At 72.3% G+C, this 48,622-nt stretch carries 43 protein-coding genes and 1 pseudogene; 17 read left to right on the top strand and 27 right to left on the bottom strand.

Going from position 1 to position 48,622, the window contains the following annotated elements; genetic code table 11:
• The coding region (locus ABD329_RS40760; protein ID WP_344317730.1) for an ABC transporter ATP-binding protein at positions 1 to 742 on the bottom strand (742 nt) is incomplete at its 3' end.
• A gap of 232 nt (positions 743 to 974) precedes the next feature.
• Between ABD329_RS40760 and ABD329_RS40755 the strand changes: the two genes are divergently transcribed.
• Positions 975 to 1,841 carry a peptidyl-tRNA hydrolase gene (locus ABD329_RS40755; protein ID WP_425574437.1) on the top strand — a complete coding sequence of 289 codons (867 nt, stop codon included), beginning with the start codon at positions 975 to 977 and terminating at the stop codon, positions 1,839 to 1,841.
• A 58-nt stretch (positions 1,842 to 1,899) separates the two neighbouring features.
• Here ABD329_RS40755 and ABD329_RS40750 read toward each other — a convergent pair whose 3' ends face one another.
• Together ABD329_RS40750 and ABD329_RS40745 are read right to left on the bottom strand one after the other, a co-directional pair.
• Positions 1,900 to 2,688: an SDR family oxidoreductase gene (locus ABD329_RS40750; RefSeq protein WP_198276547.1), complete on the bottom strand. Its 789-nt coding sequence runs from the start codon at positions 2,686 to 2,688 to the stop codon at positions 1,900 to 1,902.
• A gap of 140 nt (positions 2,689 to 2,828) precedes the next feature.
• Complete coding sequence (locus ABD329_RS40745) at positions 2,829 to 3,434, bottom strand: TetR/AcrR family transcriptional regulator (protein ID WP_198276548.1); 606 nt, start codon at positions 3,432 to 3,434, stop codon at positions 2,829 to 2,831.
• Positions 3,435 to 3,562: 128 nt separating this feature from the next.
• Here ABD329_RS40745 and ABD329_RS40740 point away from each other — a divergent pair, with 128 nt between their 5' ends.
• Positions 3,563 to 5,020, top strand: coding sequence for an MFS transporter (locus ABD329_RS40740; RefSeq protein ID WP_198276549.1), 1,458 nt, complete (start codon positions 3,563 to 3,565; stop codon positions 5,018 to 5,020).
• A 50-nt stretch (positions 5,021 to 5,070) separates the two neighbouring features.
• On the opposite strand, the gene ABD329_RS40735 is transcribed toward ABD329_RS40740, so the two are convergent.
• Complete coding sequence (locus tag ABD329_RS40735) at positions 5,071 to 5,580, bottom strand: nuclear transport factor 2 family protein (RefSeq protein WP_167442330.1); 510 nt, start codon at positions 5,578 to 5,580, stop codon at positions 5,071 to 5,073.
• Between the two features lie 45 nt (positions 5,581 to 5,625).
• Between ABD329_RS40735 and ABD329_RS40730 the strand changes: the two genes are divergently transcribed.
• Positions 5,626 to 6,450: an SDR family NAD(P)-dependent oxidoreductase gene (locus ABD329_RS40730; RefSeq protein WP_198276550.1), complete on the top strand. Its 825-nt coding sequence runs from the start codon at positions 5,626 to 5,628 to the stop codon at positions 6,448 to 6,450.
• An 8-nt stretch (positions 6,451 to 6,458) separates the two neighbouring features.
• On the opposite strand, the gene ABD329_RS40725 is transcribed toward ABD329_RS40730, so the two are convergent.
• The 15 genes from ABD329_RS40725 to ABD329_RS40655 all read right to left on the bottom strand — a co-directional run bounded on the left by ABD329_RS40725 (position 6,459) and on the right by ABD329_RS40655 (position 22,510).
• A complete protein-coding gene (locus ABD329_RS40725) occupies positions 6,459 to 7,661 on the bottom strand; it encodes an MFS transporter (RefSeq protein ID WP_309142685.1) in 1,203 nt (400 codons plus the stop codon).
• Positions 7,654 to 8,637: an LLM class flavin-dependent oxidoreductase gene (locus ABD329_RS40720; protein WP_198276551.1), complete on the bottom strand. Its 984-nt coding sequence runs from the start codon at positions 8,635 to 8,637 to the stop codon at positions 7,654 to 7,656. Before ABD329_RS40720 ends, ABD329_RS40725 begins: the two co-directional genes overlap by 8 nt.
• Before the next feature lie 40 nt (positions 8,638 to 8,677).
• Positions 8,678 to 8,902, bottom strand: coding sequence for an acyl-CoA carboxylase epsilon subunit (locus ABD329_RS40715; RefSeq protein ID WP_309142686.1), 225 nt, complete (start codon positions 8,900 to 8,902; stop codon positions 8,678 to 8,680).
• On the bottom strand, positions 8,899 to 10,470 hold the full coding sequence (locus ABD329_RS40710) for an acyl-CoA carboxylase subunit beta (protein WP_198276552.1): 1,572 nt from the start codon (positions 10,468 to 10,470) through the stop codon (positions 8,899 to 8,901). Before ABD329_RS40710 ends, ABD329_RS40715 begins: the two co-directional genes overlap by 4 nt.
• A 29-nt stretch (positions 10,471 to 10,499) precedes the next feature.
• Positions 10,500 to 12,539 (bottom strand): SDR family oxidoreductase, encoded by a 2,040-nt coding sequence (locus tag ABD329_RS40705; RefSeq protein WP_198276553.1) that lies wholly within the window; start codon positions 12,537 to 12,539, stop codon positions 10,500 to 10,502.
• Positions 12,540 to 12,542: 3 nt separating this feature from the next.
• Positions 12,543 to 13,481 (bottom strand): aromatase/cyclase, encoded by a 939-nt coding sequence (locus tag ABD329_RS40700; RefSeq protein WP_198276554.1) that lies wholly within the window; start codon positions 13,479 to 13,481, stop codon positions 12,543 to 12,545.
• 13 nt (positions 13,482 to 13,494) lie between these two features.
• On the bottom strand, positions 13,495 to 14,280 hold the full coding sequence (fabG, locus tag ABD329_RS40695; RefSeq protein ID WP_198276555.1) for a 3-oxoacyl-ACP reductase FabG: 786 nt from the start codon (positions 14,278 to 14,280) through the stop codon (positions 13,495 to 13,497).
• A 12-nt stretch (positions 14,281 to 14,292) separates the two neighbouring features.
• Positions 14,293 to 14,562, bottom strand: coding sequence for an acyl carrier protein (locus ABD329_RS40690; protein ID WP_198276556.1), 270 nt, complete (start codon positions 14,560 to 14,562; stop codon positions 14,293 to 14,295).
• A gap of 19 nt (positions 14,563 to 14,581) precedes the next feature.
• Positions 14,582 to 15,811: a ketosynthase chain-length factor gene (locus ABD329_RS40685; protein WP_198276557.1), complete on the bottom strand. Its 1,230-nt coding sequence runs from the start codon at positions 15,809 to 15,811 to the stop codon at positions 14,582 to 14,584.
• Positions 15,808 to 17,091: a beta-ketoacyl-[acyl-carrier-protein] synthase family protein gene (locus ABD329_RS40680; RefSeq protein ID WP_198276558.1), complete on the bottom strand. Its 1,284-nt coding sequence runs from the start codon at positions 17,089 to 17,091 to the stop codon at positions 15,808 to 15,810. The genes ABD329_RS40685 and ABD329_RS40680 overlap by 4 nt, the downstream gene beginning before the upstream one ends.
• Positions 17,088 to 17,414 (bottom strand): TcmI family type II polyketide cyclase, encoded by a 327-nt coding sequence (locus tag ABD329_RS40675; RefSeq protein WP_086879607.1) that lies wholly within the window; start codon positions 17,412 to 17,414, stop codon positions 17,088 to 17,090. Before ABD329_RS40675 ends, ABD329_RS40680 begins: the two co-directional genes overlap by 4 nt.
• Before the next feature lie 17 nt (positions 17,415 to 17,431).
• Positions 17,432 to 18,901: an FAD-dependent monooxygenase gene (locus tag ABD329_RS40670; protein ID WP_198276559.1), complete on the bottom strand. Its 1,470-nt coding sequence runs from the start codon at positions 18,899 to 18,901 to the stop codon at positions 17,432 to 17,434.
• A gap of 49 nt (positions 18,902 to 18,950) precedes the next feature.
• A complete protein-coding gene (locus ABD329_RS40665; protein ID WP_198276560.1) occupies positions 18,951 to 19,376 on the bottom strand; it encodes a MarR family winged helix-turn-helix transcriptional regulator in 426 nt (141 codons plus the stop codon).
• Positions 19,377 to 19,638: 262 nt separating this feature from the next.
• On the bottom strand, positions 19,639 to 20,844 hold the full coding sequence (locus tag ABD329_RS40660) for a helix-turn-helix transcriptional regulator (protein WP_198276561.1): 1,206 nt from the start codon (positions 20,842 to 20,844) through the stop codon (positions 19,639 to 19,641).
• Between the two features lie 691 nt (positions 20,845 to 21,535).
• Positions 21,536 to 22,510: a hypothetical protein gene (locus tag ABD329_RS40655; protein ID WP_309142687.1), complete on the bottom strand. Its 975-nt coding sequence runs from the start codon at positions 22,508 to 22,510 to the stop codon at positions 21,536 to 21,538.
• Positions 22,511 to 22,732: 222 nt separating this feature from the next.
• Between ABD329_RS40655 and ABD329_RS40650 the strand changes: the two genes are divergently transcribed.
• Genes ABD329_RS40650 through ABD329_RS40640 form a run of 3 tightly spaced genes read left to right on the top strand, consistent with a single transcriptional unit; the run spans position 22,733 to position 24,994 of the window.
• The gene (locus ABD329_RS40650) at positions 22,733 to 23,332 is read left to right on the top strand and encodes a hypothetical protein (protein WP_344317724.1); all 600 of its coding nucleotides are present in this window, start codon (positions 22,733 to 22,735) and stop codon (positions 23,330 to 23,332) included.
• Positions 23,313 to 23,834, top strand: coding sequence for a hypothetical protein (locus ABD329_RS40645; RefSeq protein ID WP_198276563.1), 522 nt, complete (start codon positions 23,313 to 23,315; stop codon positions 23,832 to 23,834). Before ABD329_RS40650 ends, ABD329_RS40645 begins: the two co-directional genes overlap by 20 nt.
• The gene (locus tag ABD329_RS40640) at positions 23,825 to 24,994 is read left to right on the top strand and encodes an MAB_1171c family putative transporter (protein ID WP_198276566.1); all 1,170 of its coding nucleotides are present in this window, start codon (positions 23,825 to 23,827) and stop codon (positions 24,992 to 24,994) included. The genes ABD329_RS40645 and ABD329_RS40640 overlap by 10 nt, the downstream gene beginning before the upstream one ends.
• Positions 24,995 to 25,153: 159 nt before the next feature.
• On the opposite strand, the gene ABD329_RS40635 is transcribed toward ABD329_RS40640, so the two are convergent.
• On the bottom strand, positions 25,154 to 26,065 hold the full coding sequence (locus ABD329_RS40635; protein ID WP_198282197.1) for a class I SAM-dependent methyltransferase: 912 nt from the start codon (positions 26,063 to 26,065) through the stop codon (positions 25,154 to 25,156).
• Positions 26,066 to 26,335: 270 nt separating this feature from the next.
• On the opposite strand from ABD329_RS40635, the gene ABD329_RS40630 reads away from it, so the two are divergent.
• Positions 26,336 to 27,403 carry an NAD-dependent epimerase/dehydratase family protein gene (locus ABD329_RS40630; protein WP_198282196.1) on the top strand — a complete coding sequence of 356 codons (1,068 nt, stop codon included), beginning with the start codon at positions 26,336 to 26,338 and terminating at the stop codon, positions 27,401 to 27,403.
• 44 nt (positions 27,404 to 27,447) lie between these two features.
• Here ABD329_RS40630 and ABD329_RS40625 read toward each other — a convergent pair whose 3' ends face one another.
• Entirely contained in the window at positions 27,448 to 28,563 is a 1,116-nt protein-coding gene (locus tag ABD329_RS40625) for a sensor histidine kinase (protein WP_198281507.1), read from the bottom strand.
• Positions 28,556 to 29,437: a response regulator transcription factor gene (locus tag ABD329_RS40620; RefSeq protein ID WP_344317722.1), complete on the bottom strand. Its 882-nt coding sequence runs from the start codon at positions 29,435 to 29,437 to the stop codon at positions 28,556 to 28,558. The genes ABD329_RS40625 and ABD329_RS40620 overlap by 8 nt, the downstream gene beginning before the upstream one ends.
• A 116-nt stretch (positions 29,438 to 29,553) precedes the next feature.
• Here ABD329_RS40620 and ABD329_RS40615 point away from each other — a divergent pair, with 116 nt between their 5' ends.
• The 4 genes and pseudogenes from ABD329_RS40615 to ABD329_RS40600 form a co-directional block, all read left to right on the top strand.
• Entirely contained in the window at positions 29,554 to 30,276 is a 723-nt protein-coding gene (locus tag ABD329_RS40615) for a glycosyltransferase family 2 protein (RefSeq protein ID WP_198281505.1), read from the top strand.
• A 161-nt stretch (positions 30,277 to 30,437) separates the two neighbouring features.
• Positions 30,438 to 31,064, top strand: coding sequence for a TIGR04282 family arsenosugar biosynthesis glycosyltransferase (locus ABD329_RS40610; protein ID WP_214665673.1), 627 nt, complete (start codon positions 30,438 to 30,440; stop codon positions 31,062 to 31,064).
• On the top strand, positions 31,061 to 31,852 hold the full coding sequence (locus ABD329_RS40605) for a methyltransferase domain-containing protein (protein ID WP_198281503.1): 792 nt from the start codon (positions 31,061 to 31,063) through the stop codon (positions 31,850 to 31,852). The genes ABD329_RS40610 and ABD329_RS40605 overlap by 4 nt, the downstream gene beginning before the upstream one ends.
• Before the next feature lie 3 nt (positions 31,853 to 31,855).
• Positions 31,856 to 33,694 (top strand): annotated as a pseudogene (locus ABD329_RS40600) (glycosyltransferase 87 family protein); the annotation flags it as partial.
• A gap of 226 nt (positions 33,695 to 33,920) precedes the next feature.
• Here the strand turns inward: ABD329_RS40600 and ABD329_RS48380 are convergent.
• Both ABD329_RS48380 and ABD329_RS40595 read right to left on the bottom strand, forming a co-directional pair.
• Entirely contained in the window at positions 33,921 to 34,535 is a 615-nt protein-coding gene (locus tag ABD329_RS48380; RefSeq protein ID WP_425574436.1) for a hypothetical protein, read from the bottom strand.
• A 35-nt stretch (positions 34,536 to 34,570) separates the two neighbouring features.
• Positions 34,571 to 35,854, bottom strand: coding sequence for a molybdopterin-dependent oxidoreductase (locus ABD329_RS40595; RefSeq protein ID WP_198280296.1), 1,284 nt, complete (start codon positions 35,852 to 35,854; stop codon positions 34,571 to 34,573).
• A 153-nt stretch (positions 35,855 to 36,007) separates the two neighbouring features.
• Here ABD329_RS40595 and ABD329_RS40590 point away from each other — a divergent pair, with 153 nt between their 5' ends.
• Together ABD329_RS40590 and ABD329_RS40585 are read left to right on the top strand one after the other, a co-directional pair.
• On the top strand, positions 36,008 to 37,468 hold the full coding sequence (locus tag ABD329_RS40590; protein WP_198280297.1) for a hypothetical protein: 1,461 nt from the start codon (positions 36,008 to 36,010) through the stop codon (positions 37,466 to 37,468).
• Between the two features lie 101 nt (positions 37,469 to 37,569).
• Positions 37,570 to 38,868, top strand: a complete 1,299-nt coding sequence (locus ABD329_RS40585; protein ID WP_309142874.1) for a polysaccharide deacetylase family protein — start codon at positions 37,570 to 37,572, stop codon at positions 38,866 to 38,868.
• 36 nt (positions 38,869 to 38,904) lie between these two features.
• Here ABD329_RS40585 and ABD329_RS40580 read toward each other — a convergent pair whose 3' ends face one another.
• Positions 38,905 to 40,884: a transglycosylase domain-containing protein gene (locus ABD329_RS40580; protein WP_198280300.1), complete on the bottom strand. Its 1,980-nt coding sequence runs from the start codon at positions 40,882 to 40,884 to the stop codon at positions 38,905 to 38,907.
• Positions 40,885 to 41,352: 468 nt separating this feature from the next.
• Here ABD329_RS40580 and ABD329_RS40575 point away from each other — a divergent pair, with 468 nt between their 5' ends.
• The 4 genes from ABD329_RS40575 to ABD329_RS40560 all read left to right on the top strand — a co-directional run bounded on the left by ABD329_RS40575 (position 41,353) and on the right by ABD329_RS40560 (position 47,207).
• Complete coding sequence (locus ABD329_RS40575; RefSeq protein ID WP_344317720.1) at positions 41,353 to 42,726, top strand: MbnB/TglH/ChrH family RiPP precursor modification enzyme; 1,374 nt, start codon at positions 41,353 to 41,355, stop codon at positions 42,724 to 42,726.
• A 5-nt stretch (positions 42,727 to 42,731) separates the two neighbouring features.
• Positions 42,732 to 43,733, top strand: coding sequence for a TIGR04222 domain-containing membrane protein (locus ABD329_RS40570; RefSeq protein ID WP_344317718.1), 1,002 nt, complete (start codon positions 42,732 to 42,734; stop codon positions 43,731 to 43,733).
• A gap of 704 nt (positions 43,734 to 44,437) precedes the next feature.
• Positions 44,438 to 45,247 carry a TIGR04222 domain-containing membrane protein gene (locus tag ABD329_RS40565; protein WP_198282414.1) on the top strand — a complete coding sequence of 270 codons (810 nt, stop codon included), beginning with the start codon at positions 44,438 to 44,440 and terminating at the stop codon, positions 45,245 to 45,247.
• A gap of 85 nt (positions 45,248 to 45,332) precedes the next feature.
• A complete protein-coding gene (locus tag ABD329_RS40560) occupies positions 45,333 to 47,207 on the top strand; it encodes an alpha/beta hydrolase (protein ID WP_344317716.1) in 1,875 nt (624 codons plus the stop codon).
• Between the two features lie 7 nt (positions 47,208 to 47,214).
• Here ABD329_RS40560 and hemQ read toward each other — a convergent pair whose 3' ends face one another.
• Positions 47,215 to 47,931, bottom strand: a complete 717-nt coding sequence (gene hemQ / locus ABD329_RS40555) for a hydrogen peroxide-dependent heme synthase (protein WP_198281541.1) — start codon at positions 47,929 to 47,931, stop codon at positions 47,215 to 47,217.
• A 4-nt stretch (positions 47,932 to 47,935) separates the two neighbouring features.
• The coding region (locus ABD329_RS40550) for a protoporphyrinogen/coproporphyrinogen oxidase (protein ID WP_344317715.1) at positions 47,936 to 48,622 on the bottom strand (687 nt) is incomplete at its 5' end.

The raw sequence follows: 48,622 nt of genomic DNA, 5'->3' as shown, positions 1-48,622 counted from the left end.
CGTCCCTCGGCCTCCACCCGCACCCGCGGCCCGGCACCACGGCCTCCCGGCCCGGCGCCCCGGCCGCCGGGTCCGGGGCGCCTCCGGACGGGCGGGGGTACCCGGCCTCGCCGGGCTCGCCGTGGGCGTCCGCGTCCACCGGCTCCAGCCGGGTCTCGGTGACGCGCAGGACGCGGTCCGGGGCTCCGGCCAAGCGGCGTGGGTCGTGGTCGACGAAGACGACCGCGCCGCCGTCGGCGACGCGCTCGGCGACCGCGGTGTCCAGCACCCCGCGTGCGGCCTGGTCGAGGCCGGTCCACGCCTCGTCCAGGACCAGGAGGCCGGGGGCGGCCAGCAGCGCCTGTGCCACGGCGATCTTCTGGCTGGTGCCCTTGGACAGCTCGGCGAGCGGGGTGCCGGCGTGGCCGTCCGCGCCGAACCGCTCCAGCCACTCCCCCGCCCCGCGCGCCGCCGCGGCGCGGGACAGCCCGTGGATCCGGCCCAGGTGGGTGAGGTAGCCGAGGGCGGAGAAGGGCAGCTCGGCCGGGAACCGCTCGGGGACGTAGGCGGTGGCCGGGCGGCCGGTGATCCGGCCCGCGCTGGGGGCGTCGATCCCGGCGAGCAGCCGCAGCAGCGTGGACTTGCCGCTGCCGTTGCGCCCCTGGACACGGGTCAGGGAGCCCGGCGGCACCTCGAGATCGACACCCCGCAGCACCCAGGGCCCGCCCAGGCCGTAGCGGCGGCCGACTCCTCGCAGTCTCATGCCGGTTGAGCATAGGCGCGCCGCTCGGCGAGGGGAGGCCCTCGGCGCGCATTGGCCCTGGGCCCCGTCCGGCGGGTCGTCGCGGGCCCGCCGCGACGCCTGGCACGGCGCCCTTCGGCCAAAGGCACCGGGGGCTCACGGCGCCAAGAGCCAACAGCAGCACGAGCCAGCGGCACCAAGATCCGTCAGACCGGCCCCGCGGCGGTCCTGGCACACTTGGCGCGTGACCAGCATCGACGGCGACACCGAGACCGGCACCCAGACCGGCGCCCAGACGACCGCTCACCAGGGCACCGGATCCGGCGCCCGCAGCAGCCCCTTCCGGCACGCCGAGACCGACCGGGACGCCGCGCCGCAGTTCGTCCTGCCCCTGGTGGTCCGGATCGAGAAGGCCGCGCCCCCGGCGCGTACGGACGCCCTGGAGACGGCGGCGCGCGCGGTGCTGGTGCTGCTGTCGGACGAGCGGGCGACGGCCGCCGACGGCGAGTGGGCCCAGGCCGTACGGGACTGGCAGGACGCCCGGATCCGCAAGGTCGTACGGCGGGCGCGCGGCGCGGAGTGGCGGCGCGCGGCCGGGCTGCCGGGCATCACGGTCACGGGCCGGACACCCGCCGCGCCCCCGGCCGAGGAGGTAAGCGGGCACGAGGGCGGGGACGGGGACGGGGCTTCGTCGGCGGCCGCCGAGGTGCGGGTGTTCCCGCCGGTGCCGCTGGACGGCTGGCCCAAGGAGCTGGCCAAGCTCCAGGTCTCCGGCACCGACCTGGACGACCCCGAGCCGCCGCCCGCCCCCGACCCCACCGGTCCGGTGCTGTGGCTGAACCCCCATGTGGAGATGTCGGCGGGCAAGGCGATGGCCCAGGCCGGGCACGGCGCCCAGCTGGCCTGGTGGGAGCTGGACGACGCGGCGCGGGCGGCCTGGCGCGGGGCAGGGTTCCCGCTGGCGGTGCGTACGGCGTCGGCCGAGCGGTGGGACGAGCTCACCGCGAGCGGCCTGCCGGTGGTGCGCGACGCGGGGTTCACCGAGATCGCCCCCGGGAAGACCGTGGTGGTCGAGGGAGGCAGCGGCTTCTGTCCTCTCCCGTGCGAACGGCGGCTGTAGACGCGCTGGACGCGGCCGGGCCTGTCAGGGCCTGCCGACGGGCGGCGCACCGCCTCGGTCAGGAGAAGTACTCGGCCAACGGGTGAAGCTGCTCGTCGAGGATGCCGAACCCGCCATCCACCCGGATCAGTTGCCCCGCCACGGCTCCGAAGTCCTCGTCGGCCACCGAGGCCACGGCGCGCGCCGCGTCCTCGGGCTCGACCAAGCGGGACAGCACGGAACGGTCCGTGAGGAACTTCCGCAGGCCCTCGCTGAAGCCCGCCCCGGAAGACTCCGTACGCACCGCTCCGAACGAGACCGTGTTCACCCGGACGCCGTACTGCGCACCGACTCCGGCGACATGACGGCTGAAGGTGTTCAGCGCGGCCTTGGCGGTGGAGTGCGCCACGGCCATGCCGATGAAGTCGGTGGCGGTGCTCGAGATGAAGACGATCCGGCCCGACCGCTGCTCCCGCATGACGGCGAGTGTGTGCCGGCTGAGGTGGAACACGCCGGACAGCTCGCCGTTGACCTTCTCGGCGAAGGCGTCCCAGGACAGCTCCGTCAGGGGCACGAACGACGGGTTGACCGTGTTGGCATTGAGGATCAGCACGTCGATCCGGCCGTGTTCCGAGCGGACCCGCTCGACCAGGGCGGCGACCTGTTCGGCGTCGCAGACGTCGGCCTGGGCGGCCTGGGCGGAGCCGCCCTCCCGTGTGATCGTCTCGACGACGGCGTCGGCGGCCTCGGAGTCGCTCCGGTAGTTGACAATCACGTGGTAGCCGCGCCGTCCCAGCTCCCGCGCGGTGGCCGCGCCGATGCCTCGGCCGGCTCCGCTGATCAGCGCGACGGGCTTGGGCTGGGTCACGATGGTCTCCCTCGGAAACTCTGAAGGCCGCCGGTCGGCCTCCAATGGGTTTCCAGGCAACACCGCGGAGATTCGCCCTGTCACTGCGGGACGACCACAGGTTCGGATGCGGCGGACTCCGTGCTCCGTCCCGCCGTCAATTACTGGACGTCAGCCGGTATTTCCGATTCCGCGACCGGCGGGGACGTCTCGATCCGAATCACGTCGCGGGCCAATGCGACGGCTTCCTCCGCGGTGCCCGTGGCACCGAGCGTGGCGCCGCTCGCGTACACGCCGTCGATGATCAGCATGATCCGGTCACCCAGTCGGTCAGGATCGGCCGCGGAAGTCCGCCGCGCCAATTCCCGCAGCTGTTCCCGGACAGCCTTGAAATGCTCCAGGGAGACCTGATGCGCGGGATGTTCCGGGTCGGGGAATTCGGCGTGCGTATTGCGCAGGGAGCAGCCACGGGTTCCGGGCACCATGGTCTGGACGGCACGGACCACTTCGACGAGCTGCTCCTCGGGTGTGGCAGCCGCCGCGAGGGCGCGCGCGAAGGTGCGGTCCCAATCCTGGGTGCAGCGTTCCAGATAAGCCACGACCAGCTTGTCCTTGCTGGCGAATTCCCGGTAGAGAAGCTGCTTTCCGCACCCCAGGTCATCGATGATCTGCTGCATCCCGACCGCGTGCACACCATAGCGGTCGAACAGGCCGCCCGCGGCATCCAGGATGCGGTCATGAGCGTCGGGCGTGCGTTTGCGCGGCATGCTTCCGAAGACTATCAGACCGATCGGTCCCCTCCCGGGGAAGTCGCATTGACATCCCGTCAGTGACACGGTCATGCTGTGCCTCGGCTGATAACAGACCGATCGGTCCGGCTCTTCTGGAGGCTCTCATGCCCGCCCCTCCCCCAACCAACGCGGTCTTCACGACCATGTCCTCCAAGGCTTACGGCATGCTTGCCGTGCTCTGCGGCGCGTTATTCCTCGACGCCCTCGACGTCTCGATGAAAGGCGTCGCCCTGCCGGCGATCGGGACCTCGCTCGACATGTCGACCAGCACCCTCCAATGGGTGATCACCGGCTATGTGGTCGGCTTCGGCGGCTTCCTGCTCCTCGGCGGACGCGCCGCCGACCTGCTGGGCCGGCGCAGGATGCTGCTCGCGTCGCTGATGGTCTTCGTCATCGGCTCCACGGTCGGCGGCGCGGCTCCCAACGGCGAGGTGCTCATCGCGGCCCGCTTCCTCACCGGCGTCGGCGCCGCGTTCAGCGCCCCTGCCGGGTTCTCGATCATCACCACGAGCTTCGCCGAGGGCCACATCCGCAACAAGGCCCTGGCCATCTTCACCGCGACCGGCGCCACCGGCATGGCCTTCGGCATGGTCATCGGCGGTCTGCTCACCGACCTGGACTGGCGCTGGGTGTTCTTCGCCCCGTCCGTCGTCGGACTCGCCGCGTTCCTCGGGGGCCTCGCGCTGATCCCGCGGTCGCCCCGGCCGGAGGGTGGCGCCAAGGACTTCGACATCCTCGGCGCCGTGACCATCACCGCGACCATGGTGCTGGTGGTGTTCACCCTGGTGCAGGCACCGGAGGTGGGCTGGGCCTCGGCCCGCACCGTGGGCTCGCTGGTGGCCGCCGCGCTGCTCCTCGTCGTGTTCACCGCGATCGAGCGGAAGATCGACAAGCCGCTGGTCAGGCTGGACATGCTGCGCTCCCCCGCCCTGGTCCGCGCCAACATCGCCGCGATGTCGCTGATCGGTGCCTGGATCGGCGTGCTGTTCACCATGACGCTGTACTTCCAGGACTACCGGGGCTGGTCGGCGATGGAGACCGGGTTCGCGGTGAGCCCGGTGGGGCTGGTCGCCGCCGTGCTGTCGACCCGGATCGCCGCCCCGATGGTGGGCCGCTTCGGCGTGGAGCGGGTGGTCCTGGCGGGCATGACCTCGGCCGTCCTGGCCTACGCGCTGCTCCAGTTCCTGACCGCCGACTCCAGCTACGCCGCGCTGCTGCTGCCCGCGTTCCTGCTGATCGGCCTCGGCTTCTCGCTGGCGTACGGACCGCTCACCATGGCGGCGGCCGACAGCGTTCCCGTGGAGGACCAGGGGGTGGCCGGCGGCCTGGTCAACACCTCGTTCCAGATCGGTCCGGCGCTGGGGCTGAGCGTGGCCACCGCCGTCAACGCGGCGAACACCGGTCCCGCGCCCTCCGAGGTGCTGCACGGCCTGCGCGTCGCGCTGGCGGTACCGCTGATCTTCGCGGTGCTCGGAGTGCTCGCCATGCTCCCCGCGCTGCGCCGGCGCGTCGTCGCGCCGGCCGCCGCCCCACTGGCCCAGGAAGAGGCCGCACGCGGATGACAGCCGTGCGGCTCGGCCCCCGGCAACGGGTGCCGGGGGCCCGGCGGGGATCACCAGGGCCAGCGCCAGCCCTCGTTGTCCGGCACCACCCAGTAGTGATCCAGCTCGACCTTGACGAAGTGCCAACGCCCGTCCCGGTGGGCGTAGGTGTCGGTGAACTGGCCGATGCTGTTGTGGATTTCGCTCTCCCGGTCGAACCGTATCTTCTCCTCGAAGAAGGAGACGCCGATGGCGGATTCCCTGCTCAGCACCTCGACCTGATGCCCGTGGACGAAGTTCTTGAAAGAGATGGTCCGGGCGCCGGTCTGGAATTCGAGGATCTTCCCCGGTAAGGCGCTGTAGAATTCGCGGATTCCGGCGCTGCCGTGCGCCTGCCCGAAGTCGCCGTAGTCGAGGTGCGCATCGTCGGTGAACAGACTGGCCAGCCCGTCCCACTCCGCGTTGTTCAGGCAGCGGTGGAACTCGGTACGCAGCCGCTGGAGTTCGTGAATCGCCTCCAGTTCATGGACCCGTTCGGTGAGGTGCTTCACCGTCTCGGCCAGATCTGCCTCGTAGCTCATTGCACGACCCTTTCTTTTCTCGTTCCGGCCCTCAAGGAGAACATCATGAAGACCCTGGTTGTCTCGGGCGGCACCTCCGGCATCGGAGAAGCGCTCGCCCACACGTATCTGAAGCGCGGCGACCAGGTGGTGGTCATCGGCCCCCATCCGGAGAAGGGGCGGATCTTCCTTGCCGCGGCGGAAGACCTGGGCGCCGGGGAGCGGGCCTTCTTCCTGCCCGCGGACCTCAGTCTGGTCAGCGAAAACAAGCGGATCATCGAGGACATCAGGGAGAATTTCCCCGCGGTGGACGCCCTGGTGCTGTGCGCCCGGTTCTTCCGCTCCTCTCGCCGCGTCACCTCCGAAGGTTTCGAGCACAATTTCGCGCTGTACTACCTGAGCCGCTTCCTGCTCGGCGACGGCCTGCTCGACCTGCTGGAGAAGGCCCCCGACCCGGTCATCGTGAACGTGGCCGGGCCGGGCGTGGAAGCGGGTCAGATCCACTGGGACGACCTGGGCCTCGAGCGGGGTTACGACGGCTGGGGCGCCATGTTCCAGGGCGGCAAGCTGAACAACCTCCTCGGCGTCTCCTTCTCCCTCCAGCGCCCTGGCCACCGGACCCGGTACGTGCTGGACTTCCCGGGCGGTACGGCGACCGGCTTCGCCGGCGAGTTCGACCCGGCCACCGCCGCCCACGTCAAGGAGATGCTGCGGTTCGCCAAGCCGGTCGAGGCCGGCATCACCCCCATCGTCGCGGCCATCGACAGCCCGCCCGCCGAGCCGCTGAGCGCCTTCTTCGAAGGCCGGCGCCTGGATCTGCGGCACCACTCGTTCGACCCGGAGGACGCGCGGCGGCTCGACGCCGTCACCCGGGAGCTGCTGACCGGCTGAGGCGGACGTCATGTGCGCTCGCGCAGCCCGCCCACGGCTGCCACCACCCCCACCGCCGCGACCAGCGACGTCGCCAGCAGGGGCGCCCGGTAGCCGTCGGTGAGGGTGGCGAGCCCGGCGACCAGCGGCAGCATGACGACGCTGCCCAGCTGTACCCCCGTCTGGTAGACCGGCACGGCCGCACCGCGCAGGGCCGGTGCCACGCTCTGCGCGGCCTGCATGTTCAGCGCCGCGAAGGAGAGCACGAAGGCGGCCGACACCAGGAGCAGCGCGGGCAGCAGGCCGGCCGCGTACGACAGCGGGCCCGGCCGCAGCAGGGCGTAAAGCTGCCCGGCGAGAGCGCACAGCGCCCCGGCGGCGATCAACCGCCCGGTACCGAACCGCTGGACCAGCCGTCCGGCGAACGGGACCGAGACCGCGAGCGGCACACAGGCGGGCAGCAGGCCGAGCGCGACCTGCCACGGCCGCCAGCCGAAGGCGTCGCTCGCCCGGAACGTGGCCAGCGACAGCAGGCCGATGTACGCCCCGTTGAGGGTGGCCGCACCCATCGTCGCCCGCACCAGCGGGCCGTTGCGCAGGATCGCCCCGCCGAGCGGAGTCGGCGGCTGCCGTACACCGCCGGGGATCACCCTGAAACCCCACACCAGCAGTGCCAGGGCCACCGGGGCGGGGAACAGGAACGTCCCGTGCCAGTGGCCGGGTGCCAGCGCTCCGGAGAGCAGCAGCCCCGCGGTGAACCCGGCCGCGCCGAACAGCGAGTACACCGACACCGCCCGGCGCTGCGGCGGACCGCCGGGGAACGTGGTGCCGATCAGCGCCAGTCCGGCGGGCGCGGTCAGCGCCGCACACGCCCCCTTGACCAGCCGGGAGGCGACCAGCGTCGCCATGCCGTCGCTCAGTCCGCCGACGACGGAGGCGAGCGCGAAGAGCAGCATCGCGGCGAGGTAGACGCGGCGCAGCCCGAAACGGCCGGACAGCACCGGCCCCAGGGTCAGCATCGCGGCGAAGCCGAGGGCGAATCCGCTCATCAGCCACTGCACCGACCACATGGTCAGTCCCAGGTCGGCGCCGATCGACGGCAGGGCCACCAGCACCACCGAGACCTCGATGGCGTCCAGGAGCATGTTTCCGGAGAGGACGACCAGCAGGGCCCGGTGACGGCGGATCCCCCGCGGCGCGGCGGCCGCCGGGGTCACGACCGGCTCACCCACCGGCCGACTGCCTCTCCAGCAGCTTCGGCAACTCGGCGACCAGCTCGATGTGCCGGGCCACGAGATCGTCCGGCATCCCCGCGACGCTCGCCCAGAAGATGAGGTGCCTGACGGGCAGTCCCCTGGTCCGCTCGTGGATGCGTACCGCGGCCTGCTCGGGGGTGAGCACCTCAAGAGTGGCCCAGGAACCGTCCTCGGGCCGCTTCTCGGGGAAGTCCTCGACCTTGAGCAGCGGCGGGGCGGGGTGGTCGGTGCCCTCCACGGACCCGAGGCGGTAGGTGTTCATCTGGTGGACCAGGTGCGGGGCGATCCGGGGCCAGACGGCCTCGGGGTCGTCCGCGAGGATCACCGGCAGCAGGTCCGAGACCCGAGCGGTTCGCGGATCGTGGCCGCCCTCCGCGAGCCCGGCCTCGTAGTGCTCGTACATCGCCCGGTTGATGTGCAGCAATCCGATGCCGAGGCGGCCGGCGATCCGGGCACCGCGCGGTCCGTAGAAACCACCCCACACGGGCACCGGGCGCTGGATCGGGCCGGGCGTGATGCCGCCTTCCTCCCACAGCCTGCGCACCTCCCGGATGTTCTTCTCCACCCGGCCGAACCGGCGGCCGAACTCGGCGCCGAACAGGTCGTACTCGGGCACCCGGTAGCCGGCGCCGACGCCGAGTTCGAGCCGGCCGCCGCTGATCAGATCGACGATCGCGGCGTCCTCGGCGAGCTGGGCCGGCCTGCGCAGGTTGGGCAGGATCACCGCGGTGCCGATCCGGCAGTCACGGGTCCGGGCGGCCGCCGCGGCGGCGAACACCAGCGGCTGCGGCAGATAGCCGTCCTCGAACAGGTGGTGCTCGGTGAACCACACGCCACCGATACCGCGCCGGTCGACCTCCTCGCACCACTCGAGCGAGCGCGCGTAGTGGTCGGCCCACGGCCGGTGCCAGGCCTCCGGGTTGCGCAGGTCGAAGAGAATTCCTGATTCCATGCCCTGACTTCCGTTCGTCGTTGGCGTACTCGAGGGCGGTTCACGGGGCCGTGTCCTGCCATGACCTGGGGCCCTGGAAGCCCGGTGACCGTTCGGGGCGGCGCCAGCCGGCCCGGGGCCGGGGCCGGTCCGGTTCCGCCGGCTGGGCGGCGAGGCGTTGGAACAGGGCCGCGGTGAGCGCGGCGAGCTCCAGCGCGTCCGGGCGGCCCTTCTCGATCCGCAGGAAGACCTGCCCGTCGCCGGTCGGCCCCGTCGCGGCGGTCACTGCGGCGGGTTGCCGTGCTTGCGGCGCGGCAGGTCGGCGTCCTTGCGTCGCAGCATCGCGAAGGCGCGGGCCAGCACGGCGCGGGTGTCACCCGGGTCGATCACGTCGTCGACCAGACCGCGTTCGGCCGCGTAGTACGGGTGCACCAGCTCCCGCCGGTACTCCTTGATCTTCTGTTCGCGGGTGGTCGCGGGGTCGTCCGAGGCGGCGATCTCCCGTCGGAAGACCACGTCAGCGGCCGCCTCCGCGCCCATGACCGCGATCTCGTTGGTGGGCCAGGCCAGGGCGAGGTCCGCACCGATGGAACGCGAGTCCATCACGATGTAGGCGCCGCCGTACGCCTTGCGCAGCACCACCGAGATCCGCGGCACGGTGGCGTTGCAGTACGCGTAGAGCAGCTTGGCGCCGCGGCGGATGATGCCCTCGTGCTCCTGATCGACGCCGGGCAGGAAGCCGGGGACGTCCACCAGCGTGAGCAGCGGAATGTTGAAGGCGTCGCAGAACTGGACGAACCTGGCGCCCTTCTCGCTCGCGGTGATGTCGAGGACACCGGCCAGCGCGGCCGGCTGGTTCGCCACCACGCCGAGCACCTCGCCGTCGAGCCGGCCCAGCGCGCACACCAGGTTGGCACCCCACTGGGCGTGCACTTCCATGAAGTCGCCGTCGTCGACGATCTCGGCGATCACCTCACGCATGTCGTAGGACCGGTTGCCGTCCAGCGGCACCAGCTCCACCAGCCGGTCCACCCCGCGGTCCGCAGGGTCCCCGGTCGCGGCGGCGGGCGGCAGTTCACGGTTGTTGGAGGGCAGCATCGACAGCAGCCAGCGCACCTCGGCCAGACAGGTCTCCTCGTCGTCGTGGACGAAGTGGGCGACGCCCGAGGAACTGCCGTGGACGTCGGCGCCGCCGAGCCCGTCGTGCGTGACCTTCTCGCCGGTGACCGCGCGGACCACGTCGGGGCCGGTGATGAACATCTGTGAGATCCCGCGGACCGCGAAGACGAAGTCGGTGAGCGCGGGCGAGTAGGCCGCGCCGCCCGCGCAGGCGCCGAGCATCACACTGATCTGCGGGATGACGCCGGACGCCCGGGTGTTGCGCTGGAAGATCCCGCCGTAGCCGGCGAGCGCGGAGACGCCCTCCTGGATGCGGGCGCCGGCGCCGTCATTGAGGGACACCAGCGGACTACCCGCCGCGACGGCCATGTCCATGATCTTCTGAATCTTCTCCGCGTGGGCCTCGCCCAGCGCGCCGCCGAAGATCCTGAAATCGTGCGCGTACACGAAGACGGTCCGCCCCTCGACGGTGCCCCAGCCAGTGACGACACCGTCGGTGTGCGGCCGTTTGCCCTCCAGTCCGAAGCCCGTGGCCCGGTGCCGCCGCAACGGCTCGACCTCGGTGAAGCTCCCGGGGTCGAGCAGGAGGTCGATGCGTTCGTACGCGGTCAGCTTCCCCTTGGCGTGCTGGCGCTCGGTGGCCCTGGGGTCGGCCCCGAGCCGGGCTGTTTCCTTCAGTTCCCTGAGTTCGCCGACGTGTTCGGCAAAAGTCGGCGGTTCCTGTACGGCCGTCACCGTTCTCCCCCTCCTCTCATGTGGCCGGGTCAGCCCAGCAGGGTGCCGCCGCTGGCGTCGATGAAGGCGCCGGTGATCCAGCGGGCCTCGTGGGTGGCCAGGAAGGTCACCACGTTCGCGACGTCCACCGCCTCACCCACCCGCTTGAAGGCCGACAGCTGTGCCATCTGCGCCACGGCCTCGGGGATGTCGAAGACGGGGCCGCCGTTGTTCGTGATGCCGGGCGCCACGCTGTTGACGGTGATGCCGCGCGGGGCGAGGTGGCGGGCGAAGTGCAGGGTGATCTGCTCGATCGCGCCCTTGGTCATCGAGTAGGCGACCTGGTCGGGATTGGCGACCCTGGTCAGTCCGGAGGAGATGTTGATGATCCGGCCGCCATCGGGGAGCAGCGGCAGGGCGCGCTGCACGATGAAGAAGGGCGCCTTGGCGTTCACCGCGAAGAGCCGGTCGAATTCATCGGGGGTGACGTCCTCCGGCTGCACCCCGGCCGGGGTCGTCACGGCCGCGTTGTTGACGACGATGTCCAGAGTGGTGCCGCCGGTCCGCTCCTTCAGCCCGCGCTCCAGGCCGAGGAACAAGGCGTGGACGTCACCGGGGACGCCGAGTTCGGCCCGGACGCCGAAGGCCCGGCCGCCGTCCTTCTCGATCAGCTCGATGGTCTCCTGCGCCGCGTCCTCGTTGGTCGCGTAGTGCACGGCGACCAGCGCGCCCTCGGCGGCCAGCCGCTGCGCGGTGGCCCGCCCGATGCCTCGGCTGGATCCGGTCACCAGCGCGGTCTTGCGGGAAAGCTTGTCCATGGTGGAAGTCCTGCCGTTCGCAGTCGTCGGGGAAGGAAGGGGGCGCGCCGAGGCGGTGGCGGGTGGCGGCGCGACCGGGGTACGGGGCAGGCCGAGGCCGCTGATCATGCGGGCCATCCGGCGGCGTACGGTGTCGAAGCGCATCAGCTCGGCGAAGACCTCCCGCAGGGGCTCGATCTCGGGCCCGCCGAGCAGCAGGGTCGACTGGGCCTGGATGTCGGTGAGGGTGCGCACGCCGATGGGATGGCGCTCCCGGTGGTAGTCGTCCAGGACCGCGTCGTCCACCCCGCCGCCAAGGCGCTGGGCGAGCCGCCCGCCGAGGGCCGCCGCGTCCTGGAGTCCGAGGTTGAGGGCCTGTCCACCCACCGGCATCTGCGTATGCGCGGCGTCGCCGGCGAGCAGGATCCGGCCCCGCCGGTAGCGGGTGGCCTGATGCCGGGCGTTGTCGAAGGCGTTCAGCCACAGCGGTGTCCCGTGGCCGATGTCCTCGCCCGTCACCCGCGCCCAAGCCCGCGCGACCTCGCCGAACTCCGGCGCTGCGGTACGGGGTCGGGGCTCGGCGCCGTAGACGTGCACCATGACCCGGGTGGTGCCGTCCGGCCAGCGGTGCGCGGTGGCCAGTCCGTGCTCCAGCCGCTCGAACCGCCGGGCGGGGATGTCGATCCCGGCGACGTCGGCCCGCAGCATCTCCCGAGTCGCGTCCCGGCCGGCGAACTCGAACCCGGCGGCCTTCCGTACCGTGGACCGCCAGCCGTCGCAGCCGACGACGTAGGAGCCCGTCACCCGTTCCCGCGTGCCGTCGGCCACCCCGCCGTCCGCTGCCCGGTCCACGGGTACGGTCTCGACCAGCACCCGGTCGCCCTGCTCGGCGAGGTCCACCAGCCGCCGGCCCCGCCGGATCCGCGCCCCCAGCTCCACGGCCCGCTCCTGGAGCACTGCTTCCAGCCGGGTCTGGGGGCACTTCCACTGTCCCGCGTAGGGATGTCCGGGGTCGGCCTCCGCCAGGTCGAGCCGGATACCGCCGAAGTGCCCCGGACCGCCGTCCGGAAGCGAGCCGAGCCGGTCGAGGACGCCGCGCTCGGCCAGCACCTCCATGGTGCGGGCGTGCAGGGTGGAGGCGCGCGACTCGGTCATCGGCCGGACCAGCTGCTCCACCACCAGGACCCGCACCCCGTGCGCGCACAGGTCCCCGGCGAGCAGCAGTCCGACCGGACCGGCACCGACCACCACGACATCGGTGTCCGGCGTGCCGTGGGTCGAGGGAGTGGGCATCGGTCAGCGCCGCGCTTCCGCATAGTCCTTGGCGTGGCCCAGGGTGGCCCGGCTGTTGTTGCCGAGTGCGTTGCGGATGAACTCCCGGGCCTCGGACACGCCCGCGTCCGGGCCGAGGATCCTGGTGATGTTCTCGGCGTTGATGACCACCGTGTGCTGGGAGGCGGCGGTGGTGACGCCGTCGGGCCCCTCCTCGAACGTCCAGTACCCGGTGTGCAGCTTCATCAGCGCCGGCAGCGTGGTCTGCTTGTAGGCGATCTTGTGGTGCGGGAAACAGACCCGGACCGACTCGGTGGTGTGCGCGGAGCCGTCCTTGGTGAGCGTCTCCATCCGCAGCACCTGGAGGCCGGGGGTGTCCTCGGTCAGCTTCACCTCGTTGACATGCGGCAGCCGCTCGGTCCACAGGTTGGCCTCGTTGACGAAGTCATAGAGGTCCTTGGCGGAGCCGTTGACGGTGACGTCGTCCACGAAGGACAGGGTCAGCTCCTCGGTCCGGGTGGCTTCCTCCAGCCCGGCCTTGACGCCGGGCAGTTCCTCCCGGCTGTTGCGGTCGACGGCCTCGTCGATCCACCGCAAGCCCTCGGGGTCGTCGTCGATCGCGCGGTACTCGTGCAGCAGCCGTAGCCGGGTCTCCCGCTCTCCTCGGGGTTCGATGACCCAGGTGCCGCTCATCGACGCCACCGGCGGCGCGGAGACCTCCTGCCGGAAGGTGATGCGCAGGCCTTCCGGGTCCAGCTCGCGGATCGAGGTCCAGTTCTTGGCCTCACCGTTGGCGGTGGCCCAGATGCGTATGCGCTCCTGGTCCGCCTCGCGCTCGAGGACTTCGACGTACACCGACGGCGGGAAGAGCCTCGGCCAGTTCTCCACCTCGGCGAGCAGCCGGTAGACGTCCCGGGCGCCGGCCTGGACGCTGATCTCGTGTTCGACCTGGCGGTTCGTCATGATGTCTCCCGATTCAGAAATTGCCCAGGCCGCCGCAGACGTTCAGCGCCTGCGCGGTGATCGAGGCGGCCGGATCGGAGGCGAGATAGCCGACCAGGCCGGCGACCTCCTCGGGGGTGGAGTAGCGGCCGAGCGGGATCTTGGCCTGGAACTTCTCCAGAATGGCGTCCTCGGAGGTGCCGTACGCCGCCGCGTAGCCCTGCCGCACCTGTTGGGCCATCGGCGTCTCGACGTAGCCCGGGCACACCGCGTTGACGGTGATCCCGGTCGGCGCCAGCTCATTGCCCAGCGCCTTGGTGAAGCCGACCACGCCGTGCTTGGACGCCGAGTACGGGGCGCCGAGCACCACGCCCTGCTTGCCCGCCGTGGACGCGACGTTGATGATCCGGCCGCGCTTCTTCTGGCGCATGCCGCCCGCGTTGAGCACCTCGCGGGTCATCCGGAAGACGCTGGTGAGGTTGGTGGCGACGACGTCGTCCCACAGCTCGTCGGCGATGTCGGCGGTCACCCCTCCCCCGCTGCGCCCCGCGTTGTTGACCAACACGTCGATCGGTCCGAAGCGGGCCACCGCGGCCCGCACCACGGCCTCGATGTCCTCCTTGGAACGCACGTCGGCGGGGCTGCCGTCCACGTCCAGGTTCTCGTATCGGAGTGTCTTCACCGTCGCGGCGACCGCGTTCCCGTCACGGGCGCATATGTAGACACGGTGCCCCTGCTGGGCGAGGGTCCGGGCGGCGGCGAGGCCGATCCCGCTGGTGGCGCCGGTGACCAGGGCGACCCTGGCGGTGTTGTCGGTCATCGTGGGCTCCGCTCAGGCGGTCTGGGTGGCGGACAGGCGTTCGTTGACCAGCCGGATCAGCGCGCGGGGAGTGTCGGCCTCACCGACCGCCTCCTCGTCCAGGCTGATGCCGTGCTCGCGCTCGATGCGGCTGACGGTCTCCAGCATCGCCAGCGACTCGTAGCCCAGGTCCTCGAAGGACGTGTCGAGGATGTCGCCGTCCAGGTCGACGCTCTCGTCGGTGCCGGCGCCCTCCAGTAACGTGGCCCTCAGCTGGTCGAGGGTGAACTCCTTGGCAGACATACGGGTCCTTTCGTACGGGTCATAGGTGGGCGGGTTCGGCGGCGCGGACGACCATGGCGGAGTTGAAGCCGCCCTGGCCGCGGGCGATCACCAGGGCGCTGCGCGGCTCGGCGGGTCGCGGGGCGCCGCTCACCAGGTCGATCTCATAGGACGGGGAGAGTGTGCTGCCGACGGTCGGCGGGATCACCTGGTCGCGGATCGACAGGAACGCGGCGGCCAGGTCGAGGGCGGCGGCACCGGAGTACAGCCGGCCGGTGGTGGTCTTCGGCGCGGTCACCGGCACTCCGCGCGGCCCGAAGACCTTGGTGATCGCCTCCGCCTCCGCCCGGTCCAGGTCCGGCACGGCGGCGGCGTCGGCGAACACCACCCCGATGTCCTCGGGGGCCGTCCCCGCGTCGGCGAGGGCGAGTTCGATCGCGCGCTGAAGGGTGGGGGCGCGGTCGCTGCCGGGCCTGGGGTCGATCGTGGCGGCATGGCCCGCGATCTCGCCGTACACCCGTGGGGCGCCGCGCCGCCGGGCGTGCTCGGCCGCCTCCAGGACCAGCAGGGCGCCGCCCTCCCCGGGGACGTGTCCGGCGGCCCGGTCATCGAACGGCAGATACGCCCGGGCCGGGTCGTCTGAGGTGCTCAGTCGGCCGCTGGTCATCTGGGCGACCCACCCCCACGGGCAGATCGACGCGTCGACCGCACCGGCGATGACCACGCTGACGCCCTTGCGGAGCTGCCGGCGGGCCTGCGCCAGCGCGTCCAGCCCGCCGGCCTGGTCACTGACCACGACGCTGCTGGGGCCGCGCAGACCGTTGCGGATGGAGATCTGGCCGCTGTTGACGGCGTAGAACCACGCGAAGGACTGGTAGGCGCTGACGTGCCGACCACCCTTGCTCCACAGGGCCCGCAGCTCGTTCTGGCCGAACTCGAAGCCGCCGGAGTGGCTCGCGGTGATCACTCCGACGTCGTACGCGGGCAGTTCGGACGGCACCACACCCGCGTCGGTGAACGCCCAGTCGGCGCCGACCAGGGCGAGCCGGGTCATTCGGTCGGTCTGCGGCAGAAGCCGGCCCGGCAGATACTCCTCGGCGGCGAACCCGCTGATCTCACCCGCCAGCCGGGACGGATAGGGCGTGGGGTCGAAGTGGGTGACCCGCCCGACCGCGCTCCGGCCGGCGAGCGTGGCCGACCAGTAGTCCTCGATGCCGAGGCCGGTCGGGGCCACGATGCCGAGTCCGGTGACCAGGACCGTGGCGTTCATCGCTCGCCCCGCTCGGGGTCGGCGAGCACCACGGCGCTCTGGAAGCCGCCGAATCCGCTGCCGACCGACAGCACGGCGTCGGTCTTCCAGTCCCGGGCGGTCAGGGGCACGTAGTCCAGGTCGCACTCCGGGTCGGGGCGGTGCAGGTTCGCCGTCGGTGGCACCACGTCATGGGCCATGGCCAGGACCGACGCGGCGATCTCGATGGAGCCGATGGCACCGAGCGAGTGCCCGACCATCGACTTGATGGAGCTGACCGGGGTGCGGTAGGCGTGCTCGCCCAGGCTGCGCTTGAACGCGGCGGTCTCGTGCCGGTCATTCTGCTTGGTGCCCGAGCCGTGGGCGTTGATGTAGTCGATGTCCTCGGCGGCGAGCCGGGCCTCGTCGAGCGCGACCCGGATGGCCTCGGCCATCTCGACGCCGTCGGGCCGCAGCCCGGTCATGTGGAACGCGTTCGAGCGGGTCGCGAATCCGGCCACCTCGGCGTAGATCCGCGCGCCCCGGGCGCGGGCGCTCTCCAGCTCCTCAAGGACGAACACCGCCGCGCCCTCCCCGATGACGAAGCCGTTGCGGCTGGCGTCGAAGGGCCGGGAGGCGTGCTCGGGGTCGTCGTTGCGGGGCGTGGTCGCCTTGATCGCGTCGAAGCAGGCCACGGTGATCGGGGAGATCGGCGCGTCGGTGGCACCGGCGACCATCACGTCCGCCGTGCCCTCCCGGATCACGTCCACCGCGAAACCCACCGCGTCCAGGCCGGAGGTGCAGCCCGTGGAGATGACGGTGGTGGGGCCCTCGGCACCCACTGCCCAGGCAACCTCGGTGGCGAAGGAACTGGGCACCATGTAGCCGTACAGATGCGGCACGGCGTAGGTGTGGTCCACGAGTTCCAGCCGACCGCCGTCGCTGACCGTGCGGTACTCCTGGTCGAGTCCGGTGGTGGCGCCGACCGCGCTGCCGATCGTCACGCCGGTCCGGTGCGGGTCCAGCGTGCCGAACTCCAGCCCGCTGTCGGCGACCGCCTCCCGGGCGCCGACCACCGCGAACTGCGCGGCCCGGTCCATCCGCCGGACCTCCTGCGGGGTCAGCCCGGACAGTTCCCCGTCGAAGTCGGCCTCGGCGGCCACCTGGGAGCGGAACGGCGAGGGGTCGAACAAGGAGATGCGGCGGGTGGCGGTGCGTCCGTCGGTGAGCAGCTTCCAGAACTCCTTGGTTCCCTGCCCGCCCGGGGCGATGACCCCGATCCCGGTGATCGCCACCCGGCGGCGGCCGTCGGCGGCGCTCATGAGGCACTCCATTCATAGAAGCGACGAGCCATGGCGTCCTTGGGCGACCGCCACGTCGCGGGGTCGTACGCCTCGATGTACGGCTTGAGGTCCTGGCTGATCCGCACGAACCGCGGATCGGTCTTGGCCTCCTCGATCCGCCCCTCGCCGTTGTCCTCGTCGAAGTCCTGGAGGTGGAAGTACAGGCCGTGGAACTCGAAGAGCCGACGGCGACGGGTGCCCATCCGGGCGGGCATGTCGGTGCGGTCGAAGGCGGCGAACAGGTCGGCGACCTCACGGGCCGAGCCGGAGTCCATCCTGGCGACGATCAACGTGCTGTGCATCGCTTCCCTTCTGGTGCTCATCGGGCCGGCCCGAACCAGCGGGCCAGTGCCATCGGTAGGTCGGAGCGGGAGCCGGGTGCGGCCCAGGCGACATGGCCGTCGGGGCGCAGCAGGACGGCGGCGGTCCGCACCAGGGGGTCCTCGTCGAGGAGGTCCCCGTGACGGGAGGCCGTCACGATGTCGACCCGGTCGGCCCACCCCCGTGCCCGGCCGCGCAGCGTGGCGTTGTCCTCCAGGTCCAGGAGGACGCCACGGCCCGAGCGGAGGAGCTCGCTGCTGCTGGTGGGCCGGCCGTCCCTGAGCAGGGACAGCCGCGGCATACGGGCGCCCAGCAGCGGGTGCGAACCGCCGCCCGTCTCATAGCGGATGTCGAGGCCGCTGACCTTGGCGGCCAGTCGGCGTACGACCTCGGGGTGGCCGTCCAGCAGTTCGGCCAGGGTGTCCCGCAGCGGTCCCACCTCGTCGCCGCCGAGGATGAGGGTGCTCTGGGCGCGCGTGTTGGCCAGCAGCTGACGGCCCACTTCGTGCCGCTCGTCGTGGTAGGTGTCCAGCAGGGTCTCGGGGGCCGTGCGGCGCACCACGGCGGCCAGCTTCCAGCCCAGGTTCACCGAGTCCTGGACACTGGTGTTCATCCCCTGTCCGCCGGCCGGCAGATGGACGTGCGCGGCGTCCCCGGCCAGCAGTACCCGGCCGCGCCGGTACTCGGTGACCTGGCGGGCCGCATCGCCGAACGCGCTGACCCACACCGGCTCGGCGTCCGAGATGTCGGTGCCCGTCAGACGCTTCCAGACGTCCGCCACCTCGTTGAACTCCGGTGGGGCCGTGCGCCGTTCGGGCGGCGGCGTGCCGCGCTCGCCGACGATGATCCGGTGGATGCCGCCGGGCAGCCGCGCCACCATCACCATGCCGCCGGGTGTGCGCTCGCCGATCATGCGGGGTTCCAGCTCCACCCCGCGCAGGTCGGCGAGGAAGAGTTCGGTGGTGGCGGGGGTGCCGGGGAAGTCGAAGCCGGCGATGTTGCGCACGGTGCTGCGTCCCCCGTCACAGCCCACCACATACCGGGCCCGCAGATTGGGCCCGCCGGCGACGGTGACGGTCACGCCCTCGGCGTCCTCGACGAAGCCGGTGACCGAGTGACCGCGGCGGATCTCGGCCCCGAGGTCCCGGGCCCAGCTCTCCAGCACGGCCTCGGTCGTGGACTGGGGCACGGTCCGGGCGGCGCCGTGGGCGGCGCCCAACAGGCCCAGATCGAGGGGCAGACCGCCGAAGTGCCCGGCCTCGCTGGTCTCGATCTCACCGAACCTGGAGAGCAGACCCCGCTGGTCGAACACCTCCATGGTGCGGATCGTGAACCCGATGCCGCGTGACTCCCCGGTGCGTTCGGGCAGCCGGTCCAGCACGATGACATCGATGCCCGCCAGGCGCAGCTCCCCGGCCAGCATGAGTCCGGCGGGCCCGGCACCGACCACAACGACTGAAGCGTCCATACTCTTCTCCCGGAATGACTGCGCCGACTTGGCCGAGGGCATGCGGTCGCTATTCGCTCTCAAGGTTGTGAGCGATGCGCGCGAGCACATCGTTGGCGGCCAGGAATTCTTCCTCCGAGATCCCGGCGAGCGAGCGGTCCGCATGGGCGTTCACCAGCGCCTCGGCCCGGTCGTGCGCCGCGTCGCCGTCCGCCGTCAGCGCCACGGCGCCGTCCTGCACCGTGACCCAGCCCCGTGCCGCGAACTCGTTCACGATCGGCGCGTAGGAATCGATGCGGTCGACGGCCAGGAAAGGAGAGAAGGCCGCATCGATATCGGTGACGGTGTTCACATTGATGCTGATGGCGTGCAGCACCTGCCACTGCCGTCGATTCAGACGCTCACTGGACAACGCTCGTTCGGTGGCCTCATCGAAGAGCCTGTGCAGATGCAGCAGCCAATAGCCGATCCGCTTGGTCGTGTTCTGCTGGAGCATATGAGTGCCAGCCTCGAAATGAGTGGGGTGATGGATACGGGCTCTCGAACAGGCCCCGCTGAATTCATTTCGACACTGACACTCCCGGCTCCCCCGCACAAGGCGAGCCTGGGGAACCTACGGCGTGCCCACAGGGTTCACTGCGGCGCACCCACAGGATTCATTGCGGGCCACCCGTAGGGTTTTTCGCGCGGTTGAACCCGACAGCGGTCCGACCACCAGCCGGACAGAGCTCACGAAAGCGCGAGGCCAGGCGGCCACCCTAGGCGGCCACCGACCCCAGAGCGGTGGCCAGCTCCCTTCTGCCGGATATGGCGAGCTTCCGGTAGACGCTGGAAAGGTGGAACTCGACCGTGCGTACGGCGAGGAACAGCGTCTCCGCGATCCGCTGGTTGCTGTACCCGGCACGGGCCAGCTGAGCGATCTTGATCTCCTGGCGGGTGAGTGTCCGACCGTTGTCCGGACCGCTCAGCCGGGCCAGCCCGAGCCGAACGCGTTCCGCCCAGTAGGCGTTGCCGCACTCGCGGGCCACCGCGCCCGCTGCCTCCAGGCGGCTGCGCCCGCCGGCCACGTCCTTCCGCTCCACCTGCAGCGTGCCCAGGTCGTAGAGCGCCTGCATCAGCTCCGTACGGGCCTGCCCCAGGTCGAGCAGCTGGACGGCCTCCTCCAGCAGGGGCACCGACGACTCGCCCCGCCGCGCTATGGCCACGGCGTGCAGCGCCGCACCGACACCGCGTGCCGAGCCCCACTTGCGCGCCGCGATCAGCTCGTCCTCGGCCAGCGCCAGCGCCAGGTCGTACCGCTGCACGGCCAACGCACCGAACGCCGCCCTCGAACGCCACGGTATGACCGTCGAGTTGACCACGTTCAAGGCCGCCAGGGTCCGGCCGCACGCGGTGTAGTCGTCGACGGCGTGCTGGAACTGGCCCATCGCCATGTGCAGCGCGCCCCGCGCGGCCAGCACATGCGGACGGTCCGGCAGCCCGGCGCTGAGCCGGCCGACCAGCCCGTGCTCCAGCAGCACCTCATGCGCCTGGTCCAGCTCGCCGATGTGCACCAGCGCCTCGATCAGCCAGGCGATGGCGAGACAGGCCGGGAAGGCCGGTCCTTCGTCGGCGAGAGCCGCCTTCAGCAGGTTCGAAGCCCGGGTCGCGTCACCGGACATCAGGGAGCTGCGGGCCCGCAGCAGCCTGAGCAGGTTCTGGTGCCGCACCGAGCCGGACCACAAGGGGTGCCGGGCCAGCCGCTCGCACTGCGCGTCCGCCGACACCACGTCACCGGTGTACTGGAGGGCCAGAATGGCGAGCCACACCCCGTACGCGTCCGCGCGCGTCGCGTCAGGCCCCAGCACCCGTTCCGCCTGCTCGATGACGGCCGCACGGTTCACGCCCAGGTTCGCCAGCTCGATGCACCGCACGGCCGTCCGCGGCTCGGACGGAAGCCCCCGGCCGTCGTCCGCCAGCAGCACCCCCGGGGTGTACGTGGCCGGGCCCCGCCGGGGCGTCGCGGGCCGCCACAGGTCACGGACGGCCTTTTCCGGGCTTCGGTCGCCCGCCCTGTCGCTCGCTCCCGCGCGCCCGACGGAATTCCGCCACCCCGGGGCAATCGGGGCCGGTCGCCGGCCGGCGGCCGTCTCCTGCACTCCCTTGCTTCTACGCTCGGCCGTGTTCACTGTTCCCCCATTTAGTCCGTGATCAGTCTTGAGGCATCACAAAGCTGGTGCCCGGAGTGCGGGTGCGCCCGGTGCGATGGGTGCGTACGACGAACCCCATGGCCTGTCGCCGGGCCTGGTGAAGTCGTTCGGCGCGGAAAGCGCTCTTCCCGCCCGGGTCATGGGACGGGTCGCGCGCATATCAGCCCGGGTCGGCCGAGAGCCGCCCTGGCGTCGGAAGTCTTTCAGTGAAAGGAAGGCACATCAGGAAAAGCGGAGACGGATGGCAGCCACAAAGCCGCCCGGCACTCATTCCGCTTGGGTCGCGCAGCTACGCATCGAGGAATCCCCCTTCGAGGTGCCATGTCGCCGGTCCTCGGGTTCGTTGCCGACCTGCCGAATTCATCAGCGCCATCGGCCCGTTACTTCACCGTACACGAACTTCTCCGGCGTATATGAAGGGCAGCGGACCGTACGGCCACCATGGCGAAGACGCGCTATACGCGGCTCAGCTCGCCCGGTCACGGACCAGCGCGGCGCGCTCCTCCATGCCTCTGGCGAAGCACAGCCACTGCTCGGCACACCGGCGGGCGGCCCAGGTGGCGTCGGACAGCCGGTGTGTGGGCACGCTGTCGGCCAGCACCTGCCACTGATCGGCGTCCAGCGCGTGCGCGCTCCACAGGCGCAGCAACGTCCGTCCGGCCTCGGAGAAGCGCAGCGACGGGTCCTTCCGCAGACTGCGCGCGCTCGCATGGGCGGCCGGCTCCGGCGGCAGGGTTACGGCGGGTTTCCCGTCCCCGGCCGATGGTGTGCCGGCGGCCGGGGACGCTTCGCCCCTGCCGGAGTCCCGCACTTCGGCCGCCCGCAGCCTCGGCGGCACCGGGTCCTCCCCCACCCGCAGCCGCTGCCGTACGTCCCTGGCGGTGGCGACGGCGACACCGGCCTCCGCCGCGATCTCACGGAGGGACGCACCGGGCCGGGACCGGATGACGCGGACCGCCCGCCGGCGCCCCTCGGCGGCGCCGGCGCCGAGGGGACGGACCCTGCCGTCGCGCCCCGCTCGGACGTTCGACTGACCAGTCCGGCCGGTTGAACGGTCGCGCAGCGTGGCGACCGTGGTGGGCGAGACACCGACGATCTCCGCGATCCGGCGGTTCGACCACCTGGGGCGGCTCTCGACCAGGCGGGTGGCCGCGGCGGTGCGGTCGGCCCGGGAGAGTGGCATCCCATGCCGCGTGTTCAGTCTGACGGCGAGCACGAAGGCTTCCTCGACGGTGCCGTCGACGAAGTCGGCCTCGATCCGCTCCTCGCCGCGCAGCAGCGCTGCGCGCACCCGGTGCACCCCGTCCACCACGCGCATCGTGGGCCGGTGCACGGTGATCGGCGGCCACGCCAGGTCCGACTCGGCGAGCACCCTGATGTGCTCGGCGTTTTCCCCTGCGATGCGCGGTGAATCAGAGATCACCAGTGTCCCGATGGGCACGGACCGCGTCCGCCGTGCCTCCTGATCAGTTCGCGTCGCAGGGCCGGGTAACGCCTCTAACATGGACTCCCCTTCTTCGCGCATCCATCAGTACGTCGCGTCGAGACGCCTACGCCGCCGACGGAGGCCACGGTGATGTGGCATCAAATCCCCTGCCTTGAATGGAGACTTGCTCGGCATGCGTCGGTATCGTTGGCGAAGTGTCCAACATATTGGCACTCCGTGCTCCGCGACGGCAAGCAACATTGGCCGCGTCGGGCAGAGCACTCGGCTCTTCACAGATTCCGGGATGACTGGGGTATCCGACCGGGAGGATGGGCATTGTCTTCAGGTGATGACAAGGGATGTCGGCCGCCGCTGGCCGAACGGTTGAACGCGTTGTTCGCAACGGTGCGATGGCGCGACGCCCACGGACGGCAGCGGGAGTACTCGACGGCCGAGGTGGCCAAGACGGTCACCGCGGATCCGTCCCACCCGGCGACGCTGTCGCGAAGCTATCTGGCGATGTTGCGGAACGGGTCGCATACGAACCCGACGCTGAGCGTGCTGGAGGGCCTGGCGAAGTTCTTTGACGATCACCGTGAATCAGGAACGCCGCCGATCACGGTCCAGTCCCTGGTCGCGCAGGAGAGCCCCGAGGACGAGCTGCTGCGGGAGCGGCTGGCCAGTCACCAGGTACGGATGATCGCGATGAGAGCGGGAGCCATGACGCCGGCACTCCGGGAACAGCTGCTGAAGATGATCGACACCTTCGATCAGGACGGAACCGACGTCCCCGGCGCCCAGACCCGAGGAAGCACTCGTGGCGATACGCGAACGTGAGCTGCGCCGTTACTGCAAGCGCCTGTTACGCCGACTGGACATCCAGCCACCCCTGCGCGTCGAGGAGTTGTGCCAACGGCTCGGGCAACACCGCGGGAAGCCGATCCGGTTGATCCCCTGGGACCTGCCCGTACCCGGCCCGTTCGGCGTGTGGATCTCCCGCCCGGACGAGGACGGCATCTTCTACCAGCGGAAGACGAGCCGGGTGCACCAGGACCACATCATCCTGCACGAGATCGGCCACATCCTCGCCGACCACCAGGATGGCGGCGGCGCGGAGGAGGACGCCCTGGCCCTGGGTCCCGACCACCCGCGCAAGCTGATCACACGACGGTTCAACCGCGCCTACTACACAGAGGACTATGAGCGCGAGGCCGAACTGGTCGCGACCATCATCCAGGAGTGGGCCGTGGTCATCGACTACGCCACCCCCCGCACCGCCGAGGACTCCACGCTCGACCCCCTGAGCTCCGCACTGAGCGCCCGGTGGGGATGGACGTGATCCTCCATCTGGCAGTGACCGCGATGCTGGTCCTGGGAGCGGTGTGGAAGGCCGTCGACCTGACCCGCGCCCCGCACGACCGGCTGCTGCGCCTCCTGGCCCTCTGTCTGTTCCTGCTCGCCGCCGGAGACATCCTCGGCTTCCCCGAGGTGCGCGACCGGCTGATGGCGTTCGCGCCGGCCGGCGTCGGCAAGGTCGCCTTCAACGCGCTCTACATGTCCGGTCTGAGCACCCTCATCCTGTTCTTCGCCGCCTCCACCCGCAGCGCCCCCGCCGACTTCCGACGCCAGTTGCGACTGCACACCGGCCTTCTGGCCGGCGTCCTGACCACCCTGGTCATCAGCATGATCGCCACACCGCCGGCGCTGCGCGACCACACCCCGTCCACCCCGTACATCGGACAGCCCGGGATCGCCGGTTTCTACCTCGTCGGCAACGCCTTTTTCATCTACGCCTACGTCGTCTCGGGGCTGTGGGCCCTGCGCTATGCCCGCCGGGCGTCCCGGCAGCTGGCCCGCAGCCTGCGCACCATGACGGCCGGCCTGTTCGGGCTGGCACTCACCGCGGCCGGCCGGGTGGCCCTGGTGCTGCTGCGCATCGACGCACCCGGGTCGCACTCGGAGCTGGAGGCGGCGAACCAGGTGAACACCGACCTGGCCCTCGGCTGTGTGCTGATCGGCATCATGCTGTTCGGCGGAGTGCAGCTGGCGACCCATCTCCGGTCGGTCCTCAGCCACCGCCGTATGCACGACCAGCTGGCCCCTCTCTGGCGGGCCCTGGTCACCGCCTACCCGGAACTCGTCCTGCACCGCGAACCGGCCCGCCCCCTGTGGAACCGATTACGCCTCCGGCACACCCACGCGCGCTTCTACCGCCGCCTCATCGAGTGCCGCGACGGCCTGGTCCGCCTGAGCCCCTACCTCGCGCTGGCGGCGCCCGACACCGATCTGGCCCGCTGCGGCCCGGACCGGCTCGCCCGGCACATCACCACGGCCCTCGACCTCAAACCCGAGAGCGAAGACCCGCACACCGCCCTCCCTGCCGTACGTGTCGCGCTTCCCACCGGAAACGACGTCAGCGCCGACGCCCGCGCCCTCATCGCCCTGTCCATGGCCTTCGCCCGGGCCGACCACGGACACTCCGGACACCCCAAGCGCTGACGGTGTCCCACCTGGGGTCAACGCCGTGACCATGTCGCCCTGCACGGTCGTGGCACGGCCTCACCGCCGCCGCGGCGGCGGTGAGGCCGTGCGCGGCGCCGGGGGTCTGGGGAGCCCAGGACCAGACGGCCCCCGGGCTCCCCTCCAGGCCCGGGGGAGCTATCCCCTGCGGCGGCGGATCGCGCGGGTGACGACCGGCGGGAGCACATCGGCGGCGAACCGCCGGACCGCGGTGGGGCGGCGCGCCGCGGGAGCGGGCGCCGGTGCGGTGGACGCGGAGCGCGGCTCGGGGGCCGGGTCGCGCGGCTCATGGGCGAAGCGGGAGGTGGGCGGGGTCGGGTTCGCGGGCTTCCCCGAGAACCGCAGCACCCGGCGGCCCGCGATCTCCTGCACGCTGGTGTGCATCCCCTTGCGCCACTCCTCGTCCGCGAGCATCTCGTCCTGGATCGGCTCCGGGTCGCCCCAGGTGCCGTAGAGCTTCTGGGTGGACAGGCAGATGGGGCGCAGGCCGCGGGTGAACACCGCCTCCCAGGTCGCGGCGGCCACGCCGGGGGTGTGCTCGGAGCGGAAGTCGTCGAGGACGACGAGGCCGTCCGGCACCAGCGTGTTGTGCGCGGTGTCGATGTCGCCCGCCACATGCTCGTACAGATGCGAGGCGTCCACGTGGATGAAGCGGCAGGTGTTCGCGCCGACGTGGTCGGGCACGACCGAGGTGGGGCCCTGGATGACGTTCGGCAGGTCGTCCCAGAAGGCCAGGTAGTTCTGCTCGAAGGCGGTGCGGGTCAGGGTGGAGTACGACTTGCGCGCCTCCGCCGCGTTCTTCTCGTCCGGCGCCTCGGCGTCGAAGAGGTCACAGATCGTGAACCGCTCGTTCGCCCGCAGATAGGCGGCGGTGAAGATGGCGCTCTTGCCCATGTAGGCACCCATCTCCATCAGGTCCCCGCGCTGTCCGAGGTGCTCCTGGCGGCTCAGAAAGCGGTCGAACAGCACTTGGTCAAGGCTGGGGAACCATCCCTTGACGTCATTGAGGCAGCGGGGACGCTGGGCCGCGGGGGCGGTGGTGACCGTCATGTGGCTCTCTGTTCGTCGATGGCGGCGGTCTTGAGAGACGTGTCCGGTTGAACTATCCGTTTGAACGTGTCCGGGAACCCCAGGAGGACAGACCTCGGGGACGGGGCCCGGGGGACGCGAGTGGGCGCCACGGTCGCAGTGAAAGGCAACGCAGGGCCATCCCCCTTGTGACCATTCTGTGACCACGCCTCCTCCGGAAGGTCTTACGGAGCGGTGACGGAACGGCGCGGGGGCGGGCCCGGGCGCCCGCTCGCGCCTAGCGTCGCCCCTATGCGTGTACTGGTCACCGGAGGTGCGGGCTTCATCGGCTCGCACATCGTCACCGCCCTCGTCGAGCACGGCCATGAGCCAGTCGTCCTCGATGCCCTGCTTCCCGCCGCTCACCCGACCGCCACCCATCCGGCTCCGCCATCCGTGGACGGGGAGTGGATGCACGCCGATGTGCGGGACCGGGAGGCGGTCCTCGCGGCGCTGCGCGGAGTGGACGCCGTATGCCACCAGGCGGCGATGGTCGGCCTCGGCAAGGACTTCGCGGACGCCCCGGCCTATGTGGGCTGCAACGACCTGGGCACGGCGGTGCTGCTGGCCGCGATGGCCGAGCGCGGGGTGCGCGAACTGGTCCTGGCCGGGTCGATGGTCGTCTACGGCGAGGGGCGCTACGACTGCCCCCGCCACGGCCGGGTCCGCCCCGGCCCGCGCGCCGAGGCGGATCTCGCGGCGGGCCGCTTCGACCCCCGCTGTCCCGAGTGCGGCACCCCGCTGCGCCCCGGCCTGGTGGGAGAGGACGCACCGGCCGATCCCCGCAATGTGTACGCGACGACGAAGCTGGCCCAGGAACATCTGGCGGCGGCCTGGGCCCGGTCGGTGGGCGGCCGCGCGGTGTCGCTGCGGTACCACAATGTGTACGGGCCGGGGATGCCGCGCGACACCCCCTACGCGGGCGTCGCCTCCTTCTTCCGCTCGGCCCTGGCGCGCGGCGAGGCACCCACGGTCTTCGAGGACGGGGGCCAGCGCCGGGACTTCATCCATGTCCGTGACGTGGCCGCCGCGAATGTCGCCGCCCTGGAGGCGGCGCCGGACGTGGTGGCCCCGTCCGCGCTGACCGCGTACAACACCGGCAGCGACGACCCTCACACGGTGGGCGAGATGGCCACGGCCCTGGCCACGGCGTTCGGCGGCCCCGCGCCCGTGGTGACGGGCGGCTACCGGCTGGGCGACGTCCGCCACATCACCGCGTCGTCCCGCCGGATCCGCGACCAGCTGGGCTGGCGCCCGGCGGTCACGTTCCACGAGGGCATGACCGAATTCGCCCACGCCCCGCAACGGGCGGGGGTGTGAGGGGGGTGTGACGGGAGCGGGGTCGCTCAGGACGTGACGGCGGCTCAGGACGTGACGGCGGCGGGGAGGCGGACCTCGAAGCGGCAGCCGCCGTCGACATTGCGGACCGCCGCCTGGCCGTCGTGGGCCTCGACGATGCCCCGGACGATGGCCAGGCCCAGACCGGCGCCCGCCGGGGGTGTGCGGGCGTCGCTGCCGCGCCAGCCGGTGTCGAAGACGCGCGGAAGGTCCTCCTCCGGGATCCCGCCGCAGCCGTCGGTGACCGACAGCACGACCGTGTCCGCCTCGCGCTCCGCGGACACCGCGACCGTGCCGTCCGCCGGGGTGCGGCGGACCGCGTTGACGAGGAGGTTCCCGAGCACACGGGTCATCTCCTTGCCGTCGACCTCCACCGGGATGGGGTCCACGTGGCCGCCGATCAGCTGGACGCCCAGCTCGCGGGCGAGCGGATCGACCCCGGCGAGGGCGTCGCCGACCAGGTCGTAGACGGAGATCCGGGTGGGGGCGAGGGAGAGCGCCCCGGCGTGGATGCGGGAGAGCTCGAAGAGGTCGCCGACCATCGTGTTCAGCCGCTCCACCTCGGTGCGTATCCGGCGGAGATAGCGGTCCGGGTCCGGGGCCACCCCGTCCTCCAGCGCCTCGGACATCGCGCGCAGCCCCGCCAGCGGGGTACGCAGATCGTGGGAGATCCAGGCGACCAGCTCCCGGCGGGAGGACTCCAGGGCGCGCTCACGCTCGCGGGAGGCGGCCAGCTTGGCGCTGGTGGCGGCCAGTTCGCGGCCGAGCGCGGCGAGTTCGGCGGTGGCCTGGCCGTCGGGGGCGGCGAAGCTCCCGCCGTCCCCGAAGGAGCGGGCGGCGAGGGCCAGCGCGTTGCTGCGCGCCACCACCCAGCGGCCCAGCAGCAGCGCGGTGGCCAGGGACACCACGGCGGCCATGGCGCAGACGGTCGTGACCACCGTCAGGTCGTGCGGGGACAGGAACATCGCCCAGGCGACGGCCAGCGTCCCGGTGAGCATCGCGGTGACCGTGACGGCGGCGACGACCGCGAGGGACACCGCGACCGACCGGCCGCGCACCAGCCGCAGCGCCAGCGCGCCCAGCAGACCGGCCGCCGCCGCGCCGAGGAAGGCGAACACCGCCATGAGGAACACATCACGCATCGGAACCCGGCCCCCGTCCCTCGTCCCGTCCCCTGTCCCGCCCCTGGTCCGCGCGCCCCTCGTCCCCTCGCCCGCCGTCCCCGCGTCCCTCGTCCCGTCGCCCCTCGCCGTGGGCCTTGCCGTCGGTCTCGGGCGGGGCGTCGAAGCGGTAGCCGATGCCCCATACGGTCTGGATGAGCCGGGGCGCGGCGGGGTCGTCCTCGACCTTTCCGCGCAGCCGCCGCACATGGACGGTGACGGTGGACAGATCGCCGAAGTCCCAGCCCCACACCTCGCGCATCAGCTCCTCGCGGGTGAAGGCCACCCCGGGGTGGCGCAGCAGAAAGGCCAGCAGGTCGAACTCGCGCACGGTCAGGGCGAGCTCCCGGCCGTCCCGGGCGGCCCGCCGGGCCAGGGGGTCGAGGGTGATCCCGGCGCGGTGCGTCACCTCGTCCGAGCCGAGGCCCGGGCCGGGACCGGGGCCGGGACCGGTCGAGCCGGGGGCACGCGGACCTGTCCGGCCGCGCCGCAGCACCGACTCCACGCGCAGCACCAGCTCGCGAGGGCTGAACGGCTTGGTGACGTAGTCGTCCGCGCCGATCTCCAGGCCGAGGATCCGGTCCTCCTCGTCGCCGCGCGCGGTGAGCATGATGACCGGCACCGGGCCCTTGTCCCGCAGCGCGCGGCACACCTCCAGCCCGTCCATGCCGGGGAGCATCAGGTCGAGGACGACCAGGTCCGGCCGGCGGGCGGCGGCGCGGGCGAGCGCCCCGGGGCCGTCGGCGGCCCGGTCCACGGCGAAGCCGGCCCGGCCGAGGTACCCGGCGACGACCTCGGCCACGGTCGGGTCGTCATCGACGACGAGCACGCGGGTGGGAGAGGGGTTCTGCTGCATGCCCCACAGCGTGACACCGGGCGCGGCACCAGGGGGCGCCGGGGAGCCCGCCGCCCGGTCGACGTCCGTGTTTCGTAAGAACCTGAAGCCCGAAATGTCGGTTTCTCCTTCGTAGTGTGGTGCGGGTGACGAACTCGACCACCCCCTGTGCGGATGTCGTCCTGCCGTGTCTGGACGAGGCCGCCGCCCTGCCCTGGGTGCTGGCCCGCATCCCCGACGGCTGGCGCGCCATCGTCGTCGACAACGGCTCCACGGACGGCTCGGCCGCGATCGCCCGCGCCCACGGCGCCACCGTCGTCCACGAACCCCGCCGTGGCTTCGGCTCCGCCTGCCACACCGGGCTCCTCGCCGCCGAGGCCGACATCGTGTGCTTCTGCGACTGCGACGCCTCGCTCGACCCCGGGCTGCTGGCCGCCTTCGTGCGGACCGTGGCGGCGGGCGACGCCGACCTCGTGCTGGGCCGGCGACGCCCCCAGGAGCGTGGGGCCTGGCCGGTGCACGCCCGGCTCGGCAACCTCGCGCTGACTCGCATGCTGCGGCGGCGCACCGGCCTCACGCTGGGCGACCTGGGCCCGCTGCGGGCCGCCCGGCGCGAACCGCTGCTCGCCCTCGGGCTCACCGACCGCCGCAGCGGCTACCCGCTCCAGATGGTCGTGCGAGCCGCCGACGCCGGATGGCGGGTCGAGGAGCGCGAGGTGCCGTATCGGCCGCGCACCGGGAAGTCGAAGGTCACCGGCACCTGGCGGGGCACCTGGCACACGGTGCGCGATATGCGCGCCGTGCTGCGCCAGCCGCCGGAGGCCCGCGACCTGGCCACCCCCACGAGGGTCGCGCGGTGAGCGCCGCGCCACACGAGGGTGCCCATGCGGCGGAGGCCCCCTCGGCTCCGGACCGCCTCGACGCCGGGACTGGCGCCGTCGACGGGCGTCCGGTCGCCGGTGCGGACGTCCGCACGGACACCGGCTTCCGGGCGGCCCACCGGGACGGGACCGGGACGACGCTGCTCATCATCGCCAAGGAGCCGGTGCCCGGACGGGTCAAGACCAGGCTCACTCCCCCGTACACCCCCGCCGAGGCCGCCGCGCTCGCCGAGGCGTCCCTCGCCGACACCCTGCACGCCGCGCTCGCCATGCCCGCCCGTCGCCGGGTGCTGGTGCTCGATGGCCGGCCCGGCCCGTGGTTGCCGCCGGGATTCGAGGTGGTGGGGCAGTGCGACGGCGGTCTGGACGAACGGCTCGCCGCGGCCTTCGCCGCCTGCCGGGGCGCCACCCTGCTGATCGGCATGGACACCCCGCAGGTCACCCCCGCGCTCCTCGCCCCCGCGCTCAGCCCGGGGAACCGCCATGACTGCGACGCCTGGTTCGGCCCGGCCGCCGACGGTGGCTTCTGGGCGTTGGGCCTGGCGGAACCGGACCCCGAACTGCTGCGGGGTGTGCCGATGTCCACCCCCACGACCGGTGCCGCCCAGCGGCGCCGGCTGACGGACGCGGGGCTGCGGGTGCGCGATCTGCCGATGCTCCGCGACGTGGACACGGCCGAGGACGCCGTATTGGTGGCGGCCGACGCCCCGGGCGGGCGGTTCGCCCGGACCCTCGCCCGTCTGTCGTCCCGGACCAGCGCCCGATGAGCACGGCCGAGACGGTGCGCGACGAAGCGGTGCGCGAGGGGTCCGTGCACGACGGAGCGGTGCGCGAGGGGTCCGTGCACGACGGAGCGGTGCGCGAGCGGACGACGTCCGGTCGTCGCGCGGCCGCGCCCTGGCATGCGGACCCCTATGTCCGAGCGCTCCACGCGGGCCGGGGGCCGCTGTTTCTGCGCCGGGCCGACGGCTGGATGCTGCCCCTGGACGTCGAACGCTGGTGCGCGGACGCCGACGCGGCCGACCGGACCGTGCTGCGGCGCTGCCAGGGCCCGATACTCGACATCGGCTGCGGACCCGGCCGGTTGGTGGCCGCGCTGGCCCTGCACGGCCGCCCCTGTCTGGGCATCGACGTCAGTCAGGCGGCGGTCGCCCGTACGGTCCGCGCGGGCGGGCCCGCGCTGTGCCGCTCGGTTTTCGAACCGCTGCCCGGCGAGGGACGCTGGGGCACGGCGCTGCTGATCGACGGCAACATCGGCATCGGCGGCGATCCACACGCCCTGTTGGCTCGCGTCGCCCAACTCATGGCTCCCGACGGGCTGCTGATCGTGGAGACCGCCGCAGCGGATGTGGACGAGCGGGTGCGGGTGCGCGTGGACGACGGCCGGGGCGACGCGGGAACGGCCTTCCCCTGGGCCCGCGTCGGCGTCCGGGCGCTGCTGCACCACGCACACGCGGCGGGCTGGAGCCCGGTCGAGCAGTGGACCGCGCGGGACCGAGACTTCGTATCGCTGCGCCGCACACCGCCCCTGCCCCGGCCCACCACGGAGCGCTGAGCCGTGCCCGCATCGCCGCGCCGCCTGCTGCGGCCGGGCCGACTCGCCCGGTGGATCGGCCGGGTGCCCGAGCAGGCGCCCCGACCGCACTCCGCCCCGGGCCCTCGGCCACCGACCCGCGCCCGACCCGCGCCACCGCCCGGCGGGGCGGACGAACCCCGCCCATCTGAGCGCCCCGCACCACCGCCCGACCAGGCAGACGACCCCCGCCCACCTCAGCACCCCGCACCACCGCCCGATGGCACGGACGAACCCCGCCAATCTGAGCGCCCCGCACCACCGCCCGACCAGGCAGACGAACCCCGCCCACCTCAGCACCCCACACCACCGCCCGATGGCACGGACGAACCCCGCCAATCTGAGCGTCCCGCACCACCGCCCGACCAGACAGACAAACCCCGCCCACCTCAGCACCCCACACCACCGCCCGACGGCACGGACGAACCCCGCCAATCTGAGCACCCCGCACCACCGCCCGACCAGACAGACAAACCCCGCCCACCTCAGCACCCCACACCACCGCCCGACGGCACGGATGAGCCCAGCGCACCTCAGCACCCCGCCCCGCCCGGGCGGGCGCGCCCCGGCTGCCGCTGGGTCACCCCGCTCGGTCTGGCCACGCTGCTCGGCTCGCTGGTCGCCGTCCTCGCCCTTACCTTCCGTAGGGACGACTTCCACGCCGCGCCCGGCACGCTGTCCCGCTGGTACGCCATCGCCTGGGCGCTGTTCGCCGCGGCCGCCTGGACCGTCCGCCGCCTGGGCGCCCGTCAGGCCGCCGTGTTCGTACTCGCGGGCAGCGCGGCCGTGGCCGCCACGGGGCTGCTCGCCCCACCGCGCACCAGCACCGATGCCTACCGCTACGCCTGGGACGGGCGCGTCCAGGCCGCGGGCATATCCCCCTATGACCACGCGCCCGAGGACCCCGCACTCGCCTCGCTGCGCGACCGCTGGCTCTTCCCGCGGGGCTCCGCCTGCCGTGGCCCCGACCGTGCCCCCGTCCGCCCCGCGCCCGGACGTCCTACACCCGGCGCCGCCCCGCACGCCGTCCCGGAGCCCGCTCATCCGCCAAGCGCCACCGCCGAGCCACAGTGCACGCGCCTGAACCGCCCCTCGGTGCATACGATTTATCCTCCCGCCGCAGAGGGCTATTTCTTGCTTGTACACCGCTCGGCGCCGTCAGGTTCCACCCTCCTCCCCCTCCAGGCCGGCGGCGCGCTGCTGTCCGTCGCCACCACCGCCGTGCTGCTCGCCGCGGCACGGCGCCGCCGCGACCCGCGCCTCGCGACCGCCCGCGCCGCGCTCTGGGCCTGGTGCCCGGCCGTGCCGGTGGAGGCGGTGAACAACGCGCATGTCGATGCGCTGGGCGTGCTGTTGACCGTCGCTGGGCTCGTCGCCGTCCCCCGCCGCCGCACCCTGGGCGGTGCGCTGCTCGGCGCGGCGACCGCGGCCAAGCTGCTGCCCGCCGTGACCCTGCCGGGCGCGCTCTCCGGCGTTCTCGCCACGGCCGCCGCCAAGCCCGTCGCTGAATTCAAGAAGCCCGCCCGACGCCCCGCCTCCCCGGCCGAGCCGATCCGCCGCGCCGCGGCGATCGTGCTGCCCGCCACCGCCGTCATCGCGCTCGGCTACCTCCCGTACGTCCTGCTCTCGCACTCCTCCGTCCTCGGCTATCTCACCGGCTATGTGGCCGAGGAGGGCTACGAGACGGGCTCCACCGCCGCCGACGACAAGAACCGCTACGCGCTGCTGCGCCTGCTCCACCCCGGCCCCGAGACCTGGGCCCTCCCCGTGATCGCCGCCGTCCTGCTCGTGGTCGTGGCGTGGGTGCTGCTGCGCGGCGACCCCCAACGGCCCTGGCGCGGTGCGCTGGTGGTGACCGGGACCGCGTTCCTGCTGATGACGCCCGGCTACCCGTGGTACGCGCTGCTGGTGGTGGCGCTGGTGGCCCTCGACGGGCGCTGGGAGTGGCTGGGCCTGCCGCTCGCGGGAGTCGCCCAGTATGTGACGGCCCGCGCGGTCGACGACGGCGCGTGGGTCGGAACGCTGGGCTACGCGGTCGCCGGTGCGGCGATCATGACTGGCTGGGCCCTGCGGGCCCGGCGGGCCCCGCAGGCCCCGCAGGCCCCGCAGGCGGCTTCCGCTCCCCCGCGGAATTGGCGGAATTGGCGGAATTGGCCGAAGCGGCCGAAGCTGCCTCCGCGTCCCCGCCCCCAGCCCCCGGGCGACGCCGCCACCCCCGGATCGCCACCCGGATCACCAGCCACAGGGCCGAGGCGCCGAAGAGCGCGGCGGTGATCAGCAGCCAGCGCGGCCAGAAGACATCGGCGCTCAGCCCGGTCGCGTTCTCGTAGCGGCGCTCCTGCCGCCCGAGGATCAGCGGGAACCACACCAGCAGCAGCACACCGGAGACAAAGGCGGGCACCCGCACATGGTTGATCCACCGGGCCGGGGTCGGTAGCGCGGCCGCGACGGCGCGGTCGGCGAGCGCGTACAGCGGAAACAGCACCAGGTCATGGAGGACGGCGGCCCCGACGAACCACAGCGCGATCCCGAACCAGTCGCCGCTCAGCAGCCTCACCCCGACATAGCCGGTCAGCGCGAAGGAGCACAGCAACAGCACCAGCCGCAGCGGCGACTCCCCGTCCAGCCGCCGCAGCCCGACACGGCTCCGTCCGAGAAACCCCACACCGTTCCCCCGAATCCCCCGAAGTCCGAGAAACCTCACGCCGTCCCCCCGAACGTCAGCCGCCCGACCCACTTGGTGTTGTGCACGCCCGGAGCCCCGGGCACGATCACCCGCGCCGGATAGCCGTGGTCCGGCGACAGATCCGCCCCGTTGACCTTCAGCGCCAACAGCGAGCGCGGGTCGCGGACCTGGTGCTCGCTCAGCACGACGCTGCGGAAGGAGCCGTGCCGCTGCACCGACTCCACCAGGACCTTCGGCGGCCGGTCGGCATGCCCCACCAGAGCGGCGAGGTCGGCCAGCCGTACCCCCTCCCACCGCTGGTCGGCCGTGGACCACCCCTCCACACAGGCGATGGGCAGCGCCGCACCGTGGTGTTCCAGCCGCAGCAGCCGCTCCCGGGTGAGGACGGTCTCGTGGCCCGCCGCGCCCCGCACCACCAGCCGCCAGTCGGGCCCGATGTCGCGGGCGCGGATGCCGACGGCCGCCACGGTCTTGTTGATCTGGAAGCCGTTCGGCCCCCGGCCCGGCTCACGCCCGTGCGGGGCGAGCAGCGCGCTCGTGCGCAGCGGCCCGCCGATGCTCTGACCGGCCGTCACCACCAGCAGTGCGAAGGAGCCGGTGCCGACCATGGCGAGCGCGCCGCGCCGCGACATGGTCGGCGCGGCGGGCCGCGGGCTGACCAGGCCGGTCTCGTCCGGTGGCTCCGGCCGGGTGTCGGAGGCGCGGGTGCGCAGCTCGGCCCGCAGCTCGCGGCTGCGCAGCGCCCGCACCATGAGCGGGAGCCGCAGCGCCACATGGACCACGAGGGCGGCCATGAAGATCCACGCCCCGTAGAAGTGCAGCGGGTAGAAGGAGCCGGGGAAGATGTAGTCCAGCTGGACGTTGAGCACGCCGGTGGCGAACTCGAACAGTCCCCCGCCGACCAGCAGGAGCAGCGAGAGCCGTTCCAGCGCGTGCCCCAGGGACCGCACCGGCGGCCAGGCGAACAGCTTGGGGATGACCGACCACAGCTTGGCCAGCAGCACGGGGACGAGCACGACCCCGAGCGTGACGTGCACCCCCTGGGTGACGCGGTAGAGCCAGGACGGGTCGGTCGGCCAGGAGAAGAGGTAGAAGCCCAGCAGCCCCTTGTCCGGGGTCTTGTCGTTGACCGGGGACAGATCGGGGTTGTAGGCGGCGTACGACAGCAGGCCGGTCACGAAGAGCACGGGGATGCCGAAGAGCAGGACCAGGCCGAAGACGGATGTCAGCCAGGGGCCGCGGAGCGGGCTGCGCCACGGGGCGCGGCGATCACGGTCGGTACGGGGAGGGTGGCTCATGGCATGACCGTAGGACCGCCGCACCGCCTCCAGGGGTCTTGAGGCCATGACGAAACGGTGACGTCACGGCCCCTGGCCGGGAAGATCTGACGGTCCGGTGACAGCGCGCGGCGCGGCGGCCCGGCGGGGGGCTCGGCGACGTAGCGTGACGTCGTGAAGCTCCCTCTCCGCAACGGTGTCGACATCCAGCCCGCCCAGGACGACACACGGACCGGCCGTCGCCGGGACGTGCTCGCCGCCGCTGCCGCCGTCCTGCTCTTCGCCGTCGCCGCCGTCGTCGGCACCCTGATCCAGCGGGCCGATCACTCGCTGTACGTCGACTGGGCGCCGCTGTACGCCGACTGGCTGCCCCATGTGGGCCCCGGTACGCCCCTCGCCCTGGCCGTCGCCGCGGCGGTCGTCGTCCATGGCCACCGGCTGGCGGCGCGGCTGCCGTGGCGGGGGCTGCTGGGGGCCGTCTGGGCGGCGGCCATGGCCTGGATCTGGTCGCTGGCGCTGGTCGACGGATGGCGGCGCGGGGTGGCGGAGCGGCTGACGGCGCGCCATGAGTATCTGCGCGGCATCGACCGGTTCCAGGACGTCGGCGCGGCTCTGCGCGGCTTTACCGGGCACATCCTGCTCACCCAGCCCGACCACTGGCCCGCGCATATCGCGGGCCATCCGCCGGGCGCCGTGCTCACCTTCGTGGGCCTGGACCGGCTGGGCCTGGGCGGCGGCGGTTGGGCGGGGGCCTTCTGTATCACCGTGGGCGGCTCGGCGGCGGTCGCGGTCCTGGTCACACTGCGCGCCCTGGGGCAGGAGCGGGCCGCGCGCACGGCGGCCCCGTTCCTGGTCCTGGCGCCCGGGGCGGTATGGGTGGGCGCCTCGGCCGACGGCTACTTCGCGGCCGTCGCGGCCTGGGGGCTCGCGCTGCTGGCGCTCGCGGCGACGCGTACGGTACGGGCGCCCGGGGCGGTCGCGCTGGGCTCCGGACTGCTGCTGGGGCTGACGGCCTATCTCTCGTACGGTCTGACGCTGCTGGCGCTGCCCGCGGCCGCCGTACTGCTGCTCGCCCGCACCGCGCGGCCGCTGCCCTTCGTTCTGACCGGGGTGGCGGTGGTGGCCGGGGCGTTCACGCTGGCCGGGTTCCGCTGGTGGGAGGGGTACTCGCTGCTGGTCGAACGCTACTACCAGGGCGTGGCCTCCGATCGCCCTTACGCGTACTGGGTGTGGGCCAATCTGGCCGTCGCGTCGGTGGTCGCCGGTCCCGCCTGTGTCGCGGGCGCGCGTCGGATGCTGTCGGCGGTGCCCGACGCGGCCCGGCGGCTGCGCCCGGGCGGCTCCGGTGGGCCTGGTGGGCCGGACGGTCGCGGTGGTCGCGGCGGTCGCGGCGGTCGCGGCGGTCCTGGTGCCCCGGACGGGCTCGTCGTGCTGACCTTCGCCGCGCTGCTCGCGCTCGTCGTGGCCGATCTGTCCGGGATGAGCAAGGCCGAGACGGAGCGGATCTGGCTTCCGTTCCTCGTCTGGCTGCTGCCGACCACCGCGCTGCTGCCCGCTCGTGATCGCCGCCGATGGCTCCTGGCCCAGTCCTGCCTCTCACTGCTCGTCAATCACCTGCTTTTGACCGGTTGGTGAGGATGACCGATGTGAAGGGCACGTGATACTTCTGTGATACTGAGGGGGACGTACATCTGTACTGTTGCCAGGGGGCGGGACCCGTGAAGGCGCTGAAGATCGTGAAAGCGTTGAAGGCTTTAAACGCCAGGAACGCCTATGGCGTGGCCGCGCCCATAGGCGCGCTGACGGCCGTGGCCGTCGTGGTGGCGCTGCTGATAGCCCTGACCTCACCGGGGGACGCGGGGGGCACCCAGGACGGGGACCTCCCCGCGGCCGCGGCGTCCCCCAAGTCGGACCGGGTCCCCAGGGAGCCCAAGAAGGAAGACAAGTACGCCCATTGGGACGGCAAGGTCAAGGTGCTCGGGGACGGCTCGACGTCCTACACCGGACCGCAGCCGCATCAGCTCAAGCCCGAGAAGCTCAAACCGGGTGAGAAGCCGCCGCAGTTCGTGGTCTTCTCCTGGGACGGCGCGCTGGAGAACGACGACCACCTCTTCTCCCGCTTCCGCGAGGTGGCCAAGGAGACCAACGCCACCATGACGTTCTTCCTGAGCGGCATGTATCTGCTGCCCAAGTCGAAGAGCGACCTCTATCGGCCGCCCCAGCACAAGCCGGGCTCGGCCGCCATATCCTTCCCCACCGACGAGCACATCAGGGAGACCCTGGAGCAGCTGCGCGGGGCCTGGCTGGACGGCAATGAGATCGGCTCCCACTTCAACGGCCATTTCTGCGGCGCCAAGGGCGGGGAGGACTGGTCCACCCAGGAGTGGAAGAGCGAAACGGAGCAGGCGTATTCGTTTGTGAAGCAGTGGAAGACGAACACCGGCTTCACCGACGTCAAACCGCTGCCGTTCGACTACGACGTGGAGTTGGTGGGCGGGCGCGCGCCGTGCCTGGAGGGCCAGAAGACGCTGATTCCGGCGATCAAATCCCTCGGCTGGCGCTATGACGCGAGTTCCCCGGGCGACTTCCAGCTCTGGCCGTCCAAGATCGATGGAATATGGAACTTCCCGCTTCAGCTGGTGCCGTACCCGGAGAGCGAGAAGCAGGTCCTCTCGATGGACTTCAACTTCCTCTTCAACCAGTCCGGTGACAGCACCGAGGGCGATCCGGCGAAATACGCGGAGTGGGAGCGGCTGACCCGTCAGGGATATCTGAACGGGTTCGAGCGGGTCTACAACGGCAGCCGGGCACCGCTGTTCATCGGCAATCACTTCGAGACCTGGAACGGCGGCATCTATATGCAGGCCATCGAGGACGTGATGAGGAGTGTCTGCCGCCGCGACGGAGTGCGGTGCGTGTCGTTCAAGCAGCTCGCCGACTGGCTGGACGCCCAGGACCCGAAGGTCCTGGCGAAGCTGCGGATGCTGGACCCGGCGGAATCGCCGGACTGGTCCACGTACACCAAGAGCGAGTAAGCGGTCCCGTTGCGGGGCCCTTTCCGCCGGTGCGGCTCATTCCGCCGCCCCGTCCGTCATATAACTCTTCCAGATGTCCATGGGGTAGGTGTCGCCCGAGGTGTCGGCGCCTCCCCCGCCCATTCCCTTGAGCGGCATCAGCTCCTGCGACTTCGGATCCACCCGGGACAGCGAGACCGCCGTCGAGAGCTTCTTGGTGTAGCCGACGAACCAGGCGGAGGTGCCGTCCTGCGCCGTGCCGCCCTTACCGGCCACCTCGCCACCGCCCACAGCGGCCCCGTGCGCCGAACCGTCCGGGCTCTGGACCGCGCCGCGCAGCGCGTCGTCCACCTGCGCCGCGACCGCCGCGCTGAAGGCCCGCTTGGCGCGGTCCTTGCGCAGCTCGAGCTTCTGTCCGCCGTGGGTGAGCCCGCTCACCGAGTACGGCGCGTAGTGCGTGCCCTCGGCGGCGAACGTGCCGTAGGCGCTGGCCATACGGATGGAACTGGGCGTCGCGGTGCCCAGCGAGAACGCGGGCACCCGCGCGCCGAAGCTGCTGGGCAGCAGCCCCGCGTCGATGGACGCCTGCCGGACCCGGTCCAGGCCGACGTCCATGCCCAGCTGGATCATCGGGGTGTTGATGGACCGCACGATCGCCTGGCGCAGCGAGACCTGCCCATAGGAGGCGTCGTCGTCATTGGTGGCCCGCACGATCTTGCCGCTGCGGTCCCAGTACGGGCCCTCGGGCGTATGCACCGCGATCTTGTTGTCGCCGTCGTAGAGCGTCGAGGGCGTCACGGTCGTCCGCGTGCCATTGCGCTCCAGCAGGACGCCGTCGCGCAGCGCCGCGGCGTAGACGAAGGGGGTGAAGGAGGTGCCGGCCGGGACGGTGGAGGCGTTCGCGTCGTTGAAACCCTGCTCCAGATAGCCGGGGCCGCCGTACACCGCGCGTATGGCGCCTCCTGGCGCCACGGACGCCGCACCTATTCGCACATGGCGGTCCTCGGGGCGCTTCTCGGGGTCGAGTTTGCCCCGGGTCTCCTCGACCGCCTTTTCGAGCGCCTGGACCTTCGGCTTCTCGAAGGTGGTGTGGATCTGATAGCCCCCCAGGTCGAAGTCGGCGTCGGATATGTCGGTGTGGGAGCTGACATACGCCTTGGCCGTCTCCACCAGATAACCGACCTGCCCGGTGAGTCCCACCGGCTTGGGCTGCGCCTTGGGCTCGGGGAATGTCGTATAGCGCGCCCGCTCGGACTTGGAGAGCTTTCCGATGTCGACCATCCGGTCCAGCACCCACTTCCAGCGGTCGACGGCCCGCTTGTGGTTCTTGGCGCTGAGCGTCGGATCGAAGGTCCCGGCGCCCTTGAGCAGCGAGGCGAGCAACGCGCCCTCGCTTGCGTTGAGTTCCGAGACGTCCTTGCCGTAGTACGCGTACGCCGCCCGCTGAATGCCGTAACTGCCGCGCCCGAACCAGCTGGTGTTCAGATAGCGCTGGAGGATCTCCCGCTTACTCATCCGATCGTCCAGCTTGATGGCCATGAACATCTCGGTGAGCTTGCGGGAGAAGGTCTGGCGCTGATTCAGATAGGCGTTCTTCACATACTGCTGGGTGATGGTGGAACCGCCCTGTGTCTCACCGCCCGTCACCATCCGCGTCACGGCGCGCATCAGCCCGCTCGGGGACACTCCGCTGTCGGTGTAGAAACTGGCGTTCTCGGCGGCGAGGACCGCCCACTGGACGTCTTCCGGCACCTTGTCCAGGGGCACCTCCTGCCGGTTCACCGGGCCGGTGCGGGCCATCTCGGTGCCGTCCGCCCAGTAGTAGACGTTGTCCTGCTGGGTGGCGAAGTCGTTGAGGTTCTTGGGGATGTCGGTCTGGAGATACAGAAAGCTCAGCAGACCGGTCAGACTGCCGAGGCAGAACAGGAAGAGCAGGGCGACCTGACGCCACGACGGCAGCCATCGCGTCACACCGCGCCGCCCCGCCCTGGGGTAGTCCAGCCGGATCCGCGCGGCCGCCCAGCGGCGCAGCCGCATCCCCCGGCTCCTCGAGGGCGGCTTACGGCGGTGCTTGCGGTGCTTCCCCATGGCGTTGTCGCTGCTGCCCAGCACGTGTTTCCCCCACGCTCGCTCCGCGCGCGGGCGCGGCACAAAGGTGTGATCTTCCATCCCCCCAGACAGACCGATCCTATTTTCCCCTCTGAACGTCTGTCGCCATAGGGCCCTAATTTTTTGTAACAGTGACCATATTCAGGGACTCCACCCACCAGGTGACCTTTCGCACCGCCCCCGGTCGGCCCCTCGCACTGGCCCGGTCGGCCCTCGCACCGGCCGGACCGGTCACCGGCTGACGGTCCCGCGGGCGCCCCCGTCCGTGACACCCCGAAGCTCAAATGAACCTCTGAACCACGCGGCGGGGGGATTCGTCCTCCCTGTATGGGGTCATCACCCCGGCACGCGAGAACACACCGCGGGGGACGCGGTACGGAACGAGGAGGGGGAGCCATGGTGCGCCTCGGTACCGGAATCGGCTGGCGACTGGAGATCGCCGACGACATCGCGCGGCTGCCCGGCATCGACTGGGTGGAGGTGGTGGCGGAGAACATCTGCCCCGACCATGTGCCGGACGCGCTCCGGCGGCTGCGCGAGCGCGGGACCACGGTGGTCCCGCATGGAGTGTCGCTCGGCCTCGGGGGAGCCGAGCGGCCCGACCCCGGCCGCCTCCGGGCGCTGGCCGAGCGGGCCGAGGCACTGGGCTCGCCGCTGGTCACCGAGCACATCGCGTTCGTCAGGGCCGGGGGGCCGCTGACCGCGTCACCGGCCATCGAGGCCGGGCATCTGCTGCCGGTGCCACGGACCCGTGACGCGCTGGACGTGCTGTGCGAGAACGTGCGCATCGCGCAGGACGCGCTGCCGGTGCCGCTCGCGGTCGAGAACATCGCGGCGCTGATCTCCTGGCCCGGCGAGGAGATGACCGAGGGCCAGTTCCTGGCCGAGCTCGTGGAGCGCACGGGGGTGCGGCTGCTGATCGACGTGGCCAATCTGCACACCAACCACGTCAACCGGGGCGAGGACCCGGCCAAGGCGCTGGACGAGCTGCCCACGTCGGCGATCGCCTACGTCCATGTGGCGGGCGGGGTGGAGCGGGACGGGGTGTGGCACGACAGCCACGCCCATCCGGTGACCCAGCCCGTGCTCGACGTGCTCGCCGAGCTGTGCGCCCGTACGGCGCCGCCCGGGGTACTGCTGGAGCGCGACGAGGACTTTCCAGCGGCCGAGGAGCTCGCGGGTGAGCTGGACGCGATTCGCGCGGTGACGGCGGCGGGGGCGGTAGCCGGGACCGGGGCCGGGGCCTCCGAGGCTTCGGTGAGGGCGCCCGAGGCGCCCGTGCCCGCCGCATCCGCATCCGCACCCGCACCCGCACCCGCACCCGCACCCGCACCCGACGCTCCCGTGCCGGACGCCGTCCGGGAGCGGTTGGCGCTCGCCCAGGCCGCTCTGTTGTCCGCGCTGGTCGGGGGCACTCCGGCGCCCGAGGGCTTCGACCGGCGGCGGCTGCGGGTGCAGACCGCGGCGCTGACCGCCAAGCGGGCGTCCGTGGTCGCCAAGGTGGCCCCGGAGCTGCCCGAGATCCTGGGCACCGGCTACCGCCCGGCGTTCGCGCGGTACGCCGACGGCCGCCCGATGACCGGCGGCTACCGCCGCGACGCGATGTCGTTCGCCGAGCATCTGCTGGCGGACGGCCGACCCGACGACGCGACCGCCCGGCGCCGGCTGACGCTGTGGTGGCAGGAGCGGTCGGGCCCCGCGCCCCTGCCGTCCCATCCGGCGGCACGGCTGGCCCGCCGGGTCCGGCTCGCGCTGAGCGGGGGGCGGTGAGCGCCATGGGCACGATCGTGACCCTGATCTACCTGGTGGTCGCCGTGTCGTCGACGGTGCTCATCTCCGGAACGGTCCAGGCCCGGCGCAGGGAGGTCTCCGGGCCGGTGTACGCCCAGACGCACGACCTGCTGGAGGCCGCGTTCCTGGCGGGCGGGCCGGGTCGGGTGGCGGACACCGTGATCAGCGCGATGTACACGGACGGGCGGTTGGCGATCGGCGGCCCAGGTGTGGTCTCGGTACGGCAGCCGGTCGCCCACGCCCCGGTCGAGGAGGAGCTGCTGCGGCTGTGCGCGATCTCCCCGCACGGCGACCTGAAGTGGCTGCGCCGGGAGCTGATGCGCAGTCCGGTGGTGCAGGCGATCGGCGACCAGCTGGCGGGGCGCGGGCTGATGGTGCGGCCGGACGCCCTCCGGTTCTGGCGGGGCGTGGCGCGGACGCAGGTCGGGCTGTGCGCGATGGGGGTGTTCGTGGCCGCCCTGATCAGCATCGGTTCCGTCGCCGACAGCGGGCCTCCGCTGATCCTGATGATCGCCCCAGCACTCTTCGCCGGCTTCCTCATCGGCGGTATCTGTTCCGGTGCGGGCAAGCGAAGGCTGACCGCCGCCGGGCAGCGGGCGCTGGCGACGTACCGGAGGGAGTCGGGGGTCGGCATACGGCGCGCCCGATCCGTCGGCCAACCGGCGGCGGTGCCCGTGGCGGTCGTCGTCGCCCTGACCGGTGCGGCCGCCCTGGCGGACGACCCACTGCTGCGGACCCAACTGCTGGACGCGCAAAAGGTGCCCGTCACCTCGGGTTCGTCGGCCGACTCGGGTTCGTCGGGGTCGTCGGGGTCGTACGGGTCCGCGGACTCCGGCGGCGGATCGTGGTGCGGAGGCGGCAGTTCCGGCTGCGGAGGCTCCTCATGCGGCGGCTCGTCCTGCGGCGGAGGCGGCGGCGGTTCGGGCTGCGGCGGGGGCGGCGGCTGCGGTGGTGGCGGGGGCGGTGGCTGCGGAGGCGGCGGCTGAGCTGCCACGGGGGCCGCGCTGCGGCCGAGAGCGCCGGTGGGGCCCGCCGGGCACCGGTGGAACCCGCCGGGCACTGGCGCGGCCACCGGGTGCGGACGGTCGGCCCCAGCCCGACTGAGCCGATCAGCAATCGGTGAAACCGCCGGGCCCGGCAGCCGTACGGATCACCCGCGACCCCATCGCGGTCCCAAGCCGGGTTGCGGGGTTACGGGGTGTCCGGTGGATCTTTCCCCTCCCCGCCCCTTCCCGAAGCATTCGACATGCGGCTCCGTCGCGTGGCACGGGCTTCGCCCCTGGCCCCCGGGAATCGACGGGCCGACCGCCGCCGCGAACACCTGCACCCGCACATGTCCGGATCGCCCGGCCCGGGGCTGGGGCGGAACCCCAGTTGCGGGAAGGGGCGGGGAGCGGAGCAGCCCGCCACAGGCCTCCCGCCGCCGCCGCGAACACCTACACCAGTGGGCTGGTCGCGGCCAGCACGCCGACCGCGCGAACACCCGCACACGCCCGGATCGCCCGGCCCGGGGCTGGGGCGGAGCCCCAGTTGCGGGAAGGGGCGGGGAGGGGAGCAGCCCGCCGCAGGCGTCCCAATTGCCGCCGCGAACACCTGTCGCGGGTCTGCGCGGCGCCAGCCGCATCCGTGCGAGTCGTTCATATCGTGAAAACCGTGGCGCGGCAGTGGCCGGGTCGAGTAGAACTCGGCCATGTTGTGGGTCCTCTTCCTGCTCGTCGCGTGGGGCGCGGCGGTCGTCAGTTGTACTCGGCTGTGCCTGGCCGCGGTGGCCGCCGCTCAGCCGATGGAGCCCGATCCGGGCGCGGACAGGAAGGGGCTGAGCCTGTACGAGGCGGCGTTCCTGTCCGGCGGGCCGCGGCGGGTGGGGGATCTGGCACTCGTCACGATGTACCGGGAGCGGCGGCTGCTGCTCGCGCACACCGGCTGGGTCACCGTGGTGGACCCGGACGCCCGGGACGAGCTGGAGCGGGCCGTGATCAGCGCGATAGGGCCGGAGGGCCAGGCCCCGGTGCGGCCGGTGCGGACCGCGCTCGCCACCGCCGCCCCGGTGCGGGCGCTGGGCGACCGGCTGGTGGTGGCGGGGCTCGCGGTACCCGCCTCGGCCCGTACGAATGTGGGGGTCGCGGTGCGGCATGTGCGGGCGGCCTGCGTGCTGGTGCTGGCGACGGCCGCCGCCGCGCTGCTGCTGGTGCCGCCCGCGGACGGGCGCGGTCCGGTGGCCGCGTGGTTCGTGCTGCCGCTGCTGCTGACGGCGAGCTGTCTGCTGATCGCCCGGGTCGAGGCGCATCCGTACTCGCGGTGGGCCTCCCCCGCCGGTCAGCGGCTGCTGGGCCGGATCGACGTGCCCCCGCGGCGGACCCTCGCCCAGCGCTCCGGCGGCGACGCGGACGGCGGTGACGACGGCGGCGGCGACCTGCTCACCGCGCTCGCCGTGCACGGCACCGCCGCCCTCCCCGACCCGGCGCTGCGCGCGGCTCTGAAGACGCATTGGGGTCATTGACCCCGACACCGCGGCCCGGTGCTTTACATGGTCATCCAGCGCGCCAAATATCCCTTTCATCGCGCGTTGCACGAAGGGATGGTCAGTGAGAGCAGCAGCGCTGTACGGCATCCTCGGGCCGCTGTCCCTGTCGCTGGCCATGAGCGCGCTGCTCGCGACGCCCGCCACCGGACGCCCGCTCGCCGCGGCCACCGCTCCCGCTGCCGCCACGAATCCCGCGAAGCCCACCGCGTCCACCGCGTCCACCGCGTCCACCAGGTCCGCCACGGCCCCGGCCGGTACGGCGGGCGCGCCCTCCGCGACCCGTTCGGCCCCCGCCGCCCCGGCCGCCACCGCCGCGCCCACCTGGACCACCTGGTCCGCCCCACCCGCCTCGGCCGCCCCGGCCGCCGCCGCGCCCGGCGACGCGGCCGCGGCCCGCGGCGCGGCGTTCGCCGCCCGGCGCGCGGAGCGGCACGGTATCGCCTTCCACCGCTGCCCCCGCGCCGAGGCGCTGGCCGCCCCCATCACCTGCGGAAAGGTCTCCGTACCGCTCGACTACGCCCATCCCCGCGGCAAGCACGTCTCCCTCACCGTCAGCCGGATCCGGGCCACCGGCCCGAAGGCGCGGCGTCAGGGCGCGCTGATCTACAACCCCGGCGGGCCGGGCGCCTCCAGCATGGCGTTCCCCGAGTACGCGGCCGAGGACGCCTTCCGCCGGGTGGCCGCCGCCTACGACTTCGTCGGCTACGCCCCACGGGGTGTGGGCCGCTCCGCCCCGCTGTCCTGCCAGCGGCCGTCGGCCTACGCCAAGGCGCCGACCAGCTCCCCGCCGCACCCCACCGCCGCCTTCAAACGGCGGCTGGTGGCGCGGGCGCGCGCCTACGTCCGGGGCTGTGTGCGCCGCTCGGGCCGCGCGCTCGCGCACTACACCACGCTGAACAACGCCCGCGACCTGGAGGTGCTGCGCGCCGCGCTGGGCGAGCGGCGGCTCACCTTCGTGGGCGCCTCGTACGGCACGTACTACGGGGCCGTGTACGCCACGCTCTTCCCGGGGCGGGTGCGCCGGATGGTCTTCGACAGCGTGGTCAACCCCGCCCCCGGGCGGATCTGGTACCGCGACAACCTCGACCAGTCGCTGGCCTTCGAGCGGCGCTGGCGGGACTGGCGCCGCTGGGTCGCCCGGCACCACACCGTCTACCACCTGGGCGCCACCGCGGACCGGGTGCTCGCCTCGTACGACACGGCGCGGCGGCGGCTGGCGGGTAAACCGGCGGGCGGGGTCGTCGGCACCGCCCAGCTCCAGAGCGCGTTCCTGAGGACCGGCTACAACGACGCCTACTGGGACCCGGCCGCCCGGGCGCTGGCCGCGTATCTGCGCGGCGACCCCGAGCCGCTGATCGAGCTCGCCGCACCCGATCCGGCGGAGGCGGCCGACGACGAGAACGGCAACGCCGTCTACACCGCCGTGGAGTGCAACGACGCGCCCTGGCCGCGCGCCTGGGCCACCTGGGACCGCGACAACACCGCTCTCGCCCGTCGCGCGCCCTTCGAGACCTGGGACAACGTGGCGATGAACCTGCCGTGCGCCTTCTGGCCGCTGAAGCCCGGCCGCCCCCTCGACGTGGGCAACCTGGAGGCCGTGGGCCCCCGCCCCCGGAAGACGGGACGGGTCACGGTGCCGCCGGTGCTGCTGCTGTCAGCGGAGCGGGACGCGGCGACGCCGTACGCGGGGGCGAAGGAGCTGTGGCACCGGCTGCCCGGCTCCTCGCTGGTGACCGAGCGGAAGGCGGGGACGCACGGGCTGTGGGGCGGTCCGAACGACTGTGTCAACCGCCATGTGGACACCTATCTGCTGACCGGGAAGACCCCGGGCCGGTCCGCCTTCTGCGCCCCGCGCCCGGAGCCCGCACCACTGCCGGAACCGGCCCCGCTGCCCGAGTCGGGCAAGCAGCCGGCGGCGATTCCGGGCACGCCGTAGGAGGGCGTCAGGCCAGACCGGCGACGAGCTCGGAGACCGCCTTGCGCCGCCCGGTGTAGAACGGCACCTCCTCGCGCACGTGCCGGCGCGCCTCGGAGCCGCGCAGGTGGCGCATCAGGTCGACGATGCGGTGCAGTTCGTCCGCCTCGAAGGCCAGGATCCACTCGTAGTCGCCGAGCGAGAAGGATGCCACCGTGTTGGCGCGCACATCGGGGTAGCCGCGGGCCATCTTGCCGTGGTCGGCGAGCATCCGGCGGCGGTCCTCGTCCGGCAGCAGGTACCAGTCGTAGGAGCGGACGAAGGGGTACACGCTGACGTACTCGCGCGCGTTCTCGTCCGCGAGGAACGCCGGGATGTGGGACTTGTTGAACTCGGCCGGGCGGTGCAGCGCCATGTTGGACCACACCGGCTCCAGGTGCCGCCCGAGCCGGGTGCGGCGGAAGAGGTTGTACGCCTCCTGGAGGGCGTCGGAGGTCTCCGAGTGCCACCAGATCATGACGTCCGCGTCGGCGCGCAGCCCGGACACGTCGTAGGTGCCGCGCACGGTGACGTCCTTGGCGGCGAGCTGGGAGAAGAGCTCCTCGACCTCGTCGGCGTAGCCGGTGCGGTCCTCCGGCAGCACATCGCGCAGCCGGAACACCGACCACAGGGTGTAGCGGATGACCTCGTTGAGGTCCTTGGCCTTCTTACCGGCGTTGGGAGTCTTCTCAGGCGCAGCAGTCATGGCCCTATTCTCGCTCTCCGGCTCCGGCGCCCGGATCCAGGGTGCCCGCCAGGGAGCCCAGCAGCTCATCGGCCGCCTTACGGGCGCTGCCGACGCACGCCGGGATGCCCACCCCGTCGTAGAGCGCGCCGCACACCGCCAGCCCGGGCACCTTGGCGACCTCGGCGCGGATGCGGTCCACCCGGTCGAGATGGCCCACCGGGTACTGGGGCAGTCCGCCGTCCCAGCGGTCCACCCGGCTCGCGACGGGCTTCGCCGCCAGGCCGACGGCCTCACCGAGATCGGTGAGCGACATCCTTACCAGATCGGCGTCGTCCCGCTTCAGATCCGCCTCGTCGTCAAACCGCCCGATCGAGGTACGCAGCACGAAGAGTTCGGGACCGGCGTCGCGCAGCCAGCCCCACTTGCGGCTGGAGAACGTCGCCGCCTTGATCGTCCGGCCGTCGACCGGCGGCACCAGGAAGCCGCTGCCCTCGGCGAGCGAGGCCACATCGGTGCGCCGGAAGGCCATGGTGATCAGCGCCATCGAGGCGTAGTCCACGGTGGCCAGCTCGGCGGAGGCGGTCGGGGCCGCGGCGGTCAGCAGCAGGGCGGCGGCGGGCGCGGGGACCGCCAGCACCACGGCGTCGGCCGCCACCAGCGACGGGCCGTCCGTGCCGCCCGCGCCGCCCCCCCCGCCCCGCGCCGGCTC

The sequence above is a fragment of the Streptomyces javensis genome (assembly GCF_039525925.1).
GTDB classification, from domain to species: domain Bacteria; phylum Actinomycetota; class Actinomycetes; order Streptomycetales; family Streptomycetaceae; genus Streptomyces; species Streptomyces asiaticus.
The sequence above is the reverse complement of the archived record's forward strand: the minus strand, read 5'-3'. Positions and strand labels throughout refer to the sequence as shown.

What these genes read in the sequence shown, in the direction of transcription:
- ABD329_RS40580 (WP_198280300.1), bottom strand. Translation starts at nt 40,884, where the DNA reads ATGCGGCTGCGCCGCTGGGCGGCCGCGCGGATCCGGCTGGACTACCCC.
- ABD329_RS40690 (WP_198276556.1), bottom strand. Translation starts at nt 14,562, where the DNA reads ATGTCTGCCAAGGAGTTCACCCTCGACCAGCTGAGGGCCACGTTACTG.
- ABD329_RS40720 (WP_198276551.1), bottom strand. Translation starts at nt 8,637, where the DNA reads ATGGAATCAGGAATTCTCTTCGACCTGCGCAACCCGGAGGCCTGGCAC.
- fabG (WP_198276555.1), bottom strand. Translation starts at nt 14,280, where the DNA reads ATGACCGACAACACCGCCAGGGTCGCCCTGGTCACCGGCGCCACCAGC.
- ABD329_RS40735 (WP_167442330.1), bottom strand. Translation starts at nt 5,580, where the DNA reads ATGAGCTACGAGGCAGATCTGGCCGAGACGGTGAAGCACCTCACCGAA.
- ABD329_RS40745 (WP_198276548.1), bottom strand. Translation starts at nt 3,434, where the DNA reads ATGCCGCGCAAACGCACGCCCGACGCTCATGACCGCATCCTGGATGCC.
- ABD329_RS40700 (WP_198276554.1), bottom strand. Translation starts at nt 13,481, where the DNA reads ATGACGAACCGCCAGGTCGAACACGAGATCAGCGTCCAGGCCGGCGCC.
- ABD329_RS40595 (WP_198280296.1), bottom strand. Translation starts at nt 35,854, where the DNA reads ATGAGCCACCCTCCCCGTACCGACCGTGATCGCCGCGCCCCGTGGCGC.
- ABD329_RS40740 (WP_198276549.1), top strand. Translation starts at nt 3,563, where the DNA reads ATGCCCGCCCCTCCCCCAACCAACGCGGTCTTCACGACCATGTCCTCC.
- ABD329_RS40665 (WP_198276560.1), bottom strand. Translation starts at nt 19,376, where the DNA reads ATGCTCCAGCAGAACACGACCAAGCGGATCGGCTATTGGCTGCTGCAT.
- ABD329_RS40625 (WP_198281507.1), bottom strand. Translation starts at nt 28,563, where the DNA reads ATGCGTGATGTGTTCCTCATGGCGGTGTTCGCCTTCCTCGGCGCGGCG.
- ABD329_RS40565 (WP_198282414.1), top strand. Translation starts at nt 44,438, where the DNA reads ATGTTGTGGGTCCTCTTCCTGCTCGTCGCGTGGGGCGCGGCGGTCGTC.
- ABD329_RS40620 (WP_344317722.1), bottom strand. Translation starts at nt 29,437, where the DNA reads ATGCAGCAGAACCCCTCTCCCACCCGCGTGCTCGTCGTCGATGACGAC.
- hemQ (WP_198281541.1), bottom strand. Translation starts at nt 47,931, where the DNA reads ATGACTGCTGCGCCTGAGAAGACTCCCAACGCCGGTAAGAAGGCCAAG.
- ABD329_RS40630 (WP_198282196.1), top strand. Translation starts at nt 26,336, where the DNA reads ATGCGTGTACTGGTCACCGGAGGTGCGGGCTTCATCGGCTCGCACATC.
- ABD329_RS40605 (WP_198281503.1), top strand. Translation starts at nt 31,061, where the DNA reads ATGAGCACGGCCGAGACGGTGCGCGACGAAGCGGTGCGCGAGGGGTCC.
- ABD329_RS40685 (WP_198276557.1), bottom strand. Translation starts at nt 15,811, where the DNA reads ATGAACGCCACGGTCCTGGTCACCGGACTCGGCATCGTGGCCCCGACC.
- ABD329_RS40680 (WP_198276558.1), bottom strand. Translation starts at nt 17,091, where the DNA reads ATGAGCGCCGCCGACGGCCGCCGCCGGGTGGCGATCACCGGGATCGGG.
- ABD329_RS40730 (WP_198276550.1), top strand. Translation starts at nt 5,626, where the DNA reads ATGAAGACCCTGGTTGTCTCGGGCGGCACCTCCGGCATCGGAGAAGCG.
- ABD329_RS40670 (WP_198276559.1), bottom strand. Translation starts at nt 18,901, where the DNA reads ATGGACGCTTCAGTCGTTGTGGTCGGTGCCGGGCCCGCCGGACTCATG.
- ABD329_RS40635 (WP_198282197.1), bottom strand. Translation starts at nt 26,065, where the DNA reads ATGACGGTCACCACCGCCCCCGCGGCCCAGCGTCCCCGCTGCCTCAAT.
- ABD329_RS40640 (WP_198276566.1), top strand. Translation starts at nt 23,825, where the DNA reads ATGGACGTGATCCTCCATCTGGCAGTGACCGCGATGCTGGTCCTGGGA.
- ABD329_RS40570 (WP_344317718.1), top strand. Translation starts at nt 42,732, where the DNA reads ATGGGCACGATCGTGACCCTGATCTACCTGGTGGTCGCCGTGTCGTCG.
- ABD329_RS40705 (WP_198276553.1), bottom strand. Translation starts at nt 12,539, where the DNA reads ATGCCCACTCCCTCGACCCACGGCACGCCGGACACCGATGTCGTGGTG.
- ABD329_RS40675 (WP_086879607.1), bottom strand. Translation starts at nt 17,414, where the DNA reads ATGCACAGCACGTTGATCGTCGCCAGGATGGACTCCGGCTCGGCCCGT.
- ABD329_RS40575 (WP_344317720.1), top strand. Translation starts at nt 41,353, where the DNA reads ATGGTGCGCCTCGGTACCGGAATCGGCTGGCGACTGGAGATCGCCGAC.